The following is a 56,791-nucleotide window of genomic DNA, read 5'->3' as shown; positions in this document are numbered from 1 at the left end:
CTTGCTCCTTGAGCTGGAGCACGCTGCCATCGGTGGTGCCCGGCACCAGCGTGACGCGGGCCACACGATCCTCGGGCAGGGGCACGTCGACCTTTTCGCGCCGCATGATTTCCGCGATCGTCACCTCGACGGTGGCGAAGAGGTCGGGGGCTTTCGGCTGCCCTGCGGGCTTGGGCTTCTGCAGCCCTTCGCGCAGGCGCCGCATCAGCCCGCCGATCGTGCCGCGTTCGCCATCGCCGGCATCTGCCTCGCCGGCCGGGAATTCCGCATCGGTTTTCACCTCTGGCTCGGAACGGCGCGAGGCCTGGCTGCCGGACTGTTGCTGCTGTTGCTGGTTGAAGGCATGCACCGAGGCGGGCTGTGGCCCGGCCTCCTGGGCGGTAGCAGGTCCCTGCTGATATTGCGGCGATGCGGTCGCGCGCTCCGGTTCGGGCGCAGGCGCGTGGTGGCGCGGCTGGGCCGCGCCGCCGCCGGCCGCACGGGCGCGCACCCGGCTTTCGGAGGCGAAGATGCGGCTCACCGCCTCCTCGGCGGTTTCCGCATCCACTGTCTGCTCCTTGAAGCCCATGCGGCGCTTCATCTCTTCCATGCGCCGCAGATCCGCGGCGCGCCGGGCCTCGTCATAGCGGTTGCGCAGGGTGGGGTCGCGCAGCACCTCATAGGCGCGGCCGATCTCGGCAAAGCGTGCGGCGGCCGTGGGATCGTCAGGATTGACGTCGGGATGGACAGTCTTCGCGAGATTGCGGAAGGCGGCCTTGATCTCTTCCGCGCCGGCATTGCGGCGCACACCCAGAGTGGCATAGGGATCGCGCATGTCTCTCGTTCGCTCCGCTTCCTGCCCGCAAAGGCTGCCGGGGGCGGCGAAAACGACGCTGCGTCATCTCCTTATCCCCTCGCATCCCCGCGAAATGCGTTTGAACCGAGAATGAAAAGCAGAAGCTTAAGGTGGTGTTGCTTTCAGGCGCCGATCGCCTGCATTGGCGCGCCTTGACCCCGTTTCTTTGTGATCGTGGTTAACCGCGCAGGCCTTTGCGTCCCGAAATGGCGGCCGGGCGCGACGGGGCAGCCGCCTCCGCAAGACGGGGGGGCAGGGTGGTTTAGCTGCGGGCGGAGAAGCTGTTGACCACCCAGACGCCATTGCCGTCGAGGCAGGTGTCGCCGTCGAACTTGGCGATCCCCTGGTAGGAATGGCGGGTGGTGGTGAAGCTGCGACAGACGCGCGCGCCGTCACGCCGCTCTTCCACGCGCTCGATGACGCCGGCGCTGCCGGAGGCGCTGTTGGCCCAGGGGATGGGCGCGCCAGACACGGAGGCGGGGTCGGCCTGCGACACCGCGTCTTTCACGGTCACGGCGTCGGCCATGTCATTGCTGGCGACCGTTTTGGGAATGGCGCCGGTCGACAGGCTGGTGTCGATGCTGTTGGCCAGGTCAGCGCCGGTTCCGAAGCAGCCGCTCAGCATCATGCCCATTGCCGACAGGGCAATCAGCCGCAGGCACGAGAAAGCCATTGTCCCACCGATCCCTTTTGCTATGTCTTGCACGGCATTCCTGTCAGCTTGGCACGGCGTCAATGTGTCGGCCGCGGGAAAAGCCGGCCGCATCAGCAAAGCGCCGCGGTGGATTCGGGTCGATCGGCTGTGTCGGTCCTGCCACAGCGGCACGGAAAGGAAATATGACGGAGATTGGGTTAACAACCGGTGACTTCACCGACATGGACGAGCCGCTTTCCCTCTTCGATCTCTGGCTGAAGGAAGCGACGTCGAGTGAACTGAACGATCCGAGCGCCGTGGCGCTCGCAACGGTGGATGAGGATGGCCTGCCGAATGTGCGCATGGTTCTCCTGAAGGAGTTCGATTCGCGCGGCTTCGTCTTCTACACGAATTTCGAAAGTCAGAAAGGCTGCGAAATTCTGGCCACCCGGAAAGCTGCCATGTGCTTCCACTGGAAATCGCTGCGCCGGCAGGTGCGCCTGCGCGGGCCGGTCGAGGTGGTGAGCGAGGAAGAGGCGGATGCCTATTTCCGCTCCCGCCCGCGCGGCAGCCGCATCGGCGCCTGGGCGTCGAAACAGTCGCGCCCGCTGGAAAGCCGGTTCGCCTTGGAAAAGGCCGTGGCCGAATTCACCGCGCGCCATGCGATCGGCGAGATCCCGCGGCCTTCCTACTGGTCGGGCTTCCGCATCCGACCGGTGTCGATCGAATTCTGGAAGGACGGCGCATTCCGGCTGCATGACCGCATCGAGTTCCGCAGGCCGGAGCCGGAGGGAAGCTGGAGCAAGGTGCGCATGTATCCCTGAGAAGAGGAGGCCGGATCGGCCGGCGGCCCGATCCGAGACGGAAATCAAGTCATCGGATCAAGAAGTCGGAACCGCTTTTCCACAAGCATCCGATGCAAAAGCAAAAACCTGGAGCAGCGGACGGATCAAGGGTCTTCAGTCCGAAGCGCGTCCCCTCAGGCGGAAGGGGATGCCCGTGACCAGTGCTGCGAGTTGCCAGGGGCGCTGATAGTGGCCATTGACGGAGACGCGCGGCAGGCCGCCGGGGAGGCTCGCCATCGTGATCGTCCCGGGCCGGGTGGTGTAGCCATGCATGCCATGTTTCAGCACCAGAGCCTGATCGCGCAGGCTGACGGCCGGGGCATCGCCGTAGGGAAAGGCGAAGTGGCGCGCAGGCTGGCCGGTCAGATCGGCGATGAAGCGGGCTGATGCGGCGATTTCGGCCTCTGCTGCCGCGTCGTCCAGCGGCGCCAGCGCCCTGTGGGTGACGGTATGGGCGCCCAGATTTGCGCCCGGGCTGCGCGCCAGCGCGATCAGTCCCCGTTCGTCCAGCATCAGCCTTTCCGTCAGCGCAGCAGGGTAAAGGCCTTCTCTCTCCGCAGCCCGGTTCAGCGTAAGAATGGCGGCCGCCTCATCGGTGCTGCCGCGAATGTGGGCGGCGAGCCGGTCGAAGGCGCGCTGCTTGCCGGCGGGTGTGGAAAGGTCCAAGATCGCGCCCGCCTGCTTGGTAAAGGGGTCGGGCAGGGAGGTTCTGCTTCCGAGGAGTGCGGCGAGCGTCTCCCACCAGGGGCTTTGCCGGCGGCGGGCAAATCCTTCGACCACGAAGACGGTGAAGGGCACGTTGTGGCGGGCAAAGACCGGCGCGGCATGGTCGAGATTGTCGCGGTAGCCATCATCCAGTGTCACGGCGACGAATGGCGGGCGATCGGCAGGGGATCGATCCGCCTCTCTCCGGCGTGCCGCGATCTCGTCCAGATCGACCAGCGACACGCCCGATGCCTTCAGGCGCTGAAGGGCGGCATCGAGAAAATCAGGCGTAACTTCCAGATGGGCATTGGGCGCAAAGCGATCGGCCTGTGCCGGGCGCACACGGTGAAGGGTCAGGATCGTCCCCATGCCACGCGCCTGCTGCATCAGGCCGCAGGCCGCCAGGCCGAAGGACAGCGCCAGCCCGCCGCGGATGGTCATCTGCCACGCAAGCCGCCGTGCAACCGTCAAAGCATGTCCTTCACGTACAAACATCCGCCGGAATTCTAACCAGCGGATCTTAAACACATTTAAAGCAGACACAAAAAAGCGGGCCTTGCGACCCGCCTTTTCGCGTCTGTGCTGGCTCCGCAGAGGTTACATGCGGATATACATGGTCTCGTCGTCGCGCTGACGACCACCCATGACGGCGGCGACACCGGCGGCAATGGCGCCGATCAGCAACGACAGCGTGCCGAAGAGAGCGGCCGAGGCGCTGGCCTTGCGGGCGGTCTCGGCGGCCTGCTGGGCCTTGTTCTTGGCGTCTTCAGCGCTCTTCAGCGTCTCGTCGATGCGGCGATTGGCGTCTGCTTCCGACAGGCCGGTGCGCGAGGCGATCAGCTGAGCCAGATAGGTGCGGTCACCTTCCGGGATCGAGCCGGTGGTGGCGCCGTTCCACAGGATGCGCGAAACCTGAGCGGCCGCATCTTCATCGGCATTCTGGCCGGGCTGGCCGGGCGTTGCCGGGTTTGCAGGGCGCAGCAGGCGATCGACCAGATAGTTCGCGGCCTCATCCGTACGGCCGGACGCGGCAGCGGTTGCCGTGGCAGCCGTTGCCGCCGTCGAGGTGGCGGAGCCGGCAAAGGAAGACACGGCCTGAACGCCGGTGCCGACCGTGGACGAAATCACCGAGCCGAGAATGCCGGCGGCGACCAGCGTGGCGATGGCCCAGGACAGGATGCCATGAGCGGTGTCGCGGAAATAGACTTCGTCATTGTGAAGCCCGCTCCACTTGGTGCGCAGGCGGCCGGCGAGATAGCCGCCGAAGGCCGAGGCCAGCACCTGCATGACGATCAGGCCGATGGCCGTGGAAATCGCAAAGGTGGAGGCGGAGACGGACTCATTGGGGAAAGGCGAGACGAGCGTCAGGCCGAGCGCCGAACCGGCGAGCGTCAGAACGAGCGTGACCGCCGTGGCGCCAACGGCACCGGCGAAAATCGCGCCCCAGCTGACGGCGGAGGTCGGCGATTCGGCGGTCGATGCAATCAGATTGGTCGAGGAATGTGATACCATGGGCTGGCTCCCGAGAGCATGTCGCGCAAGGATAGTGACCGGTTTTGCGAGGATGACATGCGAAAAAACAAAGACTTAAGCGGCAGGCGACTCTGAATTGTCGCGGCGCGCCTTATCGCAGGAACAGAGCGAGAAGGATGATCACCGGGATCGGAACTCCCAGAAGCCAGAGAAGAATTGAGCGTCCCATGATGTCTCTCCTTGGTCGTTCGGCCGCAGACGGGTTCCGGGCCGTTTCAGGTCCGTTCGTTGCGGACCCGCCGTAAACGGCAGAGCAGGGACTTTGTTCCCGCAGGCGGCCACAGCCCTTCGGCTTGTGCGCTGATAAGACTGCTCTTTTGGGATTTTACGGAAGCTTGTCGAAAATTGTCCCGAGATCCGCCGCCGCCCATTAAGACCTTGGTCATTTCCTGCTGTATAAGGTTGCATGAATTAAGGAAAATTCACTGCAAACGCGAATAAGGAGATGGGTATGGGAACGGTGACCTTTTCGAGCAAATATGGAATCGATTTTTACCAGCTGGCTCAGGAGGACCTCTCGACCATCCTGAACTACGACAAGGAGCAGTTCCTGCCTTCGGCCATCACATTTTCGGATGCGAGTGGCGACAGCATGCGCTTTACCGGCACGAAGCTGGTCTACATCAAGTCGAAGGGGGAAGTGGTCGGCATCAAGAGCGGCACGATCACCGGGCTGACGATGGTGGAAGGCGGCCAGAAGATTGTCGAGGCCAAGGGTCTGTCGGTAAAGGGCGTCGACCTCGCCAAGGCAATCGACAGCGGCAGCACCCAGCAGTTTCTCGATACGCTCCTGTCCGGCAATGACACGATCAAGGGCTCGGCGGCCGACGACAGGCTGTGGGGCGCTGACGGCAATGACCGCATCGACGGCGGCGCCGGCAATGACACTCTCTGGGGCGAGGCCGGCAAGGACACGCTGATCGGCGGCGCCGGGGCGGACTGGCTCTGGGGCGGCACGGGCAACGACATTTTGACCGGCGGCGCCGGCAGCGATACCTTCGCTTTCTCCCTCGGCAAGGACAAGGTGACCGATTTCAAGGCCAAGGGCAGCAGCGCCGATCTGGTCGATCTGAGATTCGACATCGATGTCAACGACTTCGCCACGCTGCGCTCGAGCCACATGAAGCAATCGGGCGCCAATGTGGTCATCTATGACGGGGCGGGCGATACGCTGACGCTGACCAATGTCAAGATTTCCGATCTCAGCGAGTCGAACTTCCTCTTCTGACGGAATTCGCGGGATCGCGCCCCCGACAGGCGGTTGCGGCCGTCTGTCGAGGTCGCGGCCGGGAAAGTGGTCTCCGGCTTTCGGATCCTGCCGAGTCTGTTTTACGGCTTGCGCGCCTGCACATGCAGAAAGATGCCGACTACGCGCGTGTCGGCGACTGTCGGCACCGCCTCGGCCAGCTCTTTCGAGGCGCTCGGCTCGCCGAAACGGGTGATCGTCAGGCCGGCGCCGACAATGGCATCCACCCACCAGGACAGCGTCCGGTGGAAGCGCGGAATGGCGAAGGGCGCGAAGGCGGCCTGGCGCTCCGGCGGCGCGGCCGAAAAGATCCAGCGGTCGACCTGCCCCTCGCTCGCATCGAAATAGCCGGCGATCGTCGCGCCCGTCACGTTGCCCTCGGCATCGCGCAGCGTCTTGCGATAGGGCGGCACGAAGCAGGGATGGAGGATGGAAAACTGCAGGAAGCCGCCGGGCTTCAGCACGCGGGCGATTTCGCTCAGCACGCGGTCCTGCTCCGGCATATCCATTAGCGACATAAAGGCGGTGACGAAATCGAAGCGCTCCTTCTCGAAGGGCAACGCATGGGCATCGGCCGTCTGGTAGGTAATGCCGAGCGGCGCGCCGGCCTCCGTCTCCTGCGCATGGCAGATGAAGGTGGGCGCAAGATCCACCGCCTGCATGCGCGCGCCGAGCGCTGCGAGCTGGCGCGTGTTCGTGCCCTCGCCGCAGCCGACATCCAGCCCGTCGAGGCCCGCAATCGGCGGCAGCATGGCGAGGAAGGCGGGGGTGTTCAGCGCGTCACGATAGATATCGTAGCCTTCGCGCGAAAGCTGGGTCCATGCCTCGGCATTGGCCTCCCAGAAAGCGGCAACGTCTTCACGCTTCATCGGTCCGGTCTCCTGGCTTGAGCAAAGGGCGCTGTTAACACGGGCTTTGCGACAGAAGCATGATGTGCGTGGTCAGGCGTTCTTCCGCTCAGACAAGCGACCGCCGATAGAAGCGTGTGTCCACGGCCATGCGCGGAAAACCTTCAGGCAAAGCCATGGGATCGACAGCAGCAAAATCGTTCTTTTCATAGAAGCGGTGGGCGGCCAGGAATTTCTCGGTCGTTCCGAGGAAGACTTCCGTGACCCCGTGGGCGGCCGCGTGGGCCAGCAGCGTGTCGAGCAATTGCTGGCCGGCGCCGATCGCGCTTCCGCGTGCCGGCTTGGCGACGAACATCTTGCGCAGGGCGCCCCGCCGCCCGCCGATATCCTTGAGCGCGATCGTGCCGACGATCCGGCCGTCCATCTCCGCCACCCAGAAGCCGCCGGATCCCGCGCCGTAAAAGCCCTCGATATCGGTCAGATCAGGCTGGTCCTCGGCCGTGATGTCGATCGCGAATTCCTCGCGCTGGATCGGCAGGATCACGGCGACGATCCCCGCTTCGTCGCCTGAACGATAGGGACGGACGGTCAGAGCCACCAAGATTACGCCCTCGTGCCGCCGACGGTCGTCTCGTTCATCCTGAGATGCGGCTGGCCGACGCCGACCGGAACCCATTGGCCGCCCTTGCCGCAATTGCCCATGCCGGTGTCGAGCTTCATGTCGTTGCCGATCATGGTGATGCGCTTCATCGCATCCGGGCCGTTGCCGATCAGCATGGCGCCCTTGACCGGCGCGCCGATCTTCCCGTCTTCGATCAGATAGGCTTCCGTGCAGCCGAAGACGAATTTGCCGGAGGTGATGTCCACCTGGCCGCCGCCGAAGGAGACGGCATAGAGCCCCTTCTTGACCGAGGCGATGATCTCCTCGGGCGTCTTGTCGCCGCCGAGCATATAGGTGTTGGTCATGCGCGGCATCGGCACATGCGCGTAAGATTGGCGACGGCCATTGCCCGTGGGACGCATGCCCATCAGCCGGGCGTTCTGCCGGTCCTGCATGTAGCCCACCAGCCTGCCATCCTCGATTAGGACATTATAGGCGGACGGGGTGCCTTCGTCGTCGATCGTCAGCGAGCCGCGGCGCTCCTCGATCGTGCCGTCATCAACCACAGTGACGCCTTTTGCCGCCACCTGCTCGCCCATCAGGCCGGCAAAGGCGGAGGTTTTTTTGCGGTTGAAGTCGCCTTCCAGGCCATGGCCGACAGCCTCGTGCAGCATCACGCCTGGCCAGCCGGAGCCGAGCACGACGTCCATCGTGCCGGCAGGGGCCTCCACCGCATCGAGATTGACCAGCGCCTGGCGCAGCGCCTCGTCGGCGCCGGCCTTCCAGCTCTCCTCGGTGAGAAACTCGGCAAAGCCGCGCCGGCCGCCGACGCCGAAGCTGCCGGATTCCTGCCGGTCGCCATCGCCCGTCACCACCGAGATATTCAGCCGGGTCATCGGGCGGATGTCGCGCATGCGCTCGCCATCGGCGCGCAGGATTTCCACCACCTGCCAGCTCGCCGCCACCGTTGCCGTCACCTGGCGCACCTTCGGATCGTGCGCGCGCAAATAGGCGTCGATCTCGGCCAGGAGCGCGACCTTGGCCTCGAAGCTCGGCTGGCCGATCGGATTGTCCTCGCCATAAAGGCGGGCATTGGTCTTTTGCGGGGAGGCGGCATAGGTGCCGCTATGGCCATGGGTGACGGCACCGACCGCATCGGCCGCCCGCTTCAGCGCGGACAGCGACAATTCGCCGGAATGGGCATAGCCGACGGCCTCACCGGCCACAGCGCGCAGGCCAAAACCCTGATCGGTATTGAAGCTGCCGCCCTTCAGCCGGCCATTGTCGAAGGACAGAACCTCCGACTGGCCATGCTCCAGATAAAGCTCGCCATCATCGGCGCGGGCCAGCGTCTGTTTCAGAATGGCCTGGACCGAGGCCTCGTCCGCATCGAACAGCGAGATCAGATCGTTCGTCATCGGGGAGGCTCCTGCAGCGTTCGGTCTCTTGGTCGAGTTTCCCATGTAGAGGGCGCCTTCCGCCTCCGCAAGGCTGGCATGGCCATCTCGCGGTGACCCTGGACAAGCGCGCCGATGGGTGCCTCAGGGCAGGGCGTCGTAACCCTCGCCGAAGCCCTTGAGGTCGACGGGAATGCCGATGCCTTCCTCGGGCGACTGGAAGACGATGAAGGTCGCCGTCTGACCCGAGCGGAAGGTTTTCAGAAGTTCGTCTTCCAGCACCACCTCGGCATAGCAGCCATCGTTGAAGCAGCGCACGAAATAGGCGCGGCCGATATCCTTGCCATCGACATTGAGGCCGAGGCCGTTGGGCAGGAGCACGCCGAGCGGGGCGAGAACGCGCAGGATCTTCGCCTTGCGATCGGCGGTCTTCAGGATCACGACCGACAGGCCGACCTCCGGCCGGTCCTCGGCGATCACGTTCTGCATCAGCGCGCATTGCTCGCCGGAGGCGCCGGCCGGCTGGTCGCAGACGATCGACCAGGCTCCGTGATTCGATTTCACCGTGCCCGGCGCATTCGTCTGGGGGGATGCCGGTGCCGATGGGGCGGACGGCTGCGGTGCCGGAGGCTGCTGCGTCTGGGCCTGCGCGCCGAAGGCTGCAGCGACGGACAGGGCGGCCGCGACCGACAGCCGGGAAAGAAGGGGCAAGCCCATGTAAACCTCGAACTCCGAATCGTTGGCGCTATTCTTGAAGCGCGTGCGCGCAAATGAAAAGCCCGGATGGCCCGATGCGGCCGGCAAATCCATGCGCGGCCATGATAAACTGCGTGTTTTCCACCGGGCAAATGCTGCGCTGATTGCCGCATGCCGGTGGCGCGCGGCTCGATCTGCGCGCGTCAGACAAGGCTTTAGACGGGCGTCTTGTGGCGGAAATCAGGCCGGGGCCGTTGCTGGCACGGCCGCCGCGCGAGGCGCGCGCGAAAACCCGGCCAAGATCACGTCCGCGCTCGGGAAAATGCGACAATCCGGCGGATGGACAAACATTGCGACATTGGTCAATCTGTGGTTTGAAACGATGGAGGTTGGCAGGCTTTTCGCCGGCTCCGGGCCGGCAGGTTCGGCGGCGAAAACGGCCAGAGGGGAGAGATCGTTGTGAGGAATAAGGCTATTGCAGCGTCGGTGGCGGCCGGCTGTCTGCTGACTTCGTCGCATGCCTGGGCGGACAAGCCCGTGCCATGGCAAACGGGCATGCAGGCGGCGGCAACCGGGATCATGGACGAGGTGCGCTGGTTCGAGCAGTATACGCTCTGGTTCATCGTGCCCATCACGCTTCTGGTGCTGGCGCTCCTGATCGTGGTGGTGCTGCGCTTTCGCGAAAGCGCCAATCCCGTACCCTCGCGCACCAGCCACAACACGGTGATCGAGATCATCTGGACGGTCGCCCCGGTGTTGATCCTGCTGTTCCTGGCAGTGCCGTCGCTGCAGCTTCTGACCGCGCAGCTGACGCCGCCGGAAAAGCCGGATCTGACCGTCAAGGCGACGGGCAATCAGTGGTACTGGTCCTATGAATACGAGACGGGCGAAAACCCGCTCTCCTTCGACAGTCTGATGGTGAAGGATACGGACCGCGCCGGCCTGGGCAAGGAAGACAGGGAGGTCTATCCGCGCCTTCTGGCCGTCGACAACGAAATCGTCGTTCCCGTCGGCAAGACGGTGCGCATGCTCGTCACGGCGGCGGATGTCATTCACGCCTTCGCCGTTCCGGCCTTCGGCATCAAGATCGATGCCGTTCCGGGCCGCCTGAACGAGACATGGTTCCGGGCCGAGCGCGAAGGGCTCTATTATGGCCAGTGTTCCGAGCTCTGCGGCAAGGACCATGCGTTCATGCCGATTGCCGTTCGCGTCGTCGATCAGGCGCGCTACGATCGCTGGCTGGCGTCGGCCGGCAGCGACCTGCGCGGCGCCAACCGCGCGCTGATGGCCTCGATCGACGGCAAGAAGACCGTCGACGTCGCATTGAACGCAGCCGAATAAGAGGCGGGACAATCATGGCTTCATCCACGCATCACGATTACGCCGGTGCACATCCCGTTTCGGCCCATGAGCCGGGGCATGCCCACCATCCCCAGCTCAGCTTCTTCCAGCGCTGGTTCCTGTCAACCAACCACAAGGACATCGGCACGCTCTATCTGATCTTCGCGATCATCGCCGGCATTATCGGCGGCACGCTGTCCATCTTCATGCGCGCCGAGCTGCAGGAGCCGGGCATCCAGATCTTCCACGGTCTGGCCTCCATGGTCTACGGCTTCGAGGGCGATGCCGCCATCGATGGCGGCAAGCACATGTACAATGTGTTCACGACCGCGCATGCGCTGATCATGATCTTCTTCATGGTCATGCCGGCGCTGATCGGCGGCTTTGCCAACTGGATGGTGCCGATCATGATCGGCGCGCCGGACATGGCCTTCCCGCGCATGAACAACATCTCCTTCTGGCTGATCGTGCCGGCCTTCATCCTGGTGCTTCTGTCGATGTTCGTGGAAGGGCCGGCCGGGGCCTATGGCGCGGGCGGCGGCTGGACCATCTATCCGCCGTTTTCGACATCGGGACAGCCGGGGCCGGCGGTGGATCTGGTGATCCTCGGCCTGCACATTGCCGGCGCCTCCTCGATCCTCGGGGCGATCAACTTCATCACCACCATCCTGAACATGCGCGCGCCGGGCATGACGCTGCACAAGATGCCGCTGTTTGCCTGGTCGGTGCTGATCACCGCCTTCCTGCTGCTGCTGTCGCTGCCCGTTCTGGCCGGCGGCATCACCATGCTGCTGACGGACCGCAATTTCGGCACGGCCTTCTTCGCGCCCGAGGGCGGCGGCGACCCGATCCTGTTCCAGCACCTGTTCTGGTTCTTCGGCCATCCCGAGGTCTACATCCTGATCCTGCCGGGCTTCGGCATCATCAGCCACATCATCTCGACCTTCTCGCGCAAGCCGGTCTTCGGCTATCTCGGCATGGCCTATGCCATGGCGGCGATCGGCGCGGTCGGCTTCATCGTCTGGGCCCACCATATGTATACGGTCGGCCTGTCGCTGGACACGCAGCGCTACTTCGTCTTCGCGACCATGGTGATCGCGGTGCCGACCGGCGTGAAGATCTTCTCCTGGATCGCGACCATGTGGGGCGGCTCCATCCGCTTCGCCACGCCGATGGTCTGGGCGATCGGCTTCATCTTCCTGTTCACCGTCGGTGGCGTCACCGGCGTTCAGCTGGCCAATGCCGGCCTCGACCGGGCCCTGCACGACACCTATTACGTCGTCGCTCATTTCCACTACGTGCTGTCGCTCGGCGCCGTCTTCGCCATCTTCGCCGGCTGGTACTACTGGTTCCCGAAGATGAGCGGCTACATGTATAACGAGTTCATCGGCAAGCTGCATTTCTGGGTGATGTTCATCGGGGTCAACCTGATCTTCTTCCCGCAGCACTTCCTTGGCCTCGCCGGCATGCCGCGCCGCTATATCGACTATCCCGATGCCTTTGCCGGCTGGAACCGGGTGTCGTCCTACGGCTCCTATATCGCCGCCGTCGGCGTCGTGATCTTCCTCTATGGCGTGTTCGAGGCCTTCGCCAAGAAGCGGGTGGCCGGCGACAATCCCTGGGGCGAGGGTGCCAACACGCTGGAATGGCAGCTGTCTTCGCCGCCGCCCTTCCACCAGTGGGAACAGCTGCCGCGCATCAGCTGACCGGCCGATAAGCAACGAGATCGCGCCGCCATCCGGCGCGATCCGGCTCTGACAGCCCCGGCAGCGGGCGCATTGGCGCAAGCAAAGATCGATTGCAGTCTTTTCAAGACGGATATGTCGTGACATAGCCGGACCGGCGGCGCATGCTTTCCGGCGCGGCCTGTGTTGGAGGAGGCGCAGGCCTCGTCCATGGGATGCCGAGCGCAGACAGCGGCTTTGCGTCACATGGGGGAAAGCATGAGGATCGGTTACATCGGTAAGGCCCGGCAATCGCGGCCGTGCCCGATGCCCCTTTCGGCGCCGGAAACGAAAGCGCAAGCGTTTTCCTGTCTTGATGCAGGTAAACGCCCTGAGATTGGATAGTACGAATGACCGCCATCGACGATCGCGAAACGGTCTGTCTCGACGCCGGCCTCCTGTCGGAGGCCACGGCGCGCGATTACCTGGCCCTCTTGAAGCCGCGCGTGATGTCGCTCGTGGTGTTCACCGCCTTTGCCGGCCTGATGCTGGCGCCGGGTCATCTGCATCCGGTGCTGGCCGTGGTGGCCATTCTCTGTATCACCGTGGGGGCCGGCGCCTCCGGCGCGCTCAACATGTGGTACGACGCCGATATCGACCGCGTGATGACCCGGACGGCCCGCCGGCCGATCCCCGCCGGCCGCATCCGCCCGGGTGAGGCGCTCGGCTTCGGCCTGACGCTGTCGGCCTTCTCGGTGGCGATCCTGGGCCTGGCCGTGAACTGGCTGTCTGCCGGTCTGCTCGCCTTCACCATCTTCTTCTATGCCGTGATCTATACGATGTGGCTGAAGCGCTCGACGCCGCAGAATATCGTCATCGGCGGCGCGGCCGGCGCCTTTCCGCCGATGATCGGCTGGGCCTGCGTGACCGGCGGCGTCTCGCTCGAAAGCATCGTGCTGTTCCTGATCATCTTCCTGTGGACGCCGGCCCATTTCTGGGCGCTGGCGCTGTTCAAGATGAAGGATTACGAGGCCGTGGGCGTGCCGATGATGCCGAATGTCTGTGGCGAGGCGACGACCAAGACGCAAATCCTGGTCTATGCCGTGCTGACCGCCGCCGTCGGCGTGGCGCCGGCAGCCATTGGTCTCTCCAGCCCCGTCTATGGCGTCTTTGCCGGCCTGCTCGGCGCCGTTTTCGTCTGGCTGTCGGTCAAGGTCAAGCGCATGCCTGACGGAGACAAGGCGATGGTTCCGGCCAAGAAACTGTTCGGCTACTCCATCCTCTATCTCTTCGTGATCTTCGCCGCGCTGATGATCGACCGGCTGGCGCAGGCGCTGATGACGGGGGCCTGGGCATGATCCAGCGGGTGACGCTGACCGAAGCGCAGAAAAAGTCGCGCCGTAGCCGGAACGTGGCGGTCGGCCTGGCGCTCTTCGCCCTGGTGGCGCTGTTCTATGCGATCACGCTGATCAAGTTCGGGGCGGGAATGGCGCATTAAAGCATCGGACCGAAAAGTGGGAACCGGTTTTCGGGACAATCTGATGCGAAACAAAAAAGTGAGAGCATCGGACCGAGAACTAGGAGCCGGTTTTCGGCGGCATGATCTGGGATTCGCACGCACGGAAGGAGGAGCCGGGCATGACGGACGGGACGCAACAGACGATGCAGGGAAAGCGGCGCAATGACGGGCTGATCGTTGCCGCCTGTCTGGCCTTCGTCGGCGGGATGATCGGCATGTCCTATGCGGCCGTGCCGCTCTACGACATGTTCTGCCGTGTCACCGGCTATAACGGCACGACGCAGCGGGTGGAGCAGGCCTCCGATACCATTCTCGACCAGCGCATCCGCGTGACCTTCGACGCCAATATCGGCGGCGGGCTTCCCTGGCGCTTCACCCCAATCGACCGCGCGGTCGAGCCGCGCATCGGCGAGACGGTGCAGGTCTCGTTCAAGGTCAAGAACATCGCTTCGGTCCCGACGACGGGGCAGGCGGTGTTCAACGTCACGCCGATGGCCGCGGGCGCCTATTTCAACAAGGTGCAATGCTTCTGCTTTACGGAGACGACGCTGCAGCCGGGCGAGGAGCGGGAAATGCCCGTAGTCTTCTTCGTCGATCCCGAGATCGTCAAGCCGATCGAAACGCGCGGCATCCGCACGCTGACGCTCTCCTACACCTTCTATCCGCATACGCCGTCGAAGCCGTTGGCGAGCGTGAAGGGCGCCGTGGTTCCTCCGCCGCAGGGTGGCTGAACATTAGAGCATCGGACCGAAAAGTGGGAACCGGTTTTCGGAACACTCCGATGCACAAACAGAGAATGGAGAGCATCAGACAGCATCCGGCTTTCAGTCAGATGCTGTCAAGCGGTGGAGCCGGCCGGGATCTGTGCGATTGACCGGACCGGCCTTCGACTGGAACTGGCAGGACGCCGAGGAAAAAGGCGACCTGTGGCAATGGCTCTGGATTACAGGCGAATTCAGGGTAAGTTGATGGGAAGGAAGGCCTTGCCGGCGCATCGACAGGCAGGGCCGGGCGGGAATTTTCGATCAGGACGGCCCGGCGGCGGAGGATGACGCGCGGGCCCGCCTGGCGGGAACGAGCGCAGAGCGTCGAGGACGGAGACGGGGGAGTATTCATGGCCGAGGCACACCAGAAGAATCACGACTATCACATCATCGATCCGAGCCCCTGGCCGCTTCTGGCCTCGATCGGCGCCTTCGTCATGGCCTTTGGCGGCGTCGGCTATATGCGCTATCTCTCGGGCGGCAGCTTCCACCTGTTCGGCCTCAATCTCGCCAATCCCTGGATCTTCTTCATTGGCCTCGCCGTGGTGCTCTACACCATGTTCGGCTGGTGGTCGGATACGATCAAGGAGGCGCATGAGGGCCATCACACCCGCGTCGTCTCGCTCCACCTGCGCTATGGCATGATCATGTTCATCGCCTCGGAGGTGATGTTCTTCGTGGCCTGGTTCTGGGCCTATTTCGATGCCAGCCTCTTCCCCGGCGAGGCGATCCAGGCGACCCGCGCCACCTTCACCGGCGGGCAATGGCCGCCGAAGGGCGTCGAGGTGCTCGATCCCTGGCATCTGCCGATCTACAACACCGTGATCCTGCTCCTGTCGGGAACGACGGTGACGTGGGCGCACCACGCGCTGCTGCAGAACGACCGCAAGGGCCTGATCACCGGCCTGTCGCTCACCGTCGTGCTCGGCGTGCTGTTCTCTTTCGTGCAGGCCTATGAGTACATGCACGCGCCCTTTGCCTTCAAGGACTCGATCTACGGCGCCACCTTCTTCATGGCCACGGGCTTCCATGGCTTCCATGTGCTTGTTGGCACCATCTTCCTGCTCGTCTGCCTGATCCGCGCCGTGAAGGGCGATTTCACGCCGCAGCGCCATTTCGGTTTCGAGGCAGCCGCCTGGTACTGGCACTTCGTCGACGTGGTCTGGCTGTTCCTGTTTTTCGCCATCTATGTCTGGGGTGGCTGGGGCGCGCCGATTGCCGGCTAAGGCACCGGACCGGAAACCGGGAGCCGGTTTTCGGGAAAGTCCGAGACTCTGAAGGGCGCAATGGCGCTGGCCCCCGAGATGCGGCCGGCGCTTTTTGGCGAGACGCTGCCGGACCCGGGCTATGGCCTGGTCAGCGCGCGCGCCAGGTGCCGTTGATCTGCTCGAACACACTCGGCCGCTCGCGCGGTGCGCAAAGCCGATCGAGGATCTGGGTGGCGCAGTTTTCGGGCGACAGGCTCGCGGTGTCGAGCGCGAGATCATACTGGCCCGGCTGATGCACGGCTTTCTGCCAGAGCAGGACAGGACGCGGCACGGGCTGGTTCGGCATGGGCCGCGCATAGCGCGTGCCGTTGGCATTCGGGTCGGCGGCGCGGCGGGCGAGGATCTCCGGCAGCGTGCAATAGACGCCGACGAAGAGAACCGGCAGCCCATCGAGCCGCCGGGCGGCGTCCTGCAGGAGGTTCAGCGCGCGTGAATGCCCGTCATGCAGGCCGACATCGGCCACGACCGGCAGGCCGCAGCGCGCATGGGCGGCAATCGACTCCCAGAGGCCGGCATAAAGCCGCGGCAGGTGTTTCTCAAGATCGGCCCGCTCGCCGCCCGGCCTGAGGCCGATCCCCGGCAGGAGCTTTTCCGGCGTGGCGCGGGCATAGACGTCCACGCCCAGATTGATCCAGATCTCGTCTGCCTGCGCCTGAAGGGCGCGCGCGATCGAGGTCTTGCCGCTGCGCGGCGCACCGTTCAGGATGACAATGGGGGCGGGCGCCTGGATGTCGGTCATGCGGCTTGTTCCTGTCCGGCGGGCGGCGCCCGGTGCCGGCATGGCCGGGCCGAAGCAACGGGGCTTGGAATGAAGGCTGGGCTCTGACAGGTTTTCCTGCCAAAAGCGAGGGCTCGGCGCATCGGATCGAAAAACCCGAAGAGGCTTTCGACCCGATGCGCCGGTCTCGCTGGCGGCGGGCCTGCTCCTGCAAACCGAAACGCCGCACATTAGAGAATCGGACTGAAAATAGCACGCAGAACAATGCTCTATAATTTTGTTTTTGCATCGGATTTTTCCGAAAACCGGTTCCCACTTTTCGGTCCGATGCTCTAATCGAGACGGGGAGAACAGCATGTCCGATGATCAGGCCCTCTGGCCGCCTGTCGACCCCGTGAAATCGGGGCTGACCGGACATTGCCCGCGCTGCGGACAGGGCCGGCTGTTTCAGGGGCTGCTCGCCGTGCGCCCCGCTTGCACCGCCTGCGGGCTCGATTTCGGCTTTGCCGATTCGGGGGATGGCCCTGTCGTCTTCGTCATTCTGATCGTCGGTTTCATCGTCGTCGGCCTGGCGCTCTGGGCCGAGATCAATTTCGCGCCGCCGCTCTGGCTGCAGATCGCGCTCTGGGGGCCGCTCGCCATCGTGCTCAGCCTGGTCGCGACGCGGCTGATGAAGGGCGTGCTGATCAACCTGCAGTTCCGCCACGATGCCCGCTCCGGCAAGCTCGACCGGCCGGACCCGGAAACCCGCCCATGACCGAGCCGATGCCTTCGCAGACCCCGGCAGAGACGGCGTCGGGTCGCAAGCTGTCTGGTAATCGGTTGCCGGGCCGCCGTCTGTCTGGCTTGGGGCGCGGGGTGGGGGCCCTCTGCCTTCTTCTCGTCTTCGTCCTGCTCGTCGGCCTCGGCACCTGGCAGATGCAGCGCCTCGCCTGGAAAGAGGACCTGCTTGCGGCCATCGCCGAACGCCGTGCGGCCCCGCCTGCCGATCTCCGCGCGATCGAGGCGATCGCGGCCGGCGGCGGCGATGTGGATTACCGCACGGTGCGGGTGGAAGGCCGTTTCCTGCACGACCGCGAACGCCATTTCTTCACCACCTGGAACGGCCAGCCGGGCTATGCCGTCTACACGCCGCTGGTGCTTGCCGATGGCCGCATGCTCCTCGTCAATCGCGGCTTCGTTCCCTATGAGCGCAAGCCGGTCGAAACGCGCGCGGCCGGCCAAACTGACGGCTTGGTGACGATCACAGGGCTGGCGCGGGCCCGGCTTCCCGCCAAGCCCTCCTTCATCCTGCCGGACAACGAGCCGGCCAAGAACATCTATTACTGGAAGGATTTGGAGGGGATGATCCGCGACGACAGCCTCGATCCTGGCCGCTTCGTCCCCTTCTTCATCGATGCCGATGCCACGCCCAATCCCGGCGGCCTGCCGGTCGGCGGCATCACGCTCATCGATTTTCCCAACAACCATCTGCAATATGCCCTGACCTGGTACGGGCTCGCCGCAGCCCTGCTGGTGGTGACGGTGGCGTTCGTCATGAGGGCGAAACACCCGCCGAAGCCGTAGATGCTATGCGCGACGGGGCGCACTTTCCCGTGGCGTCGCTGCGGCGGACATCCTATATCGGGCACGCAGAAAGCCATTCGAGCGGGCGCTGGCACGTCCTGTCCGCCTTGTCGTGAAAATGAGACTAAGCGTAGCGGGCGAGACGCCTTCGCCTGAAACGCTCCTGCTCCGTCTGCGGAGCGTCTAAGGGAGATCCGATGAGCCTGACGACCGTCAAACAGCCTTTGACCATCCGCCTGTGCGGCCCGAGAGGGTTCTGCGCCGGGGTGGACCGGGCGATCCAGATCGTCGTGCTCGCGCTGAAGGAATTCGGCGCGCCCGTCTATGTCCGTCACGAGATCGTTCACAATCGCTATGTGGTCGAGGGGCTGGAGGCCAAGGGGGCGATCTTTGTCGAGGAACTGGACGAGATCCCGCCGGAGCATCGCAAGCAGCCGGTGGTGTTTTCCGCCCATGGCGTGCCGAAGAGCGTGCCGGCGGATGCCGAGAGCCGCAATCTCTTCTATCTCGATGCCACCTGTCCGCTGGTCTCGAAGGTGCACAAGCAGGCCATGCGCCATAACCGGCTCGGGCGCCATGTGGTGCTGATCGGCCATGCGGGCCATCCCGAGGTGATCGGCACGATGGGGCAGCTGCCCGAGGGCACCGTGTCGCTGATCGAGACGATCGAGGATGTGGACGCCTATGAGCCTGCCGATCCCGACAATCTCGGCTTCGTCACCCAGACCACGCTGTCGGTGGACGACACGGCCGGTGTGATCAAGCGGTTGCATGAGCGCTTCCCGAACCTGACGGCACCGGCCGCCGATTCGATCTGCTATGCGACAACCAACCGCCAGGAGGCGGTCAAGCAGGCCGCGCCCGGCTGCGACCTGTTCCTGATCGTCGGCGCGCCGAACTCGTCCAATTCCAAGCGGCTGGTGGAGGTCGCCTCGCGCGCTGGCGCCAAGGCCTCGTTCTTGGTTCAGCGGGCGGCGGAGATCGATTGGAGCCAGATGGACGGTGTGCGCACGGTCGGCCTGTCGGCTGGCGCCTCGGCGCCGGAGGTGATCGTCAACGAGATCATCGAGGCCTTCCGCGAACGCTTTGACGCGCGGGTCGAGCTGGCCGATACGGTCGAGGAAAACGAGAATTTCCTCGTCAACCGCGAGCTGCGCCATGTGCCGCTGACCACCTCCGACATGGCCTTCGTCAACGGGGAATGAGTGCCGGCCCTCTTGCCGCGGCAAGGCGGGCGCGCCATACAGCGCGTGGGAAGCCGGACCGCGATCGGCCGGATCGTTCCTGAGGGCCAAGCGACGAGGGGCTGTTCGTGGCTGTTTACACCGATATCACGGAAGGCGCATTGCGCGGCTTTCTCGAAGCCTATGACATCGGCCGTCTGACGGCCTATAAGGGCATTGCCGAGGGCGTGGAGAACAGCAATTTTCTGCTGCACACCACCGAAGGCCCGTTCATCCTCACGCTCTATGAAAAGCGGGTCAATCCGGATGATCTGCCGTTCTTTCTCGGGTTGATGGAGCATCTGGCTGCGCGCGGCATCTCCTGTCCGCTGCCGCTCACGCGCCGCGACGGCACGTTGCTGGGCGAGCTCGCGGGGCGCCCCGCCGCCATCATCACCTTTCTCGAAGGCATCTGGCTGCGCCAGCCGGAGGCGCCGCATTGCGCCGCGCTCGGCCGGGCGCTGGCCGGGCTTCACCGGGCGGGCGAAGGCTTTGCGCTGAAGCGGGCCAATGCCCTGTCGGTCGAGGGCTGGCGGCCGCTCTGGGAAAAGGCGCGCGAGCGCGCCGACGAGATCGCCGAGGGACTGCGCGCAGGGATCGATGCCGAGCTCGCCTTTCTGGAGCGCAGCTGGCCGAAGGGCCTGCCCTCGGGCGTCATCCATGCCGATCTCTTTCCGGACAATGTTTTCTTCATCGGCGACGCGCTGACCGGTATCATCGACTTCTACTTCGCCTGCAACGACACGCTCGCCTATGATGTGGCGACCTGCCTCAACGCCTGGTGCTTCGATGACAAGAGCGGGGTTTATGACGCGGCCAAGGGCCAGGCCTTCCTCGCCGCCTATCAGGCCGAGCGGCCGCTGACCCCGGACGAAGTCGCGGCGCTGCCGCTGCTGGCGCGCGGCTCGGCGCTGCGCTTCTTCCTCACCCGCGCCTATGACTGGCTGTCGACGCCGCCGGGCGCGCTGGTTGTCAAGAAGGATCCGCTGGAATATTGGCGCAAGCTGCGCTTCCATCAGACCATCGAAACGGCCGAAGGCTATGGCCTGACGGGCTGAACGGCAAAATGACGGCAGACGGCGGCCTGTGTGCGCCTCTGCCACGGGATGCCGGTAGGAGCTGTCGCGCACTGTCAGGCGCGGAGCTTCGCCGGTCCGCAAGGGAGTTTGGACGATCATGAAACATGTCGAGATCTACACCGATGGCGCCTGCTCGGGAAATCCGGGGCCGGGCGGCTGGGGCGCGGTGCTGCGCTATGGCGATGTCGAGAAGGACATGCATGGTGGCGAGGCGGCAACGACCAACAACCGCATGGAGCTGATGGCGGCGATCACGGCGCTGAACGCGCTGAAGTCGCCCTGCGAGATCGATCTCTATACCGACAGCAAATATGTCATGGACGGCATTTCCAAATGGATCCATGGCTGGAAGAAGAACGGCTGGAAGACGGCGGACAAGAAGCCGGTGAAGAACGGTGAACTCTGGCAGGCGCTCGACGAGGCCCAGCGCGTTCACAAGATCACCTGGCATTGGGTGAAAGGCCATGCCGGCCATCCGGAAAACGAGCGCGCCGACGAGCTGGCCCGCTTGGGCATGGCGCCCTTCAAGAAGGGCGGCGCGGCTTTGATGGAGAAGGCCGCGGGCTGAGCGCGCAGGCTTTTTAAGCGTCGGCCCCTGGACGGGGCCGACGTGAGGCGGCAGTGCGTGACAAGAGCCTATCGGCTCAGAGCTGCTCGAGCATGTGAGCGGCCGAGGAAACCGTGGCCTGGCCCGGGCTTTCCTCGATGTTGAGCATCTTCACCACGCCATCCTCGACCAGCATGGAGTAGCGCTTGGAGCGCACGCCGAGTGTGCCGGCCGAGAGGTCGATGTCGAGGCCGAGCGCCTTGGTGAAGGCCGCGTCCCAATCGGACAGGAAGTGGATCTTGTCCACGCCGCCCGATGCGGTCGCCCAGGCGCCCATGACGTGAACGTCATTGACCGAGACGACGGCGATATCATCCACTTCGCGGGCCAGGATGGCGTCGCGGTTTTCGAGATAGCCGGGCAGGTGGTTCAGCGAGCAGGTGGGCGTGAAGGCGCCGGGAACGGCGAAGAGCACGATGCGCTTGCCGGAAAAGAAGCTGTCGGTCGAGACTTCGACCGGCCCGTCGGGGGTCTTTTCCTTGAACGTGGCAGGGGGGAGCTTGTCACCGATGGCAATGGTCACAGGCAGGTATCCTTCAAATTGACGGGAGGAGCGATGCGCAGACCGGCATCGGCGTCACTATAGAGCATGCGAGCGAAAAGTGGGAACCGGTTTTCGCCGCGCGCGGAGGCGAAAAGGAACAGCCGGTTCTACTCAAACACCAGCGGCATTTCGACGGCTCTTCGGCCTGAGACGAGAACGGCCGTGATTCCCGCTTCGGCGGGCGCCGCCGCCGCTCTGGGAAGGCGCAGCGTCGTTTCGGCCCGGAAGCGGCCGGGCCCGGCGGGAACGATCTTCGGCGTGCCGAAGGAGGCGCCTTTGCTGCTGGACAGAAAGATCTGCGGCGGCTCGCCGGCGGGGGCGGTCAGCTCCAGCACGAGCTTGGCGTCCTTTACCCGTGCAGAGGTCACGGTCAGGTCCGGCTGCGGCGGCCCCGGCAGGCTTTCTTCGGCCAGCGCAATACGGGCCTTGTCCAGCGGATTGGCGGCCGCAGGGCCTGACAGATCGGCCGAAAGGCTGGCCTGGACCGGAACGCAGATATCCTTGCAGACGCCGATCATCACCTGCGCCGTCACGCGCGCCGGCATCGCGCCTGCTTCATGCGAGAGCACGAGCGGCAGGGTGACGCCATCGGCATAGCCGACGCTGCGCGCGGAGCCTTCCTCGAAGGCTTTCGGCGCGGGAAACCTGACGCCATCGAAGCGAAGGCCTGGACCGGAGACCGTGATCTGTGGCGGCAGGCCGGAACTGCCCGGATCGATCCAGTAGGTCTTCCAGCCGGGCGCCAGCCGGATGTCGAGCATGGCGGGGATCTTTCCATCCGCTTCCGGCGCGGACGCCACCAGACGGATATCAACGCCCTCCGCCCGAACCGGATCGCTCTGCGCGGCGTTTGCCGGAGGCAAAATAAAAAAAGCCGTCAAAAGGCTTGCCAGAGCCGCCCCTTGAGTCACATTCTGTCTGAACTGCTCGGTCATGCGTGGCCTATACGTGTTTTGCATCAGTCGGCCTAGAGCATCGAATTGGAAACGGGTGTCACGTTTTCGGGACAAAGCGGTGCATAGGGCGGCTTGAGGGGAGCCTTCCGATCATATTCGTTTGATGACGGCGCGAGATGGTTGCGTCCGTTGCGCGAACAGGTTGGACTGGACAGGGGCGAATTTCACACGGATCTGAAACAGAGAAAAGCGAGCAACCCATGATGGCAACGTTGCACAAGACGCGTGAAAGAGGCATGTTGGACGGACAGTTCCTCATTGCCATGCCCGGCATGCTCGACAGCAATTTTGCCCGAACGGTCGTGTTCATCTGTGCCCATTCCAGCGATGGCGCCATGGGCTTCGTGCTGAACCGCTCGCAGCAGCTGACCTTTCCAGAGGTTCTGCTTCATCTCGACATCATCAATTCCGATCAGGCGATCCGCCTTCCCGATTCCACGCGGGATTTTCAGATCCAGACCGGCGGGCCGGTGGAGACGGGCCGCGGCTTCGTGCTGCATTCCGATGACTATCTCAGCGAATCCAGCATTCCGATCAACGACGAAATCTGCATGACCGCGACGCTCGACATCATCAGGGCGATTTCGCGCGGGAAGGGGCCGACCAAGGCGATGCTGATGCTCGGCTATGTCGGCTGGGGCCCGGGGCAACTGGAAAACGAGATCGCCGCCAATGACTGGCTGACCTCGCCGCCCAATGAGGAGCTGATCTTCGACCGCACGCTGGTCGACAAATATGATCGCGCGCTCGCGCTGATGGGCGTTGCCCCGGCTATGCTTTCGCCCACGGCCGGCCACGCCTGAGGCCCAAGGTCTCGATCTATCCCTCGCCACGATCTCCGGTATTTTGCCAACCCCGCCGCTTTGGCGGGGTTTTGCTTTGGTGCTTTCAGGGTCGCGACAAGGTTGCGACGAAAGTTTTAAAAGGTGCGGAAACCCTTCGGAACAAATCGCTGAAGTTCTCGTTTTCAGGTCGGAAAGAACGGAAAAAGGGACCGTTCTCAACACCAAGGAGAACTATCATGGGTAGCACGTCCGACCGCGTTTCCGGCGCCGCCAACCAGGCCGCTGGCAAGATCAAGCAGGCTGCCGGCAACCTGACCGGCAACGACCGCCTCGAAGCCGAAGGCAAGGGCCAGGAGCTCAAGGGCAAGGTTCAGTCCGCCAGCGGCAAGGCCAAGGACGCCGCCAAGGACGTCGTTGACCGCATGTAATCCTTTTGCTGCGGCTTTTGCCGCAGCTTCGGAGTGCGCGTCGTCGTCCTGACGGGTTCAACTGGATGATGATTTGCGCCGATGCCCGCTGTGCCCCCGTGCCAGCGGGCATTTCCGTTGACGAGGAAGGTAAGACACCCGCAATGATGACGACGGATAGCTGAGGCGCTTTTCATCCTGCCATGCTGCAGGACATGGCTATCGTCTTGTTCTCTTGCGTAAAGGCTCGCGATCCACCTGTGCCGCGCTGGCCGTGCCACATTTACCTCGCTGCATGTCTCTTCACCATCATATCCGCCAACCGCCCTCAGGGCTGGTCCGCCTTTTAGAATTGGGGACAGGAATGAAGCTTTTCAGTTGCACGAATTGCAACAATCCCGTGCACTTCGACAACACCGTCTGTGTCAGCTGCAATTCTCGGCTCGGCTTTCTCGCGCAGTCGATGAAGATGTACGCGCTGGCGCCGGCCGGTGTGGATGATGCCGGTCACGAGCAGTGGACCATCATCGGCGACAACCAAACCGCCGTGCATTTTTGCGAGAATGCTGCTCATGACATCTGCAACTGGCTGGTTCCCGTCTCGGAAAATCAGCCATTCTGCATTGCCTGCCGCTATAACCGCATCGTGCCGGTCACTGACAATCCCGAGGGCCTGTCGAACTGGCAGCGCATTTCCCAGGCGCAGCGTCATCTCTTCTATTCGCTGCTGCGCTTCAACCTGCCGCGCCCCGGTCGTGATGTCGATCCTGAAGGAGGGCTGGTGTTCGACTTCCTCGCCGATGAGGTCGACGCGAATGGCAATGTGATCCCGGCGATGACGGGGCACGAAGATGGCCTGATCAGCCTGCGCGCGGCCGAGGCGAATGATGCCACCCGCGAAAGCGTGCGTCTGAAGATGGGCGAACCCTATCGCACGCTGCTTGGCCATTTCCGCCATGAGATCGGCCATTGGTATTTCGCCGTGCTGGTCGCCAACAATCCCGAGATGCTCGAAAAGGCCCGCGCCCTCTTCGGTGACGAGCGCGAGGATTATGCCGCAGCACTCCAGCGCAATTACGAGCAGGGCCCGCCGGCCGACTGGCAGAACCGCTTCATCTCGACCTATGCCAGTTGCCATCCGGCGGAAGATTTTGCCGAATGCTGGGCGCATTTCTTCCACATCGTCGATACGCTGGAAACCGCGCGCTCCTTCGGCCTCTCCACCGATCCGCGCCGGCACGAGGACATGGCCGCCGAGGTGGATTTCGATCCCTATCGCGCAGCCAATGCCCAGCTTCTCGTTGATGCCTGGGTGCCGCTCAGCGTGGCGATGAACAGCATCCAGCGCTCCATGGGCCAGGCGGACAGCTATCCGTTCATCCTGTCGCAGCCTGTTATCGACAAGCTCGACTTCATCAACGAGCTGATCCGCACCGCGCCGCATGCCGCGATGAGCCCCGACGGTCAGGCCGCTGCCCCGACACAGACGCCCGCCGCCGCTTAAGGCAGCAGACGGAAAACGATAATCTGTTTTCCGTTTCGATGACCCGATAAAAAAGGCCGCGTTCCGGGTGGAACGCGGCCTTTTCGTCATGATTGAACGCTATGGTAAGGCGCCTTGGGGCAGCGTTACGAGGCGCGGCGGACGATCGGGAAGCGCTCGCGCAAGAGCCGCTGCACGGCATCGGTGGCGATCGGCGGGCCGAACAGGAAGCTCTGGCCGTAATCGCAGCCCATCTGGCCGAGCTGCATGGCGTCGGCTTCCGATTCGATGCCTTCCGCCACCACCTGCATCTCCATTTCCCGGGCCATGCTGATGACCGAGCGCAGCAGCGCGGCGCGCTTGTCGCTGGGGTCGGTGACCAGCGCCTTGTCGATCTTCAGCGTGTCGAAGGGGAAGCGGGTGAGATAGGCAAGCGAGGAATGGCCGGTGCCGAAATCGTCGAGCGCCAGGCCGAGGCCGGCGTCGCGCAGCTTGCCCAGCACGAGCCGGGCCTGCTCGGGATTTTCCATCACCAGCGATTCCGTCAGCTCGATCTTGATCTTGTGGGTCTCGCAGCGGTTCTTGCTCAAAATCGCGCGGACATCGTCATAGAGATCATTGTTGAGCAGCTGCGCGCTCGACAGGTTGATCGAGATGAAGATCGGCAGGTCGCCGGAGGCCATCTGCCATTCGCTGAGATCGACGGTTGCCCGCTCGAAGGCGAAAAGGCCGAGCTGGTTGATGACGTCGCAGCTTTCCGCCACGGGGATGAATTCGCTCGGCGGGATGCTGCCGCGCTTGGGATGATCCCAGCGCATCAGCGCCTCGAAGCCGGCGATCTCGCCATCCGACAGCCGCACGATCGGCTGATAGACGAGGCTGATCTCCTTGCGATCGACCGCCTTGCGCAGGTCGGTCTCGATCTGCATGCGCTCGGTGCCGGAGGCGCGGAAGGCCGGACGGTAGGGCTCGACCCGGTTGCCGCCGGCCTTCTTGGCGCGGAACATCGCCAGTTCGGCATCGTCAAGCAGGCTGGCGGCGCTTTCCTGCTGGTCCACCCAGGAGACGAGGCCGATCGAGGCGGTCAGATGCACCTCGCGGCCGGCGAAGCTGATGGGAACCATGATGGCCTGGCTGACGGCGGCGGCGAACTCCGCCACCTTGGCCGGATCGCGTTCCGAGAGCAGCAGCACGCCGAAAGAATCGCCGCCGAGCCGCGCCAGCGTATCCTGCGGCTTCAAAAGCCGCCGCAGCCGGCGGGTCAGCGCGATCAGGATATTGTCGCCGGCGGCGATGCCGAGCAGCTCGTTGACCTGGCGGTAGCGGTCGATATCGATGGTGATGACGGTCGGCCGGACAACGCCGGTCGCCGGCGCCAGCATTAGGAAGGTCTGCAGCCGGTCCAGGAAAAGCTGGCGGTTGGGCAGGCCGGTCAGATTGTCGTGCAGGGCGTCATGGAGCAGGCGGTCGATCGAATTGCGCTGCTCCGTCACATCCACGATCGTGCCGACGCAGCGGATGATCTCGCCATTGGCGCCGAGCACCGGCCGGGCGCGGATCGCCAGCCAGTGATAATGTCCGTCCTCGGCCCGCACCCGGAATTCGTGATTGAGCCGCCCACGGCGGTGTTCCAGCAGCACGTCGAGCGTGGCGCGGAACCGGTCGCGGTCGTCGGGATGCAGGCGCGGCAGCCAGTTGCGCGCCGCCCCATGCATGCTGCCGGGCGCAAGGCCGAGATGGGCCGAGATGTCGGGCATGGTCACCACGCGGTCGCGCGCCACGTCCCAGTCCCAGACCGTATCACCCGATCCGGTCAGCGCCAGCGATTGCCGCTCGAGATCGGAGAAGAGGCCCTGGCCATAGGCGCCGCCGGCAAAGGCATGCTGCATCACCGTGAAGCCGATCAAAAGCACGATCAGCACCAGCCCGCCGCCCAGCGCCGGCTGGACGATGTCGTTGGCCAGCCGGCCGGTGACCGTCAGCCAGGCGCCGAACAGCCAGACGAGAATCAGCATCCAGGCGGGCACGAGCAGGATGGCGCGGTCATAATGCTTGAAGCCGAGATAGGCGATCAGCAGCGTGCCGGCCGTACCGGTCAGCGCGAAGGAGAGGCGGGCGATGCCGGCGGCGATCGAGGGGTCGTAGATCGCCACGCCGAAGAGCAGGGCCAGCCCCAGAACCCAGGCAAGCGTGGCATAGGCGAGATGCTGGTGCCAGCGGTTGAGGTTCAGATAGGTGAAGAGGAAAATGACGAGGCCGGCCGAGAGGAACACCTCCGTGCCGGCGCGCCATATGCGCTCGTCGGCTGCCGTGATCGCGATCAGTTTCGACAGGAAGCCGAAATCCACGCAGATATAGGCGAGCACCGCCCAAGCGAGCGCGGCCGTGGCCGGCAGCATCGACGTGCCCTTGACCACGAACAGGATCGTCAGGAACACCGCGAGCAGGCCGGCAATGCCGAGCACGATGCCGCGATAGAGCGTGAAGGCGTTGACCGTGTCCTTATAGGCATCGGGCTCCCACAGATAGATCTGCGGCAGGTCGGGAGAGGTCAGCTCGGCGACGAAGGTGACGACGGAGCCTGGATTGAGCGTGATCGAAAAGACGTCGTCCTCCTCGCTCGGCAGCCGGTCCAGCGCGAAGCCTTCCGACGGGGTGATCGACAGGATGCGCTGCGATCCGAGATCGGGCCAGAACAGCTTGGAATTGACCAGCCGGAAATGCGGGGCGACGATGACGCGCTCCAGCTGCTCTTCCGAGACATTGGCGAGCGCGAATACCGCCCAGTCGCCCTGGTGGTTTCCGCCTGAGGAGCGCACCTCGATGCGCCGGACGATGCCGTCGGTGCCCGGTGCCGTGGACACCTGGAAGGCATCGCCGCGCCCGGTATAGATTTCCGTGGTCGCCGTCAGGTCGAGCGCCGTGTCCTCGCGCGAGATCTTCACCGGCTCGACGGCGCCGGCAGGCGTCGACAGGCCGGCCAGCAGGGTCAGGCAGCACAGAACAAGGGCGAGCAGCCGGCTGACAACAGCGTGCAACGGCGCGCGCAGGCGGATCACTTGGGTCAAACGCTCATATTCCTGTTGGGGGCAATATCCTGCGGGAGAAGGGAAAACATCAGATGATCACGCCATTGGCCGTTGATCTTCAGATAATCCCGCAGGTAGCCTTCCCGTCGAAAACCGGCCTTTTCAAGGAGACGGACGCTCCTCTCATTTTCCGGGATACAGGCTGCTTCAATACGGTGCAACTGAAGGACAGAAAAGATGTAGGGGATCGTCAGGCGCACAGCCGCGCTCATATGTCCCCGGCCGGCATGGCCGACGCCCATCCAGTAGCCGATCATGCAGCATTGGGCGGCGCCGCGTCGGATATAGCCGACCGTCAGGCCGCCCAGAAGCGTCTCGCTCTCGCGCTCGAACAGGAAAAGCGGCACGGCCTGACCGCAGTGAAATTCCTGCTCGTTGCGCAACACCCGCACGCGGAAGGCGGCTTCCGTCATCTCGTCCGCGCGCCAGCTCGGCTCCCAGGGTTCGAGAAAGGCGCGGCTCTCGCTGCGCAGCCGATACCAGGCCTTGTAGTCGGCGCGGCGCGGCAGGCGCAGGAGATAGGTGTCGTCCTTGATCTCGACCGGCTCGGACTGTCGCGACAGAAACCGGAAGACCGACCGGCTCATCAAACACCTCTTGCGGCCGCCGAACGGCCCCTTGTCAGGAGAGACGTGCCACCGCACGCGAAAAGACGATCCGCCCCTTGGACGAAATTCCGACCCGAAACGTCCCCGGTGCCGGCCGCCCCCTGTCGGCAATTCGCCAACCGGCTCCGAAGGGTCATGGTGGCGCGAAAGCCGTCTTTTGTCAAAGCCTTGGGCAAAGACTAACGGGTTGAGAAGGGACGGCGGCCCGCCAGCCGGGCCCGGCCGCCGTTAGGCGCTGGCGGCACGCGGCAGGCTGCGGGCGGCCAGGCCGCCGAGAATGTCGTTCATCGGCATCAGGCTTTCCACCGGGCCGATGGCCGAAAGGGTCGGCACCGTATCGAAGAACAGGCGGCCGGCTAGATCGGTCAGCCGCTCGACGGTGATGCCGGAGAGACGCTCGACCAGCTCTTCATTGGGAATGGGGCGACCATAGAGCATCATCTGGCGGGCGATCTGGCCGGCGCGGGCGGCCGGGCTTTCCTGCCCCATCAGCAGCTGCGCGCGGATCTGGGCGCGGGCGCGGTCGATTTCCTGCTGGTCGATCGACATCGCGCTCTTGCGCAGCTCTTCCAGGATCACCGGCATCAGATCCGGCAGGTTCTCTCCGCCCGTGGCGGCATGCACGCCGAAGATGCCCGTGTCGGAAAAGCCCCAATGGAAGGCATAGACCGAATAGCACAGGCCGTGGCGCTCGCGCACTTCCTGGAACAGCCGCGAGGACATGCCGCCGCCGAGGATATTGGCGAGGATCTGCGAACAGTAGAAGTCGCGCGCGTGATAGGCCTTGCCCTCGAAGCCGAGCAGGACCTGCGCATCCATCAGGTCGCGGTTTTCGCGCACCTCGCCGCCGGTGTAGCGCGCCGGCTGGGCCACGGGGGCGCCCGTCGGCACCGTCGGCAGTCTGGCGAAGCGCTCTTCCACCTGGCGCACGAAGCTGTCGTGATCCACGGCACCGGCGCCGACGACGAACATGCGGTCGGTCGTGTAGTTGCGCGCGAGATAGGTGCGGATCTGGTCCGAGCTGAAGGACATCACGGTCTCGGGCGTGCCGAGGATCGGCCGGCCCAGCGTCTGCTCGGCAAAGGCCGCTTCGGCGAAGCGGTCGAAGACGAGATCGTCGGGCGTGTCATTGGCCGCGCCGATCTCCTGCAGGATCACCTGCTTTTCGCGCTCCAGCTCGTCCTCGTCGAAGGCGGACTCGGTCAGGATATCGGCAAGGATGTCGATCGCCAGCGCGGTGTCGTCTTTCAGCACGCGGGCATAATAGGAGGTGGTCTCGGTGGAGGTCGCGGCATTCACCTCGCCGCCGACATTCTCGATCTGCTCGGCAATGTCGCGGGCGCTGCGCCGGCCCGTGCCTTTGAAGGCCATATGTTCGAGCAGATGGGCGATGCCATGCTCGTCGGCGGTCTCGTCGCGCGAGCCGGACTTGATCCATACACCCAGCGCGGCGCTTTCCAGATGCGGCATGGTTTCCGTGACGACCGTGAGGCCGGAAGCCAGCCGCGTGCACTCAACTTTCATCTCTCGCCTTTCTGGGCGCTCATTGGCCACCGTTGGCGACAGCCCGTGCCCTTTGTGCAAGGGCGGCGAAGGCGGGCGCAACGATCGCATCACGGGAAAGCATCATGTCCGGGAACCGCCGGCGGCTTGTCAAAGCCTGCCTGATCCGATGCTTGAAGACACCCTCATCCGGCCGAAGGTCAGACCGCGCGAATGCGGGCGCTGACGTAAGCCTCGATGGTCTTCAAGTCCGGTTCCAGGACGTCGAAACGCTCCTCCCTGTCCATCAGGTCAGCAAGCCACGTCGGAAGCGTTGGGTCAATACCGCTCGCCGATTTAACTGCTGCGGGGAATTTCGCGGGATGGGCCGTGGCGAGCGTCACCATCGGCTCGGAGGGACGGCGATGTTTTGCCGCCACGAAGACGCCGATGGCGGTATGCGGATCGAGCAGCATGCCGTTTTCGGCCTTCACCTCGCGGATGGTGCGGGCCACGTCCTTCTCGCTGGCGCGGCCGGCGCGGAACAGGCGGCGGATCGCCTTCAGCGCGTCGGCCTCGATCTCGAAGGCGCCGGACTGGGCGAGGCTGGCCATGGCCCCGCGCACGCGGGCTGCGTCGCGGCCATAGGCTTCGAACAGCAGCCGCTCGAAATTCGAGGAGATCTGGATGTCCATCGAGGGCGAGGTGGTGGCCTTGACCGACTTCATCTCGTAGCGGCCGGTCTTCAGCGTGCGGGCAAGAATGTCGTTCGCATTGGTGGCGATGACCAGGCGGGCGATCGGCAGGCCCATCTTCATCGCCACGAAGCCGGCGAAGATATCGCCGAAATTGCCGGTGGGCACAGTGAAGGCCACCTTGCGGTCCGGCGCGCCCAGGCTGACGGCGGCGGTGAAATAATAGACGACCTGCGCGACGATGCGCGCCCAGTTGATCGAGTTGACACCCGACAGCGCGACGCGGTCGCGGAATTCGCCATCGTTGAACATGGCCTTGAGCAGGTTCTGGCAGTCATCGAAATTGCCCTTGACCGCAAGCGCATGGACATTGGCGTCCTTGCTGGTGGTCATCTGCCGCTGCTGCACCGGCGAGACCTTGCCCTCGGGGAAGAGGATGAAGATATCGGTGCGCGCACGCCCGGCAAAGGCGTCGACCGCCGCGCCGCCGGTATCGCCCGAGGTGGCGCCGACGATGGTGGCGCGGCGGCCGCGCTGTTCCAGCACATGGTCCATCATCCGTGCGAGCAATTGCATCGCCACGTCCTTGAAGGCCAGCGTGGAGCCATGAAACAGCTCGAGCACGAAATCGTTCGGTCCGCTCTGAACCAGCGGCACGACGGCGGGATGGCGGAAAGTGGCATAGGCCGCATCGATCATCGCCTTCAGCGCGTCGTCGGCGATCTCGCCGCCGGTGAAGCGCGAGATGATGGCAAAGGCGATCTCCTGATAGGATTTGCCGCGCAGCGCGCGGATCTCCTTCTTCGTCAGCTGCGGCCATGTCTCCGGCACATAGAGCCCGCCGTCGCGCGCCAGGCCGGCCAGCAGCGCATCCGAAAAGCCGAGGGCAGGGGCTTCGCCCCGGGTGGAGACATATCTCACGCTCGTTCGTCCTTCGTCTCAAGGCCGGCTCGGGCCGGCGGCAGTGTCGGGCCGGGACTGCGCCTAGAGCGTCCGGCCGCATGGAATGGCGCCGGCGGATCTTTGCGGCCGGCTGCAGGAGGTCGGTTCATCGATCGGCCGGGGTCATCGCCACCGCCGCATGGACCGCGACGCGACACGCGGAAATTCCCGTGGGCGGACAATCGATTTTCCCGCGCGCGGCTGCTATAGACCATCGCCGCGGCTCTTGAAAGGTCCGCAAGGCGGGGAAGGCGGATCCGTGCAGGCAGGACCGGGAGGTTTCGAGCCGCCGTGATGTGCCTTATCGCCGGGACAAACAGCGCTGGCCGGAGCCCTGCGCACGCGCCTGAGATCAGGGCGCGGGGCGGGAAACGAAACAGGCATCGGACCGAAGAGTGGTATCAGGTTTTCGGGTCCCTCCGATGCAAGAGACAAAAATTTAGAGCATCGACCCTTTTCCGGTGTGCGGTCCGACGCTCTAGCATTCAAGGGGTGTGCCCACCGTGTTGCCCAAGCTGAACCGCAGCCTTCTCGTTCTCCCCGTCCTGCTGGCGATCGCCGGCTGCAACAAGACCGATACGGGCGGGGCGCTGGCCGCCGGCGGCTCGGCCACCGCGCCGACGCCCGCCGTGATCCAGGGCGCCTGCCCGCAGGCCTATATCAGCGACGACAAGGCGGTCACCACCACCTATGCCAAGGCTGGCAGCACCGATCCCAAGGATGTCGTGCGCCAGGGCTCGCTCGTCGATATCACCCGTCAATGCGTTCAGACAGAGAGCCAGCTGCTGATCACCGTGGTGGTCAAGGGTCGTCTCGTCGAAGGGCCCGCCGGCGGGTCCGGCGGGACCGTGACCCTGCCGATCCGCGTCGAGGCGACCGACGACCAGAAGACGCTTTTCGCCGAAACGGTGAACTTCCCGGTCCAGCTCGCGCCGAATGCGCCGGCCACCCAGTTCATCTTCACCAAGGCCTCGATCCCGCTGCCGGGCGGCGCGGGCTCCTTTGCCAAGGTCACCGTCGGTTTCGACACGGCGCCGAAGGCCGTGGCCGCCAAGGGCAAGCGGAAGAAGTAGGCGCGCTCCCGGCCTGGAGAGGGCGCAAGCACGCCCCTCATTCCTGGTCCCAGCCAAATCCCTTCAAAAAACGATCCTCGGGTCAGGCCCGAGGATCGCGACGCATGCTTGTCTGAAATCGTCTCAGGCGCTCAGCGCATCCGACCATTCGCCCAGCGCGGCGATGGTGCCGGGAAGGGCGCTCATGCGCGCGATCACGGTTTCCGCGCCCGCCTCGGTCAGCTGATCGGCATGGGAGGGATGCGTGTGCGCGCCGCCGGTAAAGCCGATCACGCGGCATCCCGCCGTGCGCGCCGCATGCACGCCATGCACCGAATCCTCGACCACGATCGCGCGGGACGGATCGACGCCCATCTGAGCGGCGCCGTGCAGGAAGATGTCTGGCTTCGGCTTGACCCGGTCGGGGCCGAGGTCGCGCGCGGAATAGATGTGATTGCCGAACAGGCCGAGAAGGCCGACCTTGCCGAGCATCATCTGCAGCCGCTCCGTCGTGGAGTTGGAGCAGATGCATTTGGGCAGGGTGATTTGCTTGACCGCGGCGGCGACGCCGGCAATGGCTTCGACCTCCTCGCGCAGGCGCTTGTCGAGGATCTCGTCCGATTTCGTCAGCAATTGCGCCGAAAGGGGAATGTCAGCCTCGCGCTCGATCGCCAGCAGCGTGTTGTGCCAGGTCATGCCGGCGAAGCGGGTGGCCATTTCCTCGGCGCTGATGGGATAGCCGGCTTCGGTCAGAATTTCGGCTTCGACACGGGCGGCGATGATCTCGGAATCGACGAGCACGCCGTCGCAGTCGAAAATGACGAGGTCGATCTCACTCATAAAGCTGGTCTCTTGAAGGAACGGGGAGGAGGGACAAGGCGCGCGGCACGCGTGCCTCGGATCTGTTGCCGCTCTCCTACACCAGCCGGGCGGCGATCTCAACGAAAAGGGTAAAGCGCCGCAGCGGGGCTGGCCGCGGCCTTCTCAAGGAATCCGGGCACGATTGGGCGGAATCTGGACGAGCGACGAGGTGTCTTCAGTCTTTGGTAACCAAGTTCGGTAACCATGATCACAGAAATTGAGCCTGTTCCCTTAGTCCGCGTAACGACGAGTAGCCAAGCCCATGTCCAGCGTTCTTACCAAGACCAAGCCTTCACGCGCCATCGCTCCCCAGTCCTGGCTCGATACGATCATCAAGGGGGATTGCGTGGCCGCGCTCGAAGCGCTGCCCGATCACTCGGTCGACATGATCTTCGCCGATCCGCCCTATAATCTGCAGCTCGGCGGCGCGCTGCATCGTCCGGATCAGTCGCTGGTGGATGCGGTGGACGACGAATGGGACCAGTTCGCCTCCTTCGAGGCCTATGATGCCTTCACCCGCGCCTGGCTGCTCGCCTGCCGCCGCGTTCTCAAGCCCACGGGCACGCTCTGGGTCATCGGCTCCTACCACAACATCTTCCGCGTCGGCGCGACGCTGCAGGACCTGCATTTCTGGATTTTGAACGACATCGTCTGGCGCAAGACCAACCCGATGCCGAACTTCAAGGGCCGCCGGTTCCAGAACGCCCATGAGACGCTGATCTGGGCCGCGCCAAACGCCAAGCACAAGGGCTATACCTTTAACTACGACGCGCTGAAGGCCGCCAATGACGATGTGCAGATGCGCTCTGACTGGCTCTTCCCGATCTGCTCCGGTTCCGAGCGGCTGAAGGACGAGAACGGGCAGAAGGCGCATCCCACGCAGAAGCCCGAGGCGCTGCTGGCGCGCATCCTGATGGCCTCCACCAAGCCGGGCGATATCGTGCTCGATCCCTTCTTCGGCTCCGGCACCACTGGTGCCGTGGCCAAGCGCCTCGGCCGGCACTTTGTCGGCGTGGAGCGCGAGCAGGCCTATATCGACGCCGCCACCCGGCGCATCGCCGCCGTCGAGCCGCTCGGCAAGGCGACGCTCTCGGTGCTGACGGGCAAGAAGGCCGAGCCGCGCGTGGCCTTCAACGTTCTGGTCGAGTCCGACATGATCAAGCCCGGTACGGTGTTGACCGATGCCCGCCGCCGCCACAGCGCTATCGTGCGCGCCGACGGCACGCTGGCGTCCGGCGGCGAGGCCGGCTCGATCCACCGGCTCGGCGCCCGCGTTCAGGGGCTCGATGCCTGCAATGGCTGGACCTTCTGGCATTACGAGGACGAGGGCGCGCTAAAGCCCATCGATGTGCTTCGTGCCAAGGTGCGGGCGGGCCTCGAAAAGCTGGCCTGACCCTCTCTGCCCGTCCGGGGATCGCATCTGCGACGGACGGGCGACTGTCTCTCATTGGCGCAAGACGGGGCCCCTGCCTTCATCTTTCGTTAATGATCCGGCCCCTATTCAAGACGGACCGGGCATCGATCCGATGCCCTGAAGGCGCGGGCGCGTGATCAACCGCGCGTCTGCGTCAGGCCGCCGTCGCAGCCAGCGAATGCGAACAGGGGCCGGGCCTTCCCTCGGTTTTCGTAGCCTTCAGTCCCGGGGGGTGCCGGGAGCGCCCGGAAGCCGTGAGAGGCTTCCGGGCCTTCGGCGCTGCAATACGTCTTTCCGTTGCATTCTCCGCCCGACGGGCGCACACTTCCCGGATCGCGTTGCACGATCGGGAGGAGAGAGTGATGACGGCGATCATGGAGTACTTCGCCTGGTTCGACCTGGCGATTCTATGCGGCATTGCCGCTCTGATGCTGTGCAGCTACCACGCCGGCGGCGCCTGAGCCCGTCGGTTGTCGCGCCGGGCGCCAGCCCGTCCGGCGTCTGATCATTCGCAGGCAACCGCTACTTTTGCGTGTCGCGGACGATGTGTCTTGCCCATGCGCCGGGTGCGGCTCGGCGCATGGCCTTGCCTGGGCGAATTTCACCAGCCACGTCTCCCACGCGCCGCGCGCTTGCGCATATGCCGTTGGGCCCCTCAGCCCATGCCCGGCTTTTTCCTGAACGCTCTTTCGGGCCATCCCCCTCCAAGCGATCGACTTGCCGCCAAAGGCGGGCGCGTTCCGTCTCGCACCGAACCCGCATCGAAAAATAGGTCAGCTATGTTGACATATTTGTGCCGATATGGTCGTTGGTGGTCAAAGATGTGAGTGAGGAAACTGCCCGATGCTGGACTGGGAAGCCATTTTCGCGACGCGCTCGACACGGATGCGCGCCTCCGAGATTCGGGAGCTGTTGAAGCTTCTGGATCGCCCCGACATCATTTCCTTCGCCGGCGGTATTCCCGACCCGGCGCTGTTTCCGGACGTGGCCTTCCGGGAGGCCTATGCCGATATCTTCGCCGGGCCGGCGGTTTCGGCGGCGCTGCAATATTCGGTCAGCGAAGGCTATCTGCCGCTGCGCAAATGGCTGGTGGGCGAGATGGCCCGGATCGGCATTCCCTGCACCGAAGACAATATCCTGATCACCTCCGGCTCGCAGCAGGCGCTGGACTATCTCGGCAAGCTGTTCCTGTCGCCCAAGGACACCGCGCTCGTCACCTGGCCGACCTATCTCGGCGCGCTCCAGGCCTTCAATGCTTATGAGCCGAGCTACGACCAGCTGAACGTGACCGGCAACCGCACGCCCGAGGCCTACAGGGCTGCCGCCGCCGCGGCCGGGGGCAGGGTCAAGTTCGCCTATATGTCGGCCGATTTCTCGAACCCGACCGGCGAGACCATGGACCGCGCCGCTCGGGAGAAGATTCTCGATCTCGGCGACGAGCTCGACATCGCCATCATCGAGGACGGCGCCTATCAGTCGCTGCGCTTCGACGGCACACCTGTCCCGCCGATTCTTGCGCTCGAAATCGCCCGCAAGGGCACGATCAACGAGACGCGCACCATTTACAGTGGCAGTTTCTCCAAGACGCTGGCGCCCGGCCTGCGCGTCGGCTTCGTGGTCGCGGCCGAGCCCGTCATCCGCAAGCTGGTGCTGATGAAGCAGGCTGCGGACCTGCATTCCTCCACCATCAACCAGATGGCCATCTGCCATGTCGCCGAGCGCGGCTTCGATGCGCAGGTCGCCAAGATCCGCGATGCCTATAGCCGCCGGCGCGATTGCATGCTCGCGGCCCTTGCCGCGCACATGCCCGACGGCGTCAGCTGGACCCGGCCGGAAGGCGGCATGTTTATCTGGATCACCCTGCCGGCCGGCTTCGACGGCGCCGATCTCCTGGCGAAATCGCTGGTGTCCGCCAAGGTCGCCTTCGTGCCGGGCAAGGCCTTCTTTGCCGATGGCTCGGGCGCCAATACGCTGCGCGTCAGCTTCTCCTGCGCCAATGAGGCGATGATCGAAGCCGGCATTTCCCGTCTCGGCCAGCTGATCCGCAGCGAGCAGCTCGCCAAGGTCGCCTGAGGCACGCCATCCGCTTGCCGGACATCCTCTGCCTGTTGCGGCGGCCGCTTCCCTGTCCGGGAGCGGCCGGCTTGCTTTGGTGCGCCCCACCCTCTGCGCCTCTCTCCGTCTGCACATGGCCGGCTGTCGCCTTTCCCATTGGCCCATGCTAGGACTGCCGTGCCCGGCAGGACCGGGCGCGACAAAAGGAGCGTGATGCGCATGCAGGGTCTTCCCCCGGAAACCGAAGCCTTCCTGTCGGATCTCGCCCGTCAGTTCCATGTCAGCGATCAGGCCGTGCGCGCCATGCTCGATGCGGTGCGCCGCGGGCAGGGCACCATGGCGCAGTTCGACATCTCCGAGCTGGGCGGCAACGGCCAGTGGATGCTGGGCGGCATGACCATGGTCGGCGATATGTTCAACCACGGGCTCAAGGCCAATGTCGACGGGCTGTGCAACGCCCTGTCCATGGCGCTCGCCAATGGCCAGATCGCGCCGCTCGCCACGCTCTGGGGACAGCAGGCCTCCTGGTGGCCGGCCGAGCTGGGCCAGCCTTCCAGCAGCGGCGGCCAGAATGACAGCGCCTATGCCGTGTTTCCGGGCAGCCAGCGCCTGGCGATCCGCGAGGGCGGCGAGGTCGCAATTTACGACACCGGCAGCCATATGATTTCGGGCGTCAGTCAGCAGCAGGGCGGCGGCCAGTCGCTGAGCTTCTCCAGCCAGCTTGGCACCTTCCCGGTCTCCAGCCTTCGGCGGGTGGACCGCGATGCCGCGCAGCCGGCGCCCGTGCAAGCGCCCACGCAGGCCCCCATGCATGCACCGGTGCAACAGGCGCCGATGCAGCCGTCGACGCCGGCCGCCGCTGCTCCGGCCGCCCCATTCTCGGCGCCGTCTCCCGCCTCTGCCGGCGTGGATGCGCAGGAGGTTCTCGGCCTGATCGAGAAGCTGGCCTCGCTGCGCGATGCCGGCATCCTCAGCGATGCGGAATTCGCCGCCAAGAAGACCGAGCTTCTCGCGCGCCTCTGACGCGGCAAGGCCCTTAGAGCATCGGACCGAAAAGTGGGAACCGGTTTTCGGAAAAATCCGATGCAAAAACAAAAAATTAGAGCATCGGACTGCGTGCGATTTTCAGTCTGATGCTCTAATCATAAGCTGGCGCCGGCGACCCTGTCGGCGCCGATGGTCCCGCCTGCCTTTCTCGTCAGCCGCTCTGTATAGCGACGACGGTGCGATCTCCCGCGCTCTGGATGTTTCATGCCGCTGCGACTTGCCACCTTCAATGTCGAAAACCTGCTGCGCCGCTTCGATTTCAGCGGCTTTCGCCGGCCAGACCGCGAAGACAGGGTGCTGAAGCTGTTTGAAATCGGCGATGAGGCCGGCTACCGCCGCCTGGAGGAGGCGCGCATGGTGGGGCTGGCCGATGACACGCGCCAGCACACGGCGCTGGCCATTGCCGATTGCGATGCCGACATCGTCTGCCTGCAGGAGGTGGACGACCTCCAGGCGCTGGAGGCGTTCGAGGGCGGCTATCTCTACCGCATGATGGGCCGGGGCTATCCCCGCAAGGTGCTGCTCCCGGGCAATGACGGCCGTGGCATCGACGTGGCGCTGATGCTGCGCGAGGAGACGGCGGATGGCGCGGCGATCGAGGTCGGCCATGTCCGCTCCCATGCCGATGCCACCTTCGCGTCGCTCGATCTGCTGACGCCGGAGCTTGCCGCAAGCGAGCGGCCGGAGGCGCGCCTTTTCCGCCGCGATTGCCTTGAGGTCGATCTGATCGTCGGCGGAAAGCCGGTGACCCTCTATCTCGTCCACTTCAAATCCATGGGGCCGGCACGCGGCGGCATCGATGGCCGCGCGGCGACCATGCCGCTGCGCCGGGCGGAGGCGCTCGGCGTGCGCCGGATCATCGAGCGTCGCTTTGGCGCCGGTCTCGCTCAGGCCCGCTTCGCGATCTGCGGCGACATGAACGACTATCAGGAGAAGATCCTGGTCGAAGGCAGCAGGCGCGAGGGCTACCGCTTCCGCCCCGTGGCGGAAGAGGGCAGCGCGCTCGACGTCTTCAGCCGGGATGGCTTTGCCGAGAACGTATTGACCCGGCTGGACGCGATGGAGCGCTGGACGCTGTTTCACACGCGGGGTGCTACCGAGCGCCATCTCTGCCAGCTCGATTATATCTGGCTGTCTCAGGCGCTGTCGGCGGCCAATCCGCAAGCGCGGCCGGAGATCATCCGCGCCGGCCAGCCCTTCCGCACGCCGTTCCCGCCGGGCCAGGAGGTCGAACGCTATCCGCGCATCGGCTGGGACCGGCCCAAGGCTTCGGACCATTGCCCTGTCGTCGTCAGTCTGGAGATCTGAAGGCCGATGATTCCCGCCCGCAGCAATTTTACGCAATGGCCGCCCGAAAAGACCCTGTTCCCCCTCGAGGATGTCACGGTCAACATCGTTGCCGGGCCGCATCCCTACGCGGTCGAGGCGGAGGAGGCGATCGCCGCCAACTGGGCGCTGGAATTTGCCCGAAATCCGCGCCTCTTCGACGGGCAGATGGTGGTCAACCGCGCGATCCATATCGAGGAGGGGCGCATTCGCACGGCCGCGCATCTGGCGCCCTTCTCCGCCTTCCTCCTGTGGCGCAAGACACGTCCGCTCGACAAGGCGGTGCATCTCTTCGTCCTTCCGGTGATCCTCTCCTCGGACGGCGCGCTGATCGCCGTGCGCATGGGCGCGCATACGGCCAATCCGGGCAAGGTCTATTGTGCGTCGGGTTCTCTGGACGCTCATGACATCGTCGATGGTCTCTGCGACATTCCCGGCAATATGCGCCGCGAGGTGCTGGAGGAGACGGGGCTCGATCTGGCGGAGGCCGAGGCCGACCCGCATTATGTCGGCCGGCATGAGAACGGGGCGGTGATGGTCGCCCGGATCTTTCGTTTTTCCGACGATGCCGAAACCCTGGTCACGCGGATCGCCGCCCATGTCGCGGCCGATCCCGATCCCGAGATCGACGGGGCCGTCGCCATTATCGACACCGATCCCGCGCGCTACGACTATACCAGCTTCATGCCCGATGTGATCGCCTGGGCGCTGCAGCGCTGACATCGCCGGTTCGCTACTGGGGAGAGGGGCGTAATCCTCCCTCTTGTCGCCCCCTCGCAGGCCGTGCCAAGGTTGCCTTCCAGTGCCCGCCTGAAAGGCGTCGGGTGCATCGCCGATCCCGCCGGGGACAGGGGATGGCCCGGTGGCCCGGTCTTTTGTTTGCGCAGCGGATTTGCCGGAAGCCCTGTCATGCTTTCGCTCGCCAATGCCCTGTGGAGGAGTGCCCCAGCCATGCCCCGTTCCTATGCCATCTATGATGTTTTTACCGACACGCCGCTGAAGGGGAACCCGCTGGCGGTGGTGTTCGATGGCGAAGGCCTCAGCACGGAGGCGATGCAGGCGGTCGCGGCCGAGTTCGCCCTGTCGGAAACGGTCTTCGTCCTGCCGGCCGAGGGGCCGGCCCATGCGGCGCGCCTGCGCATCTTCACCCCCCATCACGAGCTTCCCTTTGCCGGCCATCCGACCGTCGGCACCGCGGTTGCGCTCGCCGAGCGCAGGTTTGGCCGCGAGAGCGCCCTTGATCTGGTCAAGGTGCTGGAGGAGCAGATCGGCCCGGTGCGTTGCGCCGTGCGCCTGCGGCCGCAAGCGGCGAGCTTTGCCGAATTCGATCTGCCCCGGCGCTCTCAGAAGCTGGCCGTGAATTTCGACCGCCAGGCGCTGGCGGATGCGCTGGGCCTGCCGGCAAGCCAGATCGGCTTTGAAAACCACGTGGCCGGCCTGTGGAGCGCCGGCGTGCCCTTCGTCACGGTTCCGGTCCATGATCTGGCGGCCGCCGCCGCTGTCGAGTTCGATGCCGCCCGCTGGCAGAAGCTTGCGCCCATGGCTGACGGCCGACTTGCTGCCGCCTATCTCTATTGCCGGGGCGGGCAGAACCACCAGGCGCGCTTCCATGTGCGCATGTTCGCGCCGGAGATGGGCATTGCCGAGGATCCCGCGACCGGCGGCGCGCTCGCGGCCTTTTCCGGCACCATCCAGCATTTCGACCAGCTGCCCGACGGCAACCATGCCTTCCTGGTGGAGCAGGGCGTGGAGATGGGCCGGGCCTCCTATTTGCATCTGCACATCCAGGTGGACGCCGGCCTCGTCGCCGCCGCCCGCATCGGCGGCGCGGCCGTGAAGATCGCCGAGGGCACGCTGTTCGTCTGAGGCGAGGGAAGCCCTTGCCAGCCCGGCGGCACGGTTGCGGCAATGACATGCAAATGACAGCGAGAACGGGTGGGAGAAAAAATTCTGATTTTTTTCACGACACCGCTAGACAGCTCGGCGAACCCCCTTTATAAGCCCGCTCACGCCACCGGAAACGGCGGCGGACGGATGGGTGATTAGCTCAGTTGGTAGAGCAGCTGACTCTTAATCAGCGGGTCCACGGTTCGAGCCCGTGATCACCCACCAAACAATTCAAAGGCATAGGCCTTGTGGGGGATATCGAAAAGGCGGCGCAGGTTTCTGCGGCCGCCTTTTTCGTTTAGCCCGTTCGTGCCTTTCCCCGATTTCCGGATCAGCCTGCGGGCGATCCTCCGACATGCCCTTTCCGAAGCCTATCGGGCAAAGCCGGCTCCTGCTTTTCGCTTGGATGCTCTATCTTTTTTGCAGCGTATTTTGCGAAAATCGGTTCCCGCTTTTCGGTCCGATGTTTAGCTGTTCAGCGGGCGCAGAAGGGCGGCGAGATCGCGCTGGCCGATCCGGCAGGAGACCAGCGTGGTTTCTGCGCCGACGGGGCGGCAGGCGACGCTCTTGCCTCTCAGCGCATTGTCCAGCGCCTTGAAGGCGCGCAGGCCACAGGCATTGCGTCGCCCCTCTACATCCTTGCACACGGCCTTGCGGGGCAGCGGAGCGATGCCGTCGATCCGGTAGGTCGTGCCGCGCCAGCTGAAGCTGGCATTGTCGATAACGATCACCTCATGATTGGCGAAGAAGCGGACCGGATCGGTCTCGACTGGCGGGGCCGGGGGCAGGCGGGCCGGCAGGCGCTCATAGGTCTGTCGGCTGATGTCGATGCGGGTCGGCTGGGTGGTCCACAGCAGGCTGCCGCTTTCCGTCGTCGTGTCGAGGCCCGTTTTGCCGAGGCCGGTCTTATTGAGGTCTGAGCCGATCACGGGAGGCCGGCTCGTCATCAAGGCCGAGGCGGCCTGAATGCCGAAGAGCACGAACAGCACCGCAAGCGTGACCTGCAGCACCATCACCGCCAGTCCCTTGATGGTCTCCTCGATCATCGCTCCCTCCCGTCGCCCTCTGCATCCGCATCTCTGCGCAGGCTCTGATGCACGGCCAGAGAATGCGTCAGGGGGGCGCCGGGTTCCGTCGCAGCCTGCTCAGGGCCAAGCCCTGCTGGCTTATGATTTCCAGGATCTCTACAGGGAAGGGCCTTCTTGCCTTGTCGACACCGTGCCGGAGTGCGGGCGGCCTCAGACGCCTCCACGCGCTGCCCCGCGCGCGGCGCGCTTTTCAGTGCGCCATTTTCAAGGAGGAAAAAATTTAGGAAGATGGGAACCTCTCCCGCTCCTTGGCGTTTTTGTCTTGCCGGTGTCCTTCTCCTCCCTTCGGATGCCGGCAGGATCGGCGCTCTACCTCCTCGAGTGCGGATCGCCCTCAATAAGAAAAGCCTGCCGCTCCCTCCCGCGGCAGGCTTTTTGTTTTCATAGGGGCTTGCCGGAGCTGATCGATTATCCCAGTGGGAGTCCGATCGCGCTTTCCCGATCTATGCCGTGATGTCAGGCGCCGCCGCACCAGGAGGTGCGAGTGCCGGCCGGGCGGGCAAGGCCTTCGGCGACCATCTGCTGGCCGAGCGAGCGGCCTGACCGCGTGACGATGGGGCCGCCGCCGGCGCTGGCGATCTCGATCGGGCCGGCATTGAGCAGCGCCATCAGCCGCTCCTTGGCGTAAAAGCCGCGCTTGCGTTCTTCCTCGCATTTCGGCGCCGCTGCGTTCGGGGCATCGATATCGGCCAGATGGATCTTGTTGCCGCGATAGACGAAGGTGCTGCCGTTGATCACGCAATTGTCGGTGCGGATGCCGCAAAAATAGAAGGTTTTCGGCAGGGCCGCCGCCTCGGCCGCTTCCGGCGTCATCACCGGCGACAGCGTCGCCGGCGCGACGGCGGCGACCTGCGCCGGGGCGATACCAACTGCGGTCGGCGCGGCATCGATCGGCATGGGTGGCCTTGGGCCAGGCACGGCCCCAGGCACCGGGTTAGCTGCCGCCTGCAGGGGCGCGCGCGCCGCTGGCAGCGTGATCGCGCCATGCGCCGCCACGCTCTGGATGCCGGCGCCGGCCTGGGCTGCCGGCCGCGCGGCGGGCTTGGGAATGCTTGCGGTCGGCAGGCTGGTGTCGGTGTTGGGCGCAGAAGCCTTGCCGGCGGGCATGGAGACGGCGAGAGCCGCAACCTGCCGGCTTGCGCTGTTCAGCAGGCCATCGGGCAGAAGGTCGCGATGGTCATAAGCGACGATGCCGCCGAGCGCGACCAGCCCGACACCCAGCCAGCCGGCCAATCCCACGCCGCCTCTGCTACCGCTGCGGGTCTTGCCGCGCGGGCTCTTGGCGCGGGCGGTGGTGGTCTTGCCGGGGGTGCGGCGGGCTTTCGCCATGTCGGCCTCCTGAAGCGGCCCCGCCTCAGCGGGGGCGGGTGTTGGATGGTCTGCGCCTTGAATTTTCGTTCCGTCCTATCGATCTGCGCAGAGGATCGACAGGACAGGGCCGAGCGATCGGCAGGACGTGGGCGGCGGCCGGCATGATGCTGCTTGCAGTCCTCCTCGGCCTGCGCCAAGCCCGTGCCGATCCGCAAGGAGACAGGACACCGCAGCGAGAAATCCGCACTGCGCCGCTCGTCCGGCCTGCAGGGCAGAGAAGGCCACGGGCCATGCGCAGACACGGCAGCAGGGCGCCTCCGTTCGCCCGCCACCATGCGCCGTTCAAGGTTACCAAATCATGAGCAAGGCCTCGAAACGGGATAAAGCGCGTGCCGGCGACCTGCTTCTGACGCGCATGAAAACATGGCGCTTAAAAAGTATGACTTTTCTCTGTACCTCGCCAAAAGGGCGGGCTATGTCAGGGCGCAGCAGGCGACCCGACCCGCCCGATGACAGGGCCCAGGACAGGGCCGGGGGACAGGTGATCAAAGCGTTCTGGTGGACCGTCATGCGGCCGCGCGCGCAATGGATATCGAAGGGATGATGAAATGGACCTCACAGGTAATCTTCTGATCGGCCAATCCTCCGTTGCAGGCGACGGGGGCGAGATTTTCGGGATTGATGCGGCCACGGGCGCCGCTCTGCCGGGTACTTTCCATGGTGCCACCAAGGCCGATGTCGAGCGCGCCGCCGCTCTGGCCTGGGCCGCCTTCCCGGTCTATCGCGAGACCGCGCTCGAAGCCCGCGCCGCCTTTCTCGAAACCATTGCCGAAAACATCCTTGGCATCGGCGACAGCCTGATCGAGCGGGCCATGGCCGAAACCGGCCTGCCGCGCGGCCGCCTGGAAGGCGAGCGCATGCGCACGGTCGGCCAGCTGCGCCTCTTCGCCAAGGAAGTGCGCGAAGGCCGCTTCCAGGAGCTGCGTTTCGATGCCGGCGATCCCGAGCGCAAGCCCGCGCCCAAGCCGGACCTGAAGCTGCGCAATCTGGCGCTGGGCCCGGTCGCCGTCTTCGGCGCCTCGAATTTTCCGCTGGCCTTCTCGGTTGCCGGCGGCGATACGGCCTCCGCGCTGGCTGCGGGCTGCCCCGTGGTCGTCAAGGCGCATTCCGCCCATCCGGGCACGTCCGAGCTGGTCGGCGTCGCCGTGCAGAAGGCGGTGTCCGCCTGCGGCCTGCCGGAAGGCACCTTCTCGCTGCTGTTCGATGCCGGTTACGAGATCGGCCAGGCGCTGGTGGCGGATGCGCGCATCCGCGCCGTCGGCTTCACCGGTTCGCGCCGGGGTGGCTTGGCGCTGATGGACATCGCCGCCAAGCGCACGCAGCCCATTCCGGTCTATGCCGAGATGAGCGCCATCAACCCGGTCATTCTCTTCCCCGGCGCGCTTTCCAAGCGCGGCGCCGAGATCGGCCGCGCCTTCGTCGGCTCGCTGACGCTCGGCGCCGGCCAGTTCTGCACCAATCCGGGCCTGATCCTGGCGGTTGCGGGCGAGGGGCTGGAGGCCTTCAAGCAGGCCGCCGCCGAGGCGCTCAAGACCGTTCCCGCCCAGACCATGCTGACCCCCGGCATTTGCAAGGCCTATCGCCAGGGCGTGGCCAAGCTGATGGGCCATGACACGGTAACGCAAATCGCGTCCGGCCAGGAAGGCACCGACCATCAGGGCAGCGCCGCGCTGTTCGAGGTGAAGGCTGCCGATTTCCAGGCCCATCACGAGCTGCAGGAGGAAGTCTTCGGCGCCTCCGGTCTCATCGTCGTCTGCCAGGATCTGGCCGAGCTGCATGGCGTCATTTCGAGCCTGGAAGGCCAGCTGACGGTGGCGCTGCACATCGACGCGGACGACCATGCCGAAGCGGCCAAGCTCGTGCCGGAGCTCGAACTTCTGGCCGGCCGCTTGCTGGTCAACGGCTTCGGCACCGGCGTCGAGGTCTCGCCGGCCATGGTCCATGGCGGCCCCTATCCGGCCACCTCCGACGGCCGCTCCACCTCGGTCGGCACCCTGGCGATCGAGCGCTTCCTGCGCCCTGTCTGCTATCAGGACTTCCCCGAGGGGCTGCTGCCGCAGGCCCTGCGCAAGGGCTGAGCCGGCGCTGGCATCGTGAGAAAAAATCGAAAGGCCTGCCCCGCATCATGCAGGGCAGGCCTTTTTCGTTTGGCCGCTATCGAGCGGCGGACTGACCGTCCTGCCACAAGAGCCTTTACAGCTTGAGCGTCTCGCGCAGCCGATCGATGCGCTTGGAGGCCTCCGCCTTGGTCAGATCTTCGGCGAACATCTCGTCCTCCCTGGCCTGCTCGGACAGCGTCTTCAGGTAGGAGCGCTGGGCGCCCGTCATCGGCTCGTCGCCGCTGACCCAGTCGTCGGGGTCTTTCTCGGTGTTGGATGCGGTGTCGGCGGCAGTGCGGTCATCGACCATGCTTTGGCTCCCTGGCTGGTTTGTTCCGGTAACGTTCCAGCCCTGCCAAGGTTCCGGCCATGCCGGCTCGCTCTCAGACGCTGCGCGCGCCCTCCTCGAAATCGCCGCGCACGATGCCGTGCCGCTGCAGCTTGTCGTAGAAGGTCTTGCGGGGAATGCCGAGCGCCTCGATCGTGCGGCGCACGTCGCCGCCATGCTCGGCCAGCGTGGCGCGGATAATATCGGCCTCGAAGCGTTCGACCCGTTCGGGCAGCGTCAGCAGCGTCTCGTCGCTCTGCCGGAGGCCCGCGGAAAGATCGGAAAGGCCGAGGACGAAGCGCTCGGCGAAGTGCGAGAGCTCGCGCACATTGCCGGGCCAGTCATGGGTTTTCAGGTATCGGCTGACGGATGCGCTCAAAGGCGGCACCGGACGGCCGAAGCGGCGGGCGGCCCGTTCGGTGAAGAAACCGAACAGCACGGGCACGTCATCGCGCCGCTCGCGCAGCGGCGGAATGGCGAGCGTGACCACATTCAGCCGGTAATAGAGGTCCTCGCGAAAGCTCTGGCGCAGCGAGGGACTGCCGAGATCGACCTTGGTCGCCGCCACCACGCGCAGATCGACGGGGCGTATCTCATTGGTGCCGAGCGGGGTGACCTCGCGCATTTCGAGAACGCGCAGCATCTTCACCTGCGTGGCCAGCGGCATGCTCTCGATCTCGTCGAGGAACAGCGTGCCGCCGCTGGAATGTTCGATGCGGCCGATGCGGCGCTTCTGCGCGCCGGTGAAGGCGCCGGCTTCATGACCGAATAGCTCGCTTTCGATGACGTTTTCCGGCAAGGCGCCGCAATTGAGCGCGACGAAGGCGCCGCGGGCGCGTTTGCCCCAGCGGTGCAAAAGGTTGGCCACCACCTCCTTGCCGCTGCCGGTTTCGCCCAGCACCAGCACGTCCACATCCGTATCGGCGATCTGGCGCAATGTGTGGCGCAGGCGCTCCATGGCCGGCGTCTGGCCAAGCAGCGGCATGCCGTCATCGACCATCGAGGCGCTTGCGCGCAGCGCCCGGTTTTCCAGCTGCAGCCGCCGGGCTTCGCCGGCCTTGCGCACGCTGTGCACCAGCCGCTCGGTCGAGAAGGGCTTGGCGATGAAATCATGCGCCCCGTCCTTGAGTGCCGCCACCGCCATCGGCACATCGCCATGGCCGGTCATCAGGATGACGGGCAGTTCCGCATCGCGCGCTTGGATCCGGCGAAACAGCTCCAGCCCGTCGACGCGCGGCATGCGGATATCGCTGACGACGACGCCGGGGAAATCGGCCGGCAGGGCCGCCAGCGCCTCCTCTGCCGAGCTGCAGGCGGTCACCTCGAGTCCAGCCAGATCGAGCGTCTGCCGCGTGGCCTTGAGCAGGTCGACATCGTCATCGACGAGAAGGACGGGAAAGGGTGTATCGAGCATGGGCGCAACTCAGGCTTTCTTCAGGAGAATGGTGAAGCGGGTTCCGGCAGGGCTGCTGTCGACCGCGATCGTTCCGCCATGATCGGTGACGATATCCTTGGAGATGACCAGGCCCAGGCCGAGGCCCTTTTCCTTCGAGGTGTTGAAGGGCGTGAACAGCGCGTCGAGGATCTCCGGTGGAATGCCGCCGCCATTGTCGGCGATCTCGAGCGCGACCATGGCGCCCGCGTCGCGCAGGCTGATGTCCACCCGCCCGTCCGGCCGCTCGTTCAGGGCTTCCAGCGCATTCTGCAGCAGGTTGATCACCACCTGCTCCAGCCGCACGCGCTGGCCGAGTACCTGGACATCCCCTTGCAGACCATCGGCCGGATCATGCAGGTGGACAGTGTCCAGACGGCCGGAAAAGCGGCTGCGCAGCAGCATCAGACCGCCTTCGATCACGGCTTTCAGCGAGACTGGCTTGGCATCGGCGCGCCCTTTGCGCGCCAGCGATTTCAGATCCTCGGTGATCGTGCCGATCCGCTCGGTCAGCGCGGCGATCGAGGTGAGATTGTCTTCCACCTCCGCTGGCTGGGCGCGGTCGAGATAGATCCGGGCATTTTCCGCATAGGCGCGGATCGTGGCGACGGGCTGGTTGATCTCATGCGCCACCCCGGCCGCGACCTGGCCCAGAATGGCCAGCCGGTTGGCCTGGACGAGATCTTCCTGGACGCCCTGCAGCCGGGCTTCGGTCGCCCGGTGATCGGTAATTTCCGCCTGCAGCCGGTCGCGCGCTGCGGTCAGGTCGCGGGTGCGCTCCAGCACGCGGTGCTCCAGCATGTCGCGCGCGGCCTGCTCGCGTTCGCGCCGGGCGCGGGCCAGATCGCGTCGTCTGAGCATCAGCGCCACGAAGGAGAGAAGCGGCAGCAGGCCGCTAATGGCGGTGAGCCGCATCTGCCGCGCGACCGAGGCGATGGCGGCGTCGGTCGGTGCGAAATAGGACAGCTGCCATTGCGTCGTCGCGACAGGCACGATCAGGCGCAGATAGGAGGCGCGGTGGCCGGGGATCAGCTCCGCCACCACGAGGTCGGCTCCCGGCCCCAGCCTGTCCATCGGCGTCTGTCGCAAAGGCTCGAGCATCGCCGTGCCGAACTGCAGGCTGTCACGGATCGGCGCGCGCTCGGCTTCGGGAATGGGCCGCGTCGTCATGAAGCGCAGCTCCGGGCGGCTGGTGATCAGGATGACGCCGTTCCTGCCGGAGACGAAGGTCGGCCGGCCGGAGGCCGCCCAGCTTTCCTCCAGACGGGTGAATTCCATCTTGACCACCACGACGCCGCGCGCCACGCCATCGACCTCCACGCGGCGGGAAATATAGAGGCCGGGGCGTTTGCTGACATTGCCGAGCGCGAACTGCTCCGCCTCGCCGCTGCGCATCGCCTTGCTGAAATAGTCGCGAAAGCCGTAATCGCTGCCGACGAAGCTGGTCGGCTCTCGCCAGTTGCTGGCCGCCATGGTCCGTCCGTCGGCGCTGATGGCGTAAAGAACGCTGGCGCCTGTCGCATCCACCAGCCCTTCCAGTTTGCGGCTGAGCCTCTCGGCGGCCGGCCCGTCTTTCAGCCCCGCGGCCACATCGGGATCGCGCGACAGGAGCAGGGGCAGGGCACGCGGTCGCTCGAGCGTGGCCCTGAGCAGGGCGACCTTGAGATCCGCCTCGCTGCGCGCCTCGGCCTCCAGGGCGGCCAGCGCCTTCACCCGTGCATAGGAATCCGCGCCGAGCAAGGCCGCCACCACCAGCAGGAGCGAGACCACGGCAAAGGCGATCCACCGCTTGCGGGCCGGCACGGTCGAGGCAGAGGGAGGAGCATCGTTGAAGATCATGGCCATGAACCAATTGTGCGGAATTCCGCACGCGGTGCAAGGCCTCGGTGCGGAATTCCGCACTTTGGCGCCCCAAGTGCTGAGAAAGTATGAAAATTTCGTGAATGAAATCAGCCTTGTGCATAGCATCTCGAAAACTGGCACGAGCCTTGCAAAACTTGGGTATCAGCCGTGTGGCTGGGGAATGTCAACGCAGCGCTTGGGGAGGCCGGACTTAGTCGGCGAGAGCGTGCTGGAGGGTTCGATGAAAGTTGATTTGACACATGCGGAGCCGCACAAGAAGGCTCCTTTTTACTCGCATCTTTACGTGCAGGTCATCGTAGCGATCACGCTCGGCATTCTGCTCGGCCATTTTTATCCGCAGATCGGTGCTGAGCTGAAGCCGCTCGGCGATGCCTTCATCAAGCTCGTCAAGATGATCATCGCCCCGGTTATTTTCCTCACGGTCACCACCGGCATTGCCGGCATGAACGACATGAAGAAAGTCGGGCGCGTCGCCGGCAAGGCAATGCTCTACTTCCTCTGCTTCTCCACGCTTGCGCTAGCCGTAGGCATGCTGGTGTCGAACGTCGTCCAGCCGGGCGCGGGCATGCATATCGATCCGGCTTCGCTGGATGCCAAGGCGGTCGCCTCCTATGCTGCCAAGGCGCATGACTCGACCATCACCGGCTTCCTGATGAACATCATCCCGACGACGATCGTCGGCGCCTTCGCCGATGGCGACATCCTGCAGGTCCTGTTCTTCTCGGTGCTGTTCGGTATTTCGCTCGCCCTCGTCGGCAAGCCCGCCGAACCGGTGGTCGACTTCCTGCATGCCGTCATCACGCCGATGTTCCGCCTCGTCGCCATCCTGATGAAGGCAGCCCCCATCGGTGCCTTCGGCGCCATGGCCTTCACCATCGGCAAGTACGGCATCGGCTCGATCGCCAACCTGGCGATGCTGATCGGCACCTTCTACATCACCTCGCTCCTGTTCGTCCTCGTCATCCTCGGCGCTGTCGCACGCTATAACGGCTTCTCCATTCTGGCCCTGATCCGTTATATCAAGGAGGAACTGCTGCTGGTTCTGGGCACCTCTTCCTCGGAAGCCGCCCTGCCGGGCCTGATGGCCAAGCTGGAACGTGCCGGCTGCAAGCGCTCGGTCGTCGGCCTCGTCGTGCCGACCGGCTATTCCTTCAACCTTGACGGCACCAACATCTACATGACGCTGGCCGCGCTGTTCATCGCCCAGGCCACCGATACGCATCTCTCCTTCGGCGACCAGATCCTGCTTCTGCTGGTGGCCATGCTCTCCTCCAAGGGCGCTGCCGGCATCACCGGCGCGGGCTTCATCACGCTTGCCGCCACGCTCTCGGTCGTTCCCTCCGTGCCGGTCGCCGGCATGGCGCTGATCCTCGGCATCGACCGCTTCATGTCCGAATGCCGGGCGCTCACCAACTTCATCGGCAATGCGGTGGCCACCGTCGTCGTTGCCCGCTGGGAGAACGAGCTGGACAAGGAACAGTTTGCAGCGGCCATGGCCGGCAAGCTGGAGACCGATCCCGTCGCCATCGTCGACGAACCCCATCGTCCGGCCCTGCAGCCCGCAGAATAAGCCGGTCCCCGATCGTCTCGATGCATGCGCGGCCCCCGTCCTGAAATGGACGGGGGCCTTTCTCGTGGGAGAGGGGGCCTGCGCGACAGCGGCTGCGCAAGACGCACCGGCAAGGACCGCGATCGACGGGCGATGCTGGAGCATCCCATCGCATCGAAAAGGAAAACCTGTTTTCGGGGAAATCCAAAGCAAAACGAAATCCTGGAGCAGCGGACCGCGTCCGCTTGTCACTCCGATGCGCCTGTCATCGATGCGGCCTGCTCCGGAACATCATCGACAGGGAGGCGTGAAGATCGATGCGATGATGCTCCATACAACAGGCTGAGAGCGCCGATCTAATGCGATCAGATCGAGCCTGATCTACCCCCGGCCTCCATGGCCCATGATCGCTTTTCCGTCATCAAGAAGAGCAGCCCGAGCGCGCAACCGCGCCCTGCGCTGGCTATTCGACGCCTGCTGCGCATAAAGCCGGTGAAGTCAGGCGCGCGGCGCTGGAACAACCGATCCCGAAACTGGTGCTTCGCGACGGGATCCGGGAAACACGCATGAGATTAACGGAAATATTGTTGTGCACGTGTTCGATGCGCGACGGGTTTTAACGCGCTCGAAAGCTCTTTTGTTGAATTTATTACCCATGCGCTGATCGCCTGCGCTGACTCCATTTTTTCTCAGGCCAGCTGTAACGAATTTGTTGTGCGCATGAGCGCCAAGGAAGGCAAAATGACTTTGCCGCGACGTGATGTCGTTGTCTGAGCTATAACAAGACTGTCGAGGCACCTCATGAAGAACGTTCCAATCCTCGGAAAATTCCTTATTCTCCTGGCCGCCTTTGGCCTGTTCACCATCGCGACCGCCTTCTACTCGGGCAGCAAGCTGATGGATATCGACGCGAATTATACCAGGCTCATCAGCAAGGAGGCCAACACCGCCACGCTGGTGGCGCGTGGATCGCGCAACCTGCAGGCCGCGCGCTCGGCCATTGCCGAATTGCTGATCGCCCGCACGGAAGAGGACGACAAGAAAGCGCTTGCCGATCTTCAGGATGCACGGGACCGCTATCTCAATCGGATGGAAACCGCCCAGGCGCTGATGCCCGAGGACGCACGGATCGGCGCGATGAAGGCGGAGGGACAGCGCATCATTAACCAGATCTGCGCTCCCGTGATCAAGGCCGGAACCGCCGGCTTCAGCGATGAAGAGGTCAAGTCCGCGCAGGCGCTCTTCTCCGACGCATGCCAGCCGGCCTTTCGGGATCTGAGCACGAAGATGTCCGATGTCACCAATGACGTGATCGCCGTCATGCTCAGCCGGTCCGACAAGATGACCGACGTCTCGTGGACCGTGTCACGCAACAATGTCCTGGGCGTTGTCGCCGGTCTCGTCTTGGTCCTGATCGCCTCCTTCTTCAGCATCCGCGCCTGGATCGTGCGTCCGGTGAACCATATGGTCGGCACCATGAGCCGGCTGGCCGGTGGCGATCTGACGGCCGAGATTGCCGATGATGTGCGTCGCGATGAAATCGGCCAGATGGCCCGGGCGGTCGGCGTGTTCAAGGAGAACGGGCTGAAGGCCCGGCGCCTGGAGAGCGAGGCCGAAGCCAGCCGCAGTGAGAGCGACCGGGAGCGTCAGCGCAATGCCGAAGCGGAGGCCCGCCGCGCCGCCGCCATGGCGCAGGCGACCAACGGCCTTGGCGAGGGCCTGCGCCATCTCGCCTCGGGCGATCTCGGCTACCAGCTGAGCGAGACCTTCGCCGAGGAATTCGAATCGCTGCGTGCGGACTTCAATGGCGCGGTCGCACAGCTTCGTCAGAGCATGTCGGCGGTGGCGCAGGCAGCTTCGTCGATCGACAGCGGCGCCAATGAGGTCAGCCGCGGGGCCGACGATCTGTCCAAGCGCACCGAGCAACAGGCTGCAAGCCTGGAGGAAACCGCCGCAGCGCTCGATCAGATCACGGCCAATGTCGCCAATTCGTCCAAGCGCGCCGATGAAGCCCGCCGGGTCGCGCGCGAGGCCAATGACAATGCGGCGCGCTCCGGCACGGTCGTGGCCGATGCGGTCAATGCCATGCAGCGCATCGAGCAATCCTCCGGCCAGATCGCCAATATCATCGGCGTGATCGACGAGATTGCCTTCCAGACCAACCTTCTGGCGCTCAATGCCGGTGTCGAGGCCGCGCGTGCCGGCGAGGCGGGCAAGGGCTTTGCCGTCGTCGCCCAGGAAGTGCGCGAGCTTGCCCAGCGTTCGGCCCAGGCCGCCAAGGAGATCAAGGAACTGATCCGCAACTCCTCCGGCGAGGTGGAAAGCGGCGTGCTGCTTGTCTCGCAAACCGGCGAAGTGCTGAAGGCGATCGAGACCTCGATCGTCGATATCAACCAGCACATGGAAGCGATCGCCACCTCGGCGCGCGAGCAGTCCGTCGGCCTTGCCGAGGTCAACTCCGCCGTCAACCAGATGGACCAGGTGACCCAGCAGAACGCCGCCATGGTCGAGGAAACCAATGCCGCCGGCGCCTCGCTCGCCAGCGATGCCACGCGCCTGCGCGAGATCATCAGCCAGTTCCGGCTGGGCGAGGGCGCCACGGTCGCCATGGCCGCCGGCGCAGGGGCGGGATCGCGCACGACCTGGCAGGCGCCCGCCGCCCGTCCGGCATCCTCTCCCAAGTCCCCCGCGGCAAAGCCGCGTAGCGCCACGCCCGTCGCCGCTTCCTCCACCCATGCGGCAAAGCCCTCTCCGGCCCGTGCGCTGACCAACAAGCTCGCGGCCGCCTTCTCCGGCGGATCCTCCGGGTCCAAGACCACGTCCGCACAGGACAATTGGGAGGAATTCTAGGCGCCTGCCCGGCGGCTCTGGCCGAAGGGGAGCCCTGCGCCAAAACGAAAATTGACCAGATACGCCAGCTTGATCAACACCCTTCGCGTCCAGAGACGCGGAGGGTGTTTTGCGTCCGGCGGAGCCCTTGTGAAAACGGGATATCAGGCCCGGTCTTCTTCTGCATCGGGCGATGCCAACGCCGGCTTTCACCTCTCGGTCTAATGCTCAAGGCGGTGGGGCATCAGCTTTGCGGCTGATAGCGCACCACGCGGTAGAGATAGACGAGGACCATGGCGACGAGGACGGTCGTGGACACCGGATCGACATAGGCCGCGACAGTGTCATAGGCCTGACCGAGCGCATAGCCGGCAAGAGCGAGCAGGCTGGTCCAGGCGACCGTTCCCACCGCCGAAAACAGAAGAAACGGCAGGAATGGCATGCGGGCGATGCCGGCCGGCACGGAGATCAGCGTGCGCACCGTGGGCACCAGGCGCCCGAACAGTACGGCCATCATGCCCTTTTCGCGAAACCAGCGGTCGGCCGCATCGACATCGGCCGGCGTCAGCGTGAGCCAGCGCCCGTGGCGGGCGGCGAAAGCCTTGACCCTGTGTTCGCCCAGCAGACGGCCGGCCAGATACCAGGGCAGAATGCCGAGCAGAGAGCCGATGCTGCCGGCGATGATGACGGTGACGATCGACATGTCCCCTTGCGTTGCGCGATAGCCCGCCAGCGGCATGATGAGTTCGGATGGAATCGGCGGGAAGACATTTTCCAGGAACATCAAAAGCGCGATGCCGGTCGCGCCGAAGCGCTGCATCATCATGTGGACGAAGTCTTCCATGGGGCTCCTTTCGATCAGCCGCGGCCTATCATCGACACTTGGTATTACCCTGCTCTGATATAGGCGGCGGCTCAGCGCTGCCATTGCGAGCCGCCGGGATGACGCGAACGTGTTTGCGCGTTATCGGCCGGCGGCGGCGCGGGGAACGGCGCAGTCACTGCTGGGGAGGGGTGGCGGCAAAGCGGCGGCTGAGGAAGGGCGAGCCCTTTAGCCCGAAGCGCCAGGGGCGGTCTGCCGCCTTGGTGATGCCGATGCGCGGGCCGACCTCGATCGATTGTGCCTCTTCCGGCAGCCTCAGCGTAAAGGGCGCGCGATCGAGCGGCAGGCCATTCTGCGCCAGATCGATGCCGAGCGCCTGGCAGAGACGGCCCGGGCCGGAACAAAGGAGCTTCGGCTCGGTTCGGCCACGACGCAGCGCCATGCGCTCCGGCTGCAGCACCGGCGACAGCGCGCGCAGCAGCACGGCGCTTCCCGGCCGGCAGACAATATTGAAGCACCAGTGGATGCCATAGGACCGGTAGACATAGGCCGTTCCAGGCGGGCCGAACATGGCGCGGTTGCGCTCCGTCGGGCCGGCAAAGCTGTGGGATGCCGGGTCGTCGGCCCGATAGGCTTCGGTCTCGACAATCACGCCGCCGACGCCATCAACCGTGAACACCGCACCGATGAGCCCTGGCGCAACGGCCAGCACATCGGCGTCGAAGAACTGTGAGAGCGCCGTCTGGATCACGGATCGGGCAGGGTCTGAACTGTCGAAGGGATTGGCCATGGTCCTGTGTTGAGCGTCTCGGGCAAAAAGGCAAGCGCGTGACGTGCAAAACTCCCTTCCGTCGCGCATCGAACCGCTTGCCGAAGTGGTCACAGTGCACGACACTATGATTGGCGGCCTGGCTAGCCCCTCATCCGACCCTTCGGGCCACCTTCTCCCCGTTGGGGAGAAGAGACGTGCGGCGCCGCCTCGTTCCGCATCCACCTGTAAGGAAATGCGGTTTATGCATTTTTTCCAGCGAGTTGGATGGAGGCGCCGTGCGATCTGCTGGGTCTCTTCTCCCCAGCGGGGGTCCGAAGGACGGGACGAGACCCGTGGCTCGTCCCCGGTCGGATGCCGGTAGGCAGATGAGGGGGCGCAACGGCGCCAAAGCACTTGTGTCGCGTCCTGTGCAAATTGGCCTGCCTGATGCTGTCAGCTTTGTTTTTGCATCGGACTCTTGCGAAAACCGTTTCCCGCTTTTCAGTCCGATATTCTAACGCGCCTCGTCCTTGCGATCGGCGATCGGCGTCGACCCCTCCCGGGCCTGCGGGTCCGTTCCGTCCGACACCGAACCGGGATGCGGGTCCGCTGCCGTCTTCGGTTTGATCGTCGCCTCGGGTCCGGCCTTGTCCGGATCGGCCCGCGTGTCGAGCGGGTCCGGGCGGATGGCGTTCTGTTCCTGGCTGATCCTGGTCATCTCTGTTCTGTCCCCTGTCACGATAACCAACCTTCCTTCATCGGAAATTTCTTTAAACAATAGAAGATGATGAAGAAGGTCTTCTATCTCTCCGAAATGTCTGGAAAAGAATAAGTTCCAAAATGATGTGATGTCTTTAGAGTCTGTCAGTTTTAGTTTGAACCGTACCCCGCATGTCTGAGGTAGTTGGAGCACTCTTGGGGGCTGAAAGCCTTCAG

At 64.8% G+C, this 56,791-nt stretch carries 50 protein-coding genes and 1 tRNA gene (1 of these 51 cut by a window edge); 27 read left to right on the top strand and 24 right to left on the bottom strand.

Annotated elements, in window-relative coordinates:
* Nucleotides 1–814, bottom strand: the 5' portion of a protein-coding gene (locus BJF92_RS15435) for a DnaJ C-terminal domain-containing protein (protein ID WP_075635651.1). It extends 353 nt beyond the left edge of the window; only the first 814 of its 1,167 coding nucleotides appear in the window; it begins with the start codon at nucleotides 812–814; its stop codon lies beyond the left edge, outside the window.
* Between the two features lie 283 nt (nucleotides 815–1,097).
* On the bottom strand, nucleotides 1,098–1,508 hold the full coding sequence (locus tag BJF92_RS15430; RefSeq protein ID WP_245294778.1) for an RT0821/Lpp0805 family surface protein: 411 nt from the start codon (nucleotides 1,506–1,508) through the stop codon (nucleotides 1,098–1,100).
* Between the two features lie 164 nt (nucleotides 1,509–1,672).
* Between BJF92_RS15430 and pdxH the strand changes: the two genes are divergently transcribed.
* On the top strand, nucleotides 1,673–2,293 hold the full coding sequence (gene pdxH / locus BJF92_RS15425; RefSeq protein WP_075635649.1) for a pyridoxamine 5'-phosphate oxidase: 621 nt from the start codon (nucleotides 1,673–1,675) through the stop codon (nucleotides 2,291–2,293).
* A 135-nt stretch (nucleotides 2,294–2,428) separates the two neighbouring features.
* On the opposite strand, the gene BJF92_RS15420 is transcribed toward pdxH, so the two are convergent.
* Nucleotides 2,429–3,490, bottom strand: a complete 1,062-nt coding sequence (locus tag BJF92_RS15420) for a polysaccharide deacetylase family protein (protein WP_245294777.1) — start codon at nucleotides 3,488–3,490, stop codon at nucleotides 2,429–2,431.
* 126 nt (nucleotides 3,491–3,616) lie between these two features.
* Entirely contained in the window at nucleotides 3,617–4,531 is a 915-nt protein-coding gene (locus BJF92_RS15415) for a hypothetical protein (protein WP_075635647.1), read from the bottom strand.
* Between the two features lie 472 nt (nucleotides 4,532–5,003).
* Here BJF92_RS15415 and BJF92_RS15410 point away from each other — a divergent pair, with 472 nt between their 5' ends.
* Nucleotides 5,004–5,780 (top strand): calcium-binding protein, encoded by a 777-nt coding sequence (locus BJF92_RS15410; protein ID WP_075635646.1) that lies wholly within the window; start codon nucleotides 5,004–5,006, stop codon nucleotides 5,778–5,780.
* Between the two features lie 101 nt (nucleotides 5,781–5,881).
* Here the strand turns inward: BJF92_RS15410 and BJF92_RS15405 are convergent, their stop codons facing one another.
* From BJF92_RS15405 to BJF92_RS15390, 4 genes are all read right to left on the bottom strand, one after another.
* Entirely contained in the window at nucleotides 5,882–6,667 is a 786-nt protein-coding gene (locus BJF92_RS15405) for a class I SAM-dependent methyltransferase (protein ID WP_075635645.1), read from the bottom strand.
* A gap of 88 nt (nucleotides 6,668–6,755) precedes the next feature.
* A complete protein-coding gene (locus BJF92_RS15400) occupies nucleotides 6,756–7,247 on the bottom strand; it encodes a GNAT family N-acetyltransferase (RefSeq protein WP_075635644.1) in 492 nt (163 codons plus the stop codon).
* A gap of 2 nt (nucleotides 7,248–7,249) precedes the next feature.
* Nucleotides 7,250–8,665 (bottom strand): metalloprotease TldD, encoded by a 1,416-nt coding sequence (gene tldD / locus BJF92_RS15395; protein ID WP_075635643.1) that lies wholly within the window; start codon nucleotides 8,663–8,665, stop codon nucleotides 7,250–7,252.
* Nucleotides 8,666–8,788: 123 nt separating this feature from the next.
* Complete coding sequence (locus tag BJF92_RS15390; RefSeq protein ID WP_075635777.1) at nucleotides 8,789–9,361, bottom strand: invasion associated locus B family protein; 573 nt, start codon at nucleotides 9,359–9,361, stop codon at nucleotides 8,789–8,791.
* A 438-nt stretch (nucleotides 9,362–9,799) separates the two neighbouring features.
* Between BJF92_RS15390 and coxB the strand changes: the two genes are divergently transcribed.
* The 6 genes from coxB (at nucleotide 9,800) to BJF92_RS15365 (ending at nucleotide 15,854) form a co-directional block, all read left to right on the top strand.
* Nucleotides 9,800–10,681: a cytochrome c oxidase subunit II gene (gene coxB / locus BJF92_RS15385; protein WP_075635642.1), complete on the top strand. Its 882-nt coding sequence runs from the start codon at nucleotides 9,800–9,802 to the stop codon at nucleotides 10,679–10,681.
* A gap of 14 nt (nucleotides 10,682–10,695) precedes the next feature.
* Complete coding sequence (gene ctaD, locus BJF92_RS15380) at nucleotides 10,696–12,387, top strand: cytochrome c oxidase subunit I (protein ID WP_075635641.1); 1,692 nt, start codon at nucleotides 10,696–10,698, stop codon at nucleotides 12,385–12,387.
* Between the two features lie 368 nt (nucleotides 12,388–12,755).
* Nucleotides 12,756–13,703, top strand: coding sequence for a heme o synthase (locus tag BJF92_RS15375; RefSeq protein ID WP_075635640.1), 948 nt, complete (start codon nucleotides 12,756–12,758; stop codon nucleotides 13,701–13,703).
* Nucleotides 13,700–13,843: a hypothetical protein gene (locus BJF92_RS25605; RefSeq protein WP_158032236.1), complete on the top strand. Its 144-nt coding sequence runs from the start codon at nucleotides 13,700–13,702 to the stop codon at nucleotides 13,841–13,843. Before BJF92_RS15375 ends, BJF92_RS25605 begins: the two co-directional genes overlap by 4 nt.
* Nucleotides 13,844–13,983: 140 nt before the next feature.
* Nucleotides 13,984–14,595 carry a cytochrome c oxidase assembly protein gene (locus tag BJF92_RS15370; protein ID WP_075635639.1) on the top strand — a complete coding sequence of 204 codons (612 nt, stop codon included), beginning with the start codon at nucleotides 13,984–13,986 and terminating at the stop codon, nucleotides 14,593–14,595.
* Between the two features lie 383 nt (nucleotides 14,596–14,978).
* A complete protein-coding gene (locus BJF92_RS15365) occupies nucleotides 14,979–15,854 on the top strand; it encodes a cytochrome c oxidase subunit 3 (RefSeq protein WP_075635638.1) in 876 nt (291 codons plus the stop codon).
* Nucleotides 15,855–15,984: 130 nt separating this feature from the next.
* Here the strand turns inward: BJF92_RS15365 and BJF92_RS15360 are convergent, their stop codons facing one another.
* Entirely contained in the window at nucleotides 15,985–16,635 is a 651-nt protein-coding gene (locus BJF92_RS15360) for a chloramphenicol phosphotransferase CPT family protein (RefSeq protein ID WP_075635637.1), read from the bottom strand.
* Nucleotides 16,636–16,969: 334 nt separating this feature from the next.
* Here BJF92_RS15360 and BJF92_RS15355 point away from each other — a divergent pair, with 334 nt between their 5' ends.
* The 5 genes from BJF92_RS15355 to rnhA all read left to right on the top strand — a co-directional run bounded on the left by BJF92_RS15355 (nucleotide 16,970) and on the right by rnhA (nucleotide 21,050).
* On the top strand, nucleotides 16,970–17,371 hold the full coding sequence (locus BJF92_RS15355) for a DUF983 domain-containing protein (protein WP_075635636.1): 402 nt from the start codon (nucleotides 16,970–16,972) through the stop codon (nucleotides 17,369–17,371).
* A gap of 8 nt (nucleotides 17,372–17,379) precedes the next feature.
* A complete protein-coding gene (locus BJF92_RS15350) occupies nucleotides 17,380–18,180 on the top strand; it encodes an SURF1 family protein (protein WP_075635776.1) in 801 nt (266 codons plus the stop codon).
* A gap of 197 nt (nucleotides 18,181–18,377) precedes the next feature.
* Nucleotides 18,378–19,385, top strand: a complete 1,008-nt coding sequence (gene ispH / locus BJF92_RS15345; protein WP_075635635.1) for a 4-hydroxy-3-methylbut-2-enyl diphosphate reductase — start codon at nucleotides 18,378–18,380, stop codon at nucleotides 19,383–19,385.
* Between the two features lie 107 nt (nucleotides 19,386–19,492).
* Nucleotides 19,493–20,461, top strand: coding sequence for a homoserine kinase (locus BJF92_RS15340; RefSeq protein ID WP_075635634.1), 969 nt, complete (start codon nucleotides 19,493–19,495; stop codon nucleotides 20,459–20,461).
* Between the two features lie 118 nt (nucleotides 20,462–20,579).
* On the top strand, nucleotides 20,580–21,050 hold the full coding sequence (gene rnhA / locus BJF92_RS15335; protein WP_075635633.1) for a ribonuclease HI: 471 nt from the start codon (nucleotides 20,580–20,582) through the stop codon (nucleotides 21,048–21,050).
* 76 nt (nucleotides 21,051–21,126) lie between these two features.
* Here rnhA and BJF92_RS15330 read toward each other — a convergent pair whose 3' ends face one another.
* The gene (locus tag BJF92_RS15330; RefSeq protein ID WP_075635632.1) at nucleotides 21,127–21,612 is read right to left on the bottom strand and encodes a peroxiredoxin; all 486 of its coding nucleotides are present in this window, start codon (nucleotides 21,610–21,612) and stop codon (nucleotides 21,127–21,129) included.
* Nucleotides 21,613–21,740: 128 nt separating this feature from the next.
* Nucleotides 21,741–22,568, bottom strand: a complete 828-nt coding sequence (locus BJF92_RS15325; protein WP_075635631.1) for a protein-disulfide reductase DsbD domain-containing protein — start codon at nucleotides 22,566–22,568, stop codon at nucleotides 21,741–21,743.
* Between the two features lie 224 nt (nucleotides 22,569–22,792).
* On the opposite strand from BJF92_RS15325, the gene BJF92_RS15320 reads away from it, so the two are divergent.
* From BJF92_RS15320 to BJF92_RS15310, 3 genes are all read left to right on the top strand, one after another.
* The gene (locus BJF92_RS15320) at nucleotides 22,793–23,392 is read left to right on the top strand and encodes a YqgE/AlgH family protein (protein WP_075635775.1); all 600 of its coding nucleotides are present in this window, start codon (nucleotides 22,793–22,795) and stop codon (nucleotides 23,390–23,392) included.
* Between the two features lie 218 nt (nucleotides 23,393–23,610).
* Nucleotides 23,611–23,802 (top strand): CsbD family protein, encoded by a 192-nt coding sequence (locus BJF92_RS15315; protein ID WP_075635630.1) that lies wholly within the window; start codon nucleotides 23,611–23,613, stop codon nucleotides 23,800–23,802.
* Between the two features lie 343 nt (nucleotides 23,803–24,145).
* Nucleotides 24,146–25,285 (top strand): zinc-binding metallopeptidase family protein, encoded by a 1,140-nt coding sequence (locus BJF92_RS15310; protein ID WP_075635629.1) that lies wholly within the window; start codon nucleotides 24,146–24,148, stop codon nucleotides 25,283–25,285.
* A gap of 125 nt (nucleotides 25,286–25,410) precedes the next feature.
* Here BJF92_RS15310 and BJF92_RS15305 read toward each other — a convergent pair whose 3' ends face one another.
* The 4 genes from BJF92_RS15305 to thrC form a co-directional block, all read right to left on the bottom strand.
* Nucleotides 25,411–28,281: a sensor domain-containing phosphodiesterase gene (locus BJF92_RS15305; protein ID WP_245294788.1), complete on the bottom strand. Its 2,871-nt coding sequence runs from the start codon at nucleotides 28,279–28,281 to the stop codon at nucleotides 25,411–25,413.
* Nucleotides 28,282–28,328: 47 nt separating this feature from the next.
* The gene (locus BJF92_RS15300) at nucleotides 28,329–28,940 is read right to left on the bottom strand and encodes a GNAT family N-acetyltransferase (RefSeq protein ID WP_075635627.1); all 612 of its coding nucleotides are present in this window, start codon (nucleotides 28,938–28,940) and stop codon (nucleotides 28,329–28,331) included.
* A gap of 249 nt (nucleotides 28,941–29,189) precedes the next feature.
* Nucleotides 29,190–30,485 (bottom strand): M16 family metallopeptidase, encoded by a 1,296-nt coding sequence (locus BJF92_RS15295; RefSeq protein WP_075635626.1) that lies wholly within the window; start codon nucleotides 30,483–30,485, stop codon nucleotides 29,190–29,192.
* A 179-nt stretch (nucleotides 30,486–30,664) separates the two neighbouring features.
* Complete coding sequence (gene thrC / locus BJF92_RS15290) at nucleotides 30,665–32,059, bottom strand: threonine synthase (protein WP_075635625.1); 1,395 nt, start codon at nucleotides 32,057–32,059, stop codon at nucleotides 30,665–30,667.
* Between the two features lie 524 nt (nucleotides 32,060–32,583).
* Here thrC and BJF92_RS15285 point away from each other — a divergent pair.
* On the top strand, nucleotides 32,584–33,153 hold the full coding sequence (locus BJF92_RS15285; RefSeq protein WP_075635624.1) for a hypothetical protein: 570 nt from the start codon (nucleotides 32,584–32,586) through the stop codon (nucleotides 33,151–33,153).
* A gap of 123 nt (nucleotides 33,154–33,276) precedes the next feature.
* On the opposite strand, the gene BJF92_RS15280 is transcribed toward BJF92_RS15285, so the two are convergent.
* Nucleotides 33,277–33,972 carry an HAD family hydrolase gene (locus BJF92_RS15280; RefSeq protein ID WP_075635623.1) on the bottom strand — a complete coding sequence of 232 codons (696 nt, stop codon included), beginning with the start codon at nucleotides 33,970–33,972 and terminating at the stop codon, nucleotides 33,277–33,279.
* 283 nt (nucleotides 33,973–34,255) lie between these two features.
* Here BJF92_RS15280 and BJF92_RS15275 point away from each other — a divergent pair, with 283 nt between their 5' ends.
* The 7 genes from BJF92_RS15275 (at nucleotide 34,256) to BJF92_RS15245 (ending at nucleotide 41,947) form a co-directional block, all read left to right on the top strand.
* Nucleotides 34,256–35,386 (top strand): site-specific DNA-methyltransferase, encoded by a 1,131-nt coding sequence (locus BJF92_RS15275; protein WP_075635622.1) that lies wholly within the window; start codon nucleotides 34,256–34,258, stop codon nucleotides 35,384–35,386.
* Nucleotides 35,387–36,250: 864 nt separating this feature from the next.
* Nucleotides 36,251–37,480 carry an aminotransferase-like domain-containing protein gene (locus BJF92_RS15270; RefSeq protein WP_075635621.1) on the top strand — a complete coding sequence of 410 codons (1,230 nt, stop codon included), beginning with the start codon at nucleotides 36,251–36,253 and terminating at the stop codon, nucleotides 37,478–37,480.
* 201 nt (nucleotides 37,481–37,681) lie between these two features.
* Nucleotides 37,682–38,485 (top strand): SHOCT domain-containing protein, encoded by an 804-nt coding sequence (locus BJF92_RS15265; protein WP_075635774.1) that lies wholly within the window; start codon nucleotides 37,682–37,684, stop codon nucleotides 38,483–38,485.
* Between the two features lie 228 nt (nucleotides 38,486–38,713).
* Entirely contained in the window at nucleotides 38,714–39,817 is a 1,104-nt protein-coding gene (locus tag BJF92_RS15260; RefSeq protein ID WP_075635620.1) for an endonuclease/exonuclease/phosphatase family protein, read from the top strand.
* Between the two features lie 6 nt (nucleotides 39,818–39,823).
* Nucleotides 39,824–40,555 (top strand): NUDIX hydrolase, encoded by a 732-nt coding sequence (locus BJF92_RS15255; protein ID WP_075635619.1) that lies wholly within the window; start codon nucleotides 39,824–39,826, stop codon nucleotides 40,553–40,555.
* Nucleotides 40,556–40,786: 231 nt separating this feature from the next.
* On the top strand, nucleotides 40,787–41,701 hold the full coding sequence (locus BJF92_RS15250; RefSeq protein ID WP_075635618.1) for a PhzF family phenazine biosynthesis protein: 915 nt from the start codon (nucleotides 40,787–40,789) through the stop codon (nucleotides 41,699–41,701).
* A 170-nt stretch (nucleotides 41,702–41,871) separates the two neighbouring features.
* Nucleotides 41,872–41,947 (top strand) — tRNA-Lys (locus BJF92_RS15245).
* 242 nt (nucleotides 41,948–42,189) lie between these two features.
* Here the strand turns inward: BJF92_RS15245 and BJF92_RS15240 are convergent.
* A complete protein-coding gene (locus tag BJF92_RS15240; RefSeq protein WP_075635617.1) occupies nucleotides 42,190–42,768 on the bottom strand; it encodes a hypothetical protein in 579 nt (192 codons plus the stop codon).
* A gap of 498 nt (nucleotides 42,769–43,266) precedes the next feature.
* Nucleotides 43,267–44,139 carry a thermonuclease family protein gene (locus BJF92_RS15230; RefSeq protein WP_075635615.1) on the bottom strand — a complete coding sequence of 291 codons (873 nt, stop codon included), beginning with the start codon at nucleotides 44,137–44,139 and terminating at the stop codon, nucleotides 43,267–43,269.
* 590 nt (nucleotides 44,140–44,729) lie between these two features.
* On the opposite strand from BJF92_RS15230, the gene BJF92_RS15225 reads away from it, so the two are divergent.
* Nucleotides 44,730–46,259 carry an aldehyde dehydrogenase (NADP(+)) gene (locus tag BJF92_RS15225; RefSeq protein WP_075635614.1) on the top strand — a complete coding sequence of 510 codons (1,530 nt, stop codon included), beginning with the start codon at nucleotides 44,730–44,732 and terminating at the stop codon, nucleotides 46,257–46,259.
* Between the two features lie 115 nt (nucleotides 46,260–46,374).
* Here BJF92_RS15225 and BJF92_RS15220 read toward each other — a convergent pair whose 3' ends face one another.
* From BJF92_RS15220 to BJF92_RS15210, 3 genes are all read right to left on the bottom strand, one after another.
* Nucleotides 46,375–46,590: a DUF3072 domain-containing protein gene (locus BJF92_RS15220; RefSeq protein WP_075635613.1), complete on the bottom strand. Its 216-nt coding sequence runs from the start codon at nucleotides 46,588–46,590 to the stop codon at nucleotides 46,375–46,377.
* Nucleotides 46,591–46,663: 73 nt separating this feature from the next.
* Entirely contained in the window at nucleotides 46,664–48,022 is a 1,359-nt protein-coding gene (locus BJF92_RS15215) for a sigma-54-dependent transcriptional regulator (protein ID WP_075635612.1), read from the bottom strand.
* Between the two features lie 9 nt (nucleotides 48,023–48,031).
* Nucleotides 48,032–49,879: a sensor histidine kinase gene (locus BJF92_RS15210; RefSeq protein WP_075635773.1), complete on the bottom strand. Its 1,848-nt coding sequence runs from the start codon at nucleotides 49,877–49,879 to the stop codon at nucleotides 48,032–48,034.
* 244 nt (nucleotides 49,880–50,123) lie between these two features.
* On the opposite strand from BJF92_RS15210, the gene BJF92_RS15205 reads away from it, so the two are divergent.
* On the top strand, nucleotides 50,124–51,473 hold the full coding sequence (locus BJF92_RS15205) for a dicarboxylate/amino acid:cation symporter (RefSeq protein WP_075635611.1): 1,350 nt from the start codon (nucleotides 50,124–50,126) through the stop codon (nucleotides 51,471–51,473).
* 780 nt (nucleotides 51,474–52,253) lie between these two features.
* Nucleotides 52,254–54,302 carry a methyl-accepting chemotaxis protein gene (locus tag BJF92_RS15200; protein ID WP_075635610.1) on the top strand — a complete coding sequence of 683 codons (2,049 nt, stop codon included), beginning with the start codon at nucleotides 52,254–52,256 and terminating at the stop codon, nucleotides 54,300–54,302.
* Between the two features lie 223 nt (nucleotides 54,303–54,525).
* Here the strand turns inward: BJF92_RS15200 and BJF92_RS15195 are convergent, their stop codons facing one another.
* From BJF92_RS15195 to BJF92_RS25860, 3 genes are all read right to left on the bottom strand, one after another.
* The gene (locus BJF92_RS15195) at nucleotides 54,526–55,125 is read right to left on the bottom strand and encodes a DedA family protein (protein WP_075635609.1); all 600 of its coding nucleotides are present in this window, start codon (nucleotides 55,123–55,125) and stop codon (nucleotides 54,526–54,528) included.
* Nucleotides 55,126–55,279: 154 nt separating this feature from the next.
* Nucleotides 55,280–55,894, bottom strand: coding sequence for a DNA-3-methyladenine glycosylase (locus BJF92_RS15190; protein ID WP_078058083.1), 615 nt, complete (start codon nucleotides 55,892–55,894; stop codon nucleotides 55,280–55,282).
* Between the two features lie 475 nt (nucleotides 55,895–56,369).
* Nucleotides 56,370–56,791: hypothetical protein (locus BJF92_RS25860; RefSeq protein WP_210187603.1), on the bottom strand; the 422-nt coding region annotated here is incomplete at its 5' end.

The organism is Xaviernesmea rhizosphaerae (genome assembly GCF_001938945.1).
Classification (GTDB): domain Bacteria; phylum Pseudomonadota; class Alphaproteobacteria; order Rhizobiales; family Rhizobiaceae; genus Xaviernesmea; species Xaviernesmea rhizosphaerae.
Note: the sequence above shows the minus strand (reverse complement) of the source record. Positions and strands in the feature narration are given on the sequence as shown.

Bases quoted from the DNA above. Each gene is read 5' to 3' on its own strand.
- BJF92_RS15410 (WP_075635646.1), top strand. From the start codon at position 5,004: ATGGGAACGGTGACCTTTTCGAGCAAATATGGAATCGATTTTTACCAG.
- BJF92_RS15360 (WP_075635637.1), bottom strand. From the start codon at position 16,635: ATGACCGACATCCAGGCGCCCGCCCCCATTGTCATCCTGAACGGTGCG.
- BJF92_RS15370 (WP_075635639.1), top strand. From the start codon at position 13,984: ATGACGGACGGGACGCAACAGACGATGCAGGGAAAGCGGCGCAATGAC.
- BJF92_RS15320 (WP_075635775.1), top strand. From the start codon at position 22,793: ATGGCAACGTTGCACAAGACGCGTGAAAGAGGCATGTTGGACGGACAG.
- BJF92_RS15275 (WP_075635622.1), top strand. From the start codon at position 34,256: ATGTCCAGCGTTCTTACCAAGACCAAGCCTTCACGCGCCATCGCTCCC.
- BJF92_RS15295 (WP_075635626.1), bottom strand. From the start codon at position 30,485: ATGAAAGTTGAGTGCACGCGGCTGGCTTCCGGCCTCACGGTCGTCACG.
- BJF92_RS15300 (WP_075635627.1), bottom strand. From the start codon at position 28,940: ATGAGCCGGTCGGTCTTCCGGTTTCTGTCGCGACAGTCCGAGCCGGTC.
- BJF92_RS15265 (WP_075635774.1), top strand. From the start codon at position 37,682: ATGCAGGGTCTTCCCCCGGAAACCGAAGCCTTCCTGTCGGATCTCGCC.
- BJF92_RS15220 (WP_075635613.1), bottom strand. From the start codon at position 46,590: ATGGTCGATGACCGCACTGCCGCCGACACCGCATCCAACACCGAGAAA.
- BJF92_RS15225 (WP_075635614.1), top strand. From the start codon at position 44,730: ATGGACCTCACAGGTAATCTTCTGATCGGCCAATCCTCCGTTGCAGGC.
- BJF92_RS15280 (WP_075635623.1), bottom strand. From the start codon at position 33,972: ATGAGTGAGATCGACCTCGTCATTTTCGACTGCGACGGCGTGCTCGTC.
- BJF92_RS15390 (WP_075635777.1), bottom strand. From the start codon at position 9,361: ATGGGCTTGCCCCTTCTTTCCCGGCTGTCGGTCGCGGCCGCCCTGTCC.
- BJF92_RS15315 (WP_075635630.1), top strand. From the start codon at position 23,611: ATGGGTAGCACGTCCGACCGCGTTTCCGGCGCCGCCAACCAGGCCGCT.
- BJF92_RS15260 (WP_075635620.1), top strand. From the start codon at position 38,714: ATGCCGCTGCGACTTGCCACCTTCAATGTCGAAAACCTGCTGCGCCGC.
- tldD (WP_075635643.1), bottom strand. From the start codon at position 8,665: ATGACGAACGATCTGATCTCGCTGTTCGATGCGGACGAGGCCTCGGTC.
- BJF92_RS15430 (WP_245294778.1), bottom strand. From the start codon at position 1,508: ATGGCTTTCTCGTGCCTGCGGCTGATTGCCCTGTCGGCAATGGGCATG.
- pdxH (WP_075635649.1), top strand. From the start codon at position 1,673: ATGACGGAGATTGGGTTAACAACCGGTGACTTCACCGACATGGACGAG.
- BJF92_RS15270 (WP_075635621.1), top strand. From the start codon at position 36,251: ATGCTGGACTGGGAAGCCATTTTCGCGACGCGCTCGACACGGATGCGC.
- ispH (WP_075635635.1), top strand. From the start codon at position 18,378: ATGAGCCTGACGACCGTCAAACAGCCTTTGACCATCCGCCTGTGCGGC.
- BJF92_RS15325 (WP_075635631.1), bottom strand. From the start codon at position 22,568: ATGACCGAGCAGTTCAGACAGAATGTGACTCAAGGGGCGGCTCTGGCA.
- BJF92_RS15215 (WP_075635612.1), bottom strand. From the start codon at position 48,022: ATGCTCGATACACCCTTTCCCGTCCTTCTCGTCGATGACGATGTCGAC.
- ctaD (WP_075635641.1), top strand. From the start codon at position 10,696: ATGGCTTCATCCACGCATCACGATTACGCCGGTGCACATCCCGTTTCG.
- BJF92_RS15375 (WP_075635640.1), top strand. From the start codon at position 12,756: ATGACCGCCATCGACGATCGCGAAACGGTCTGTCTCGACGCCGGCCTC.
- BJF92_RS15405 (WP_075635645.1), bottom strand. From the start codon at position 6,667: ATGAAGCGTGAAGACGTTGCCGCTTTCTGGGAGGCCAATGCCGAGGCA.
- BJF92_RS15210 (WP_075635773.1), bottom strand. From the start codon at position 49,879: ATGATCTTCAACGATGCTCCTCCCTCTGCCTCGACCGTGCCGGCCCGC.
- BJF92_RS15355 (WP_075635636.1), top strand. From the start codon at position 16,970: ATGTCCGATGATCAGGCCCTCTGGCCGCCTGTCGACCCCGTGAAATCG.
- BJF92_RS15250 (WP_075635618.1), top strand. From the start codon at position 40,787: ATGCCCCGTTCCTATGCCATCTATGATGTTTTTACCGACACGCCGCTG.
- BJF92_RS15240 (WP_075635617.1), bottom strand. From the start codon at position 42,768: ATGATCGAGGAGACCATCAAGGGACTGGCGGTGATGGTGCTGCAGGTC.
- BJF92_RS15200 (WP_075635610.1), top strand. From the start codon at position 52,254: ATGAAGAACGTTCCAATCCTCGGAAAATTCCTTATTCTCCTGGCCGCC.
- BJF92_RS15310 (WP_075635629.1), top strand. From the start codon at position 24,146: ATGAAGCTTTTCAGTTGCACGAATTGCAACAATCCCGTGCACTTCGAC.
- BJF92_RS25605 (WP_158032236.1), top strand. From the start codon at position 13,700: ATGATCCAGCGGGTGACGCTGACCGAAGCGCAGAAAAAGTCGCGCCGT.
- BJF92_RS15230 (WP_075635615.1), bottom strand. From the start codon at position 44,139: ATGGCGAAAGCCCGCCGCACCCCCGGCAAGACCACCACCGCCCGCGCC.
- BJF92_RS15205 (WP_075635611.1), top strand. From the start codon at position 50,124: ATGAAAGTTGATTTGACACATGCGGAGCCGCACAAGAAGGCTCCTTTT.
- BJF92_RS15195 (WP_075635609.1), bottom strand. From the start codon at position 55,125: ATGGAAGACTTCGTCCACATGATGATGCAGCGCTTCGGCGCGACCGGC.
- BJF92_RS15415 (WP_075635647.1), bottom strand. From the start codon at position 4,531: ATGGTATCACATTCCTCGACCAATCTGATTGCATCGACCGCCGAATCG.
- BJF92_RS15255 (WP_075635619.1), top strand. From the start codon at position 39,824: ATGATTCCCGCCCGCAGCAATTTTACGCAATGGCCGCCCGAAAAGACC.
- rnhA (WP_075635633.1), top strand. From the start codon at position 20,580: ATGAAACATGTCGAGATCTACACCGATGGCGCCTGCTCGGGAAATCCG.
- BJF92_RS15190 (WP_078058083.1), bottom strand. From the start codon at position 55,894: ATGGCCAATCCCTTCGACAGTTCAGACCCTGCCCGATCCGTGATCCAG.
- BJF92_RS15350 (WP_075635776.1), top strand. From the start codon at position 17,380: ATGCCTTCGCAGACCCCGGCAGAGACGGCGTCGGGTCGCAAGCTGTCT.
- BJF92_RS15365 (WP_075635638.1), top strand. From the start codon at position 14,979: ATGGCCGAGGCACACCAGAAGAATCACGACTATCACATCATCGATCCG.